The sequence below is a fragment of the Emticicia fontis genome (assembly GCF_054779675.1).
Window position 1 is genome coordinate 1 of the sequence record NZ_BAAGXU010000024.1, and the last position, 57671, is coordinate 57671.

Genomic DNA, 57671 nt, shown 5'->3' on the forward strand with positions numbered 1-57671 from the left:
TAGAAAAATACAAATTTTATCTGCTTGCTAGATGTAGCGTTTCTATTGAACCACCACAGTTTATTCTAATTCAATCCTTATTTTTTCTTAACCAATTTGTATTCAATTACTGGTCTACCACGCTCGCCACCATCTGAGGCAAGACCCATACTTACAAATTTCAATTTATACACATTGCCAAGTGGATCTTTAACTACATAAAAACGGTCTTTTCTGATTCCTACAGTCGCGCCGCTCGTTACACGCCATTTGCTACCAATGGCATCTCTTGTTTTAGCAAAAGTAGTAGTAGCAATGTTTGCCTCTGCGTAAGCATCGTAGCTAACAGTAGTTTCAAGTACTTCAGCTGCTTCTGCACCGGCAGTGTAGTTAAGCAATACGAAATCCTGGAACCAGTATGGAGTAGGAGGGACAGTGCCAGCGTTTGAAGTGCTGTATCCCCATTGAATATCCCAGTTAGTTTTACGAGGCTCAACAATCACAGTTTTACCCGTTTCTAACGATAAAAAACTGAAGTTTACATCTGCATTTTTAGGAATATCAACTGTCTGGATAGTTGTTTCTCCGATTTTTGCAAATTGTACTTTATAACCTTCACCATTACGGTTTACTTTTACTTTATACCATTTGTCTTTGGTTTTGCTTCCTTCAAAGCTTACTAGGTATACTTTGTTTTGTGCTTCAGTAGCGGATACTTCTGCGAAAACAGTTTTAGTTAAATCACCATCCCATGAGTCAGCTAAAGCAGCTGTACCATCACCACCAGGCGCGAAATTCAAATCTGGTACTAAATCAGCATCAGCTAAAGTTACAGTAGCAATATCTGTTTTAGCAGTGGCAGTTGCCGACGATTGATAACCTGGATTCAAGATAACTCTGAATTGACCGCCTTGATAAAAACCTAAGTTCCAGCTTTTTCTGTTTGCTAATGTTGTTGCATTAGCACTCAAATCTGCATAAACAGCATTTGTATAGTTTGATTCTGCTGTTTTACCTTCCAGAGTCAAAGTACTTCCTGTTGAAGTAATAGCCGCAAAGCTTAATTTCAATTCAGTATTGTTTCCTGTTAATACAGGGCTACCTACCGAAGTCATTTTCAAGGCAAGTGTTTCGTCGCCATTCAAAAATACATTAGCTTTTTTCTTTACTTTGAAAGACACCCCTGATTGCCCTGAAGGAATCGTCACACTTACAACATTGTTAACAGCAGCAGGCTCTGTTACAAACTCTTTATCGTAAGTAACTAAAGTAGGTGTTAATTGAATGCTTATCGGAATAGCTAAATCAGTAGCACGGGTTAGGGCAATCTGAATAGTTGCTTCTTCACCATCAATACCTTGTTGTGCGGTAGTAAATCCAGCTAAATTGTCGGGCAATGCTACCTCTTCTTTACATGCACCCAGCGCCACTATGCCACATACAATCAGAAATTTGTTGAATAATTTATTCATTGGGTTTAAACTTTGGTTTGTATTAGAGAAAATTATTAATGCTTTGATAATTGTGCGGTTAATCCAAGAAAATAAGAACGTCCGTAAGACAAGGGAACAGCTCCACCACCCGAACTATGAGCCCCTCCGGTGTCAACGGCGGTATTGTTTACGCGTGTGACATTAAACAGGTTTTTAACACCTGCCAGAAGAGAGAAATTTTTATAGAAAACTTTGTTGAAAGTCAAATCAGAGGTGTGAAATGCCGAAGTTTCAGCCAAACGTGTTTTTATACCTGACTCGGTTGAAACTGCCTGATAACTCGGTTGTTTGCCTGTAAACTTGTAGAAGAGGCTGATACTTGCCGCAATCTTAGGAAACGTATAACGAATGTTGGTATTCACTTCGCTAGACCATACAAACTCCGGCAGACTTTCAGATTCTGAGAAACGATTATAACGACCAATATAAGAATAACCCAAAGTAGCTTGTAGATTCTCCCAGTATAAGGTATTATTCCAGGTTATTCCAGTGGTCTTATACAAATCTACATTAAGATAAGTAGATACTTTGGTATCGTTAGGGTCAACTCCAATTGAAATCAGATTGTTGAATACGTTGTAGAAACCACCTAAAGTTGAGTTCAAACGAACTTTAGGCTTTTCGATAATCTGATAAGATAAGAATGCATTGAAACTGTTTGAGTTTTCCGCTTTCAGATTGGTATTTCCTCTGATAGAGTGATTACTATCGAAGAAGGTGAAATATAATTCACGTAAGGCCGGTGAACGGAATCCACGGGCATAGGCCATTCTTAAATCCAGGCCTTTTACTAAGGTGAATTTGGTATTGATAGACGGAATTACAGGTGGGGCATCGTAAACAGAGTTTTTGATGAATCGTAATCCCGGACGAATGTTAATGTTAGAATTGAGCTTAAATTCAGAAGAAGCAAAATAAGCGTATTCACTGATAGTCGGCGTTCCTTGTATTCTGGCTCCAGCACTCGAATTGATATTAGCTTCTAAACCATGCTGTAATGATATTTTCGGAGAAAACTTATGCTGACCAGTCAAACGTACAAAAGTTGTCTGGAAAATAGCTTTATCTTGTGAACCTTCAATGAGAGAGAGAGTTCTTCTGTCTCTAACTAAATCAATATCGGTAGTCTGGGTTTTTCTGCTATAATCGGTATAAGAAGCAGCAAGAGCCAGACTATTTTTTGCATTAAATTGATATTCTCCTTGTATCTGATGAAACAGGCGATTAGTAATATAATATTGGTCAGTAGCAGAAAGATTACCGGTTTGTGTGCTTGTATAAGTATTCCCCAGACTTTTCAATGTTTCATTCGTACCATTAAAACGATACCAGCCATTGAATTTTGAGGTGCGGTAAGAAATCCCTGCTGTTGTCAGGTACTGTTCTTTTGGCATCCATTCTTTTGCTCTTCCGGTTGCGAGCCCTTGCCAGCCTCCAAAGAAGTTTCTGGTGAAGTTGCCGGATACCTGTAAGCCTTTCTTCTGCCATGCAAGCCCTAAAAATCCATTATGAGTACCATCACCATTAAAAGCCTGGTATTCATCGCCGGAGGTTTCTTCCTGTGCACGGGCTGTTAATGTCCAGTTGGCACCCTCTTCTCCTTTTTTTGTAATGATATTAATAACCCCAGCCAAAGCATCAGAACCATAGGCAACTGACATTGGCCCCTCTACAATTTCAATTCTTTCTATAATATTAACGTCAATCTGGCCAATACTTTCACGGGTTGATCCTCTATCTACTAATGGTACACCATCTAATAAAACTTTCACGTTTTGTCCAGACATACCCATTAATTGTACATCGGTTGTGCCTAAAGTCAAATCATTAGAGAAGCGCATCCCTAGCTCTGTACTTAATACAGTCTGGATATTGGTAGCTCCGCGTAGTTTAATTTGTTCGTTTGTAATGGTACGTACCTGATATACAGAGTTTCGAACCGATTGAGGTCCGAATTGTCCGGTAACAACCACATCCTGTAATTCATTAGATTTTTCGCTTAAAGTAATAGTACCAAGCGAAACTATTCCTTCATTTTTTACCTCAATCTCTTTCTGAAAAACCTGATAGCCAATAAATTGAATTACCAGCGTTTGCTTACCAATAGGTGCATTAATTAAAAAACTTCCATCAGCTTGTGTCAACTGACCTAGACGGGTATTTTTGAGCATAACAGAAGCACCTGCAACGGCTCCGTTAGTATCAATTATTTTCCCTTCAATTTTACCTAGGCGTTCTTGTGAGTGAGCAGTAAGACCAATGGTATATATAAATAAGAATAGATAGAGAAATCTCATTCCGTAGTAATTTTTATTTAGACTTAATTTAAATAATGTACAAATGTAGTAGTTTATTTAGATTAAGTCCAAATAAAAATAAATTAATATTTCTTATCAGTTCTAAAGCTACTAAGTTGGAGATTGAAATATAAGAAATGTAATTATTTGTTAACCAGGGATTTATGTAGAGAGTAGAGGATCTATAAAAAAACAGCATCACTCCTGAAAGAAGTGATGCTGTTGTGACAAAGGTTTTGTGGGGACTATAAATTCTTGATTGTTTGACTGCAATTCATAATACTATTAACGATTCTGTGCTAAAGTTGCACCACGGTTGATTTCTGTACGGATAACGAAGTTTTGAGTTACTTTTTCTGTTGGAGTTTCTACAACAAAAGTATACTCACCGTCAGCTAAATTAGTAAGGTTAAATGCTTTTGAGTATTGAGCATCACCTGTTGCATATTCGTTGAAGTAAACTACGCGGTCGTTGTCTACTAAGTATATCTGCGCTTTTTGTTTTGTCGGATTTTCGAACGACAATTTGAAACGTAGGCCACCTAAGTTTTTAACGCTAAGGTTTGCTACTTTCTCTGATGCACTTACTTTTCCGTTTGAAGTGCTTTTGCTTGTTTGAGCGAAGCTTGTGCTTGCTGATGCTGCGATGATTGCGATTGCTACGACTAGTGCTTTCATAATATTCTTTGAATTTTGTTTTCTATTGGAGTAAATACTTAAAAGATTAAACTAGAAAAAGTTATAACATCTATTGCCTCCTCTGAAAACCTTTGTTGATGCAAATTTACGTAACTATTTGAATACAAAGCAATTAGAAAAATGAAAAATATTGAAAGTTGTTTTAATAATATACCTCATTATTAGAATAGTGCAATGTTTTAAGGAAAATTGCAAGAGAAAGTTTAAATAATCCTATCAAAAAAGTAGACTAATTATGTGACCGGAATTTTCTTTGGATAAAAATGATTAAACTGTAGCTAAGAATAATACAAAAAGCCAAAAAACAGTAGAAAATGGCATTTTTAGGGGTTCTAAGGAAATAAATATTTTATCGGGGATAATTCATAAAAATTTATTTCTTTCGCATAAAAATTCCCTGCTCAAAATCATGCTTAGTATTAAGAATTTCCTGAAAAGTTATAATAACCACAAAATTCTGGAGGTAGAAGACCTGCAAATCCCGGAAGGTATTCATTGGTTTAAAGGGATTAATGGCTCTGGGAAGTCAACTCTTTTCAGATCTATTGCCGGAATCTTACCATATCAGGGAGAAATACTCTTCAATAATCTGGACTGCCGGAAAGATGTAGTAGCTTATCGTTTGCAAGTTAATCTAAGTGAAGCAGAACCGTTGTATCCAGATTATTTAAGCAGCTATGATTTATTAAAGTTTATGGCTGATGCCAAACAGGCTCCGGCTAATCAACTAATAACTTTAGCCGATAGTTTGGGAGTAAGCCAATACTGGAAATCGCCAATTGGTACTTATTCAAGTGGAATGCAAAAGAAAATCTCTTTGCTTTCAGCATTCTTGGGTAAACCAAAACTGATTATGTTAGATGAACCTCTGATAACCATTGACGACCGTAGCGTGCAGATAGTCTATGAATTAGTAAAAGATTATTATGAAAACCAGGGAGTAAGCTTCTTATTATCCTCACATCAGGATTTCCGTTTCGAGAAATTAGCTATTAAAAATATGTATCTGGTACAAAATCAGGCAGTAACACAGCAATGAAAAGTTTATTCAGAATTTTCAATCTCACTATCATTAAAGAATACTACCGCCAGAATGCGGTTTTCATTTTTGCTGTGATGATGTTTGCCTTTGGTTTCTTGAGAGCTTTAGAGCATATTACCTTTATTAAAAATGCACTAAAATTGCCTTCTTTACTTGGGTTTGTTTTTCTTGCCTGGGCTTTACATGGTTTAAAAGTTACTTTATTTACTCTTAGATTGCTTGAGTCAAAGCAAAATGAGTTTTTATATCATGCCAGATTATTTTCTCCGTTCAAAAGATTCTGGGCATTTTGTATATTGCAATTAAGTCTGATTCAATTGACTTTCTTGTATTCGCTAGCCATGATAAAATTCGGAATTGACGATAAAAGATGGTTAGAAGTAGGATACATCATTGCTTGTAATATAGTATTGATAGTAGTGGGCGCTTTGATTTATGAATATCGAATACAAAGACCTAACGCAGAGCAGGTAAGAAGCCAGCCTATGCAGAAAATTTTTGCGCGATTTCTTACTCCACCATATCTCTTTTTTGTCAGGTATCTTTTCTCCAAACAACCCGTTTTGTTATTGCTTACCAAATTATTCTGTTGTCTGGTGCTGATGGGTGTTTGTAATTTATATCCTACAGATGATTATGACGAACGATTATTAGCTTTAGGCGGCTTGTTTGTTGCAGCAGGGCATACTGTCTTTTGTCAGCAATATTTCTATTTTGAGAATAGGTTTTTGCTGATTGCTAAAAATCTCCCAATAAGCCATCTGCAACGACTTTTAAATTATTTATTGTCCTATTCAATACTTTTAGTACCTGAAATAATTGTATTAGCCAGAAACCTACCAGATAATGTAAGTTATATCTTTATGATTCTGCTAATGCTTTTTATTTTATCGATGATATTCCTGAATCATCATGTGCAGTATATCAATAATGTTTCGGATGATGCTTTTATGCAAAGGTTGTTTTTTACAGGGATTCTGTTTTTATTATTGATAATGTTTAAGATTCCCGTAATTTTGATGGCTCTTGTCAATTTTTCAATCGCTGCATACGTTTTTAGAAAGCATTATTATTTGTCCGAATTCAATCCATAATTTTATGATTCGCATACTTACCATACTACTATTTATCACAACAACTACTTTTGCACAAGGCCCTTTTAGAATTTCGGCAGAAGTGCAAGACCCCACAGAAAAAAGAGCCATTCTGGTATTGCACCGCGACTGGGTAGGTCAGGAAGAAGAATATGAGCTAACCCTGAATAGTGATAATCGCTTTAGCTTTGTAACAACCATTAAAGACCTGGCTTACATCGATTTTTACTACGGAGACCAAAGCCTACATTTCTGGATTGTTGAGCCAAAGGATGAAATAACACTTAAATTCAATCCTAAAAACTTCTGGAAAACCTTACAGATAAGTGGGCAGGGGGCAGAAAAGGGACAGTATTATGCTGAGCATCAGAGTAAATTCGAAATAGCCAACGATTGGGAACTACAAGTCGAAAAATGGAGAAAACTCCCTCTAAAAGCCTATTTCGAAAAACTAGACGAAGAGCAGGTCAAACAAATTGATTTCTTAGAAAACTATCAGAACCTTTCTCAGAATTTTAAAGATACACGCAAAGCAGATATTATAGGAGTCATTCAGAATTATAAAGTTGAAGCATTATCAGCTGAAAAATATGCTTCCTGGCCGCAAGACAGCATCAGAAATAATTTGAAAATGGGCGAAGTACCACCTGTGGCTCAGGCTGCTTCTTTAGAATATGGTAATACCTATTTAAACCTGGTTGACTTATTCATTGCCAAAGAAGCGGTACGCAAGAAAAAAGAGTTGACAGAAGCTGACGAGTATAATTTTATCAAATCGCTCTACACCAAAAAACAAATCTCGCAGGAATTAGCAGAACGCATGATGGGTTTTAAATTACAAAACGCCATTGAGGCTAATGGTGCCAGCTCAAAAATTATTCCTTCTGCCTACGATTATCTTGCTTTTGTTCAGAACAAAGCCTACAAAAACTATATCAATCAGCTTATTAATCTGCAAAGAACTTTAGCCAAAGGCTCACCAGCCAAAGAGTTCACATTAAAAGATATAGAAGGAAAAGAAATATCTCTGAAAGACTATAAAGGCAAAGTAGTCTATCTCGATTTCTGGGCAAGTTGGTGTGGGCCATGTATTTACGATATGAAATTTGCCGAAAAGGTGAAGGAACACTTCAAGAACAAAGATGTCGTATTCATACAGATTTCACTCGATAATGAAACTGAATGGAAAGAAGCCGTAAAAATGTATGACTTGAAAGGAATTAACGTTCGTACAGACGATAATGGCGCCGTAGTAAAGAACTATGCAATTTCGGGTATACCGTCTTATTTCTTAATTGATAAAAGTGGAAATTTCGCTGTCTCAAAAGTAGTAGACCCTAGCGATGAAGATGGTAAAACACTCATATCACAAATTGAAGAAGTATTAGCCAGAAACGAATAAGGTTTACTGACTACCTATTAATCTGATAAAATCTTTATAATAACTCTCACCAATAGGGATGGTGGCGCGGCCAATAAAAATGCGCTGGCGCTCAATGGAATTGATTTTTTCTAAAGATATGATATAGGATTTATGCACTCTGACAAAGCGATTAGATGGCAATAATTCTTCCATTTTCTTCATGGTTTGCAAAGTCAGAATCCGTTCTTCTGTGGTATATATAGAAACATAATCTTTCAACCCCTCTATATAAAGAATAGAAGAAAGACTTAGTTTGATGATTTTATACTCTGTTTTGACGAAGATAAAATCCAGTTGTTGTTCGTTGCCCGGAGGTTTATTCTCAATTGGTTTAGCAGGCTCCGGTGCACTAACAACAGAATTATTCTGAAATCGACTACTGGCTTTTTGAACTGCTTTCAGAAATCTTTCAAATGAAATAGGTTTCAGTAAATAATCAATTACATCTAATTCATAGCCCTCCATTGCATATTCAGAATAGGCTGTTGTCAGAATGGCTTTACATTTGCCATTGACTACTCTTAAAAACTGTATCCCTGTCAGGCTAGGCATCTGAATATCAACAAAGACGAGGTCAACTTTCCCTTGTTGTATCAGGCTTAGTGCTTCCAAGGCATCGGTACAAGTGCCAACTAAAGTTAAAGAGGGGAGTTGATTTATATATTTTGCCAGAATATCTAATGCCAGAGGCTCATCATCTACTACCAGACAGCGTATTTTTTCCATATTATAAGATCAGATTGAGTTCAGACGAATAGCTATCTCCATCGTTTTGTATATCTAAATGATGATTTTTAGGATAAATCAGATTCAGCCTTTTCTTGATATTTTCTAAACCAATTCCCCCAAATCTATCCTTATTCTGATTCGCTTGTTGATTCTTTACAGTGAAACTTAAATTATTCTGATTTACCAATAACTGAATCGAAAGCGGATGTTTCTCATCTTGTACACTTCCGTGTTTAAAAGCGTTCTCCACAAAAGGTATCAACATCAATGGCGCTATTCGTTGCGAAGATACGTCACCTATTACCTGAAAATCAACATAAGTTTGTCCTGAATATCGCATCTTTTGTAATTCAATAAAATTATTCAGGTAGCTTAACTCAGTTTCAAGGCTCACTTTCTCCAGATTCGATTCATACAACATATAACGCATCAATTCAGAAAGTTTCAAAACCGCTTCCGGCGTTTTAGGCGATTGATTAAGGGCAAGCGAATAAATATTATTGAGTGTATTAAATAAGAAATGAGGGTTGAGTTGATTTTTCAAAAAAGCATTTTCAGCATTCAGTTTTTCGGTTAATAATGCATTTTTTTCTCTTTCGTTGATAAAAAAATCTTGAATCATCTTCAAAAAGACAGCATTAAACGTGTAAGAAATTACATTATAAATATTGTCGGTAATGTAATATAGCAAGCGTCTGGATTCTTCCGAATAATTGTGATACCCAAATAGCTTCCAGAATATTACTTCTTCCAATAAATACCGGAAGGATATATAAATAGCACACACTGCTACAAAACCCAAAGTTAGTTTCAGGTATTGTTTTGTTGAAAAATAACGATTAAGAGTATATAATATAAGATAAGTGGTTGCTATTGTGAGAAAAATCGAAGTACAGGCAAATGGGTTTTTAAATCTTTCCCAAGAGAATGCATAATTTTTTTCTCCTATGGCGCTTAATAAATCTCCTTTAAAATAAAAAAACAACCAGAAAATAATATGAAATAAAATATGTTGACGCTTATTCATGAGTAGGTCTTTTGAAATTGATGATGAAAGTAATTCTTATGCTTGAAATCTCAAACCCATACCGACGAACGCCATTAAAATACCGTCAAACACTCTTCTGAAACGACAAAGTTAGGAAAGCCCATTAGTCGACCTAGCAAAGGGTTGGACGGTAAAAAAACAGCCTGTGACGATTTAAGGCAATAGTTTATTCTTCCTGATTCTACTTTTGAGCATCATAATCAAAACCAAAAATATTATATGAAAAAGCTATTATTTATTTTATTCATTAATCTATCAGGTCTGTCACTTTTCGCTCAGAAACCTACACAAGATTTAGAAGTATTGATGATTGGGGCATCGCATCAATATAATCCTGAACCAAAACAAGAAATGAGTAATATACACGCAAAAATCAGAGCTTTCAAGCCTGATGCGGTGTTTGGAGAATGGTTATCTCCCGAAGATGAAAAAGCGATTAAAACCTATTGGAATAAAGAAGGCGTTTTGAAACGTCTAGAACGTTTAAAGCAAAAGAACAATATTGCCGAAAAAGATTTACCAGCTACGGTAGCGCGTTATGAAAAAGCTTTAGATAAAAATCCGGCTGATATGAAAAGCAGGATTGATTTGGCTGTTGCCTATTATCTAAGCAATGATGCCGGTAACGGTTACTTTCAGATGTGGAATGTTGCCAAACATTTGCAGAAAAATCCAAAAGATACCGGAGTATTTAATTATGCTCGCAAGAAGTATTTCTCAGCCTCAGTTGATTCGCTGCACGAAGCTATTAATCCTTATATAGATGATGAGTATGATTATGTAGCTCACCCGATGATGGTAGAGTTTGGCATGAAAAAAATCTATCCGATGGACTCACAACGCTGGGATAATGAATGGAGTGATGCCTGGAGCAAAGCCGATTCAGTTTTCTATGCCCGATTGAATTTGTTGAAAAAAGACTCTTTGTCGGCAGAAGGTAAAAGAGCAAGAGAGATTTCTAAATACGTAAAAGATAGAATGGATTACCTGATTAAAGACGGAACCCAAACTTATAGCATGACTCATATAACCGAGGCCATGAATGGGCCAGAAATGACAGAATGGCTTTTCAGGATTAATTTTTACTCTAGTGAATATCAGGAATTATCAATCTTCCCTGCCGACTTATATGGCTGGATGCTCCATTGGTGGTGGCACCGGAACAACGATATGTGCAATAATACTATTGAACGTGCAAAAGCAAATGGCTTTAAGAAAGTAATGATTGTAGTTGGAGCCAACCATGCAGCTATTATGAGCAAAATATTCAGAGAAAAGGGGGTTAAGGTTGTAAGTATTCTGGATGCTCCACTTAATTGAAAGTGAGTGAATGTGTGGTCGCCGTGCGATGATTAATTAAAAAGGCAAATTAATTTTGATAAGGATTTGCCTTTTTAATTTGAAATTATGTGACCTAATTTTTTTCGACTACAAATGGCCGATTTTTATCTGTTATTTTTCACTGTTAATAAAATCCCAGGCAGGTTCAATTACTCTATTCTTGCACTTAACAGTTTGATTTTATCAAAAATCTTCCCAAACACTTTGGAAGCACAATCCGAAGTCGTAAATTTAAGAGATCCCTAATTGAGGATACCATTCGAAGAAATATCTGGGTTTTCGGGAATCGGTCAGAATGGGAAAAGAATTAGATAATATTTTAAGAAAGCAGCGAGTATGTTTAAAAGAGCGATTGACTATAATTATCAGCATATTGATTTGGGGGTAGCCAAGGTAACTGAAACTAAAATGAGGCCAGAAAAGGTAGTCGCTACGGTGACTACCTTTTTGAATGAAGACAGTGATATTTTAGAGAAAGGCAGAGTTACGGCCAAGCATGTTGGTTAGAAACAATGCATTAATCAGTGTATTTAACAGAAAAGAAGATTAGCCGTCATTAAAATATTCAATACTTAGGTATTTTTATAAGAATTTTAGTTTTAAACCATCAATTACTGCCTTTTTTTAACGTTCTTTGCAGGAATATATAGATGTAAAACTTTTTGTATGCTACACTCAATGACTGGTTTTGGCTCGGCTACCCTCGAGAATACCAAAATCTCTGTTACCGTCGAAATAAAGTCCCTTAACTCAAAATTTTTTGATATTTACTGCCGTATCCCGAAAGGTTATTCAGAACGTGAGGTTGAAATAAGAAATATACTTACTCAGGAATTAGAAAGAGGTAAGGTAGAATTCATGATGACTATCACACCTAAAGACGAAAGTGCTGCTTCAACGGCTGTTAATCGTGCTTTGGTAAAGGCCTATTTTAAAGATTTGAAAGAAACTTCGCTTGAATTAGGTTTCGAGCCTAGTCCTACCGAATTGCTAAGAATGGCAACCATGATGCCCAATGCGTTTAATACAGATGGTTTAAGCGAGGCAGATGCACAAGAAGAGTGGGATTTGATAAAAAGCACCGTGACACTTGCAATTACAAAGTGTAAAGAATTCCGTTTACAAGAGGGTAAAAATACTGAAGCGAAGTTCAGAGAATATATTGAAAGCATAGGAAGCTTATTATCACAAGTTGAGGAGCAAGCCCCTAAGCGTATTCCTATGGTTCGCGAGCGAATTGAAAAAGCTATCTCCGACTGGATTCAAAATGAAAACTTTGATAAAAATCGCTTCGAGCAGGAATTAATCTACTATGTAGAGAAATTCGATATTTCAGAAGAAAAAGTTCGTTTGAAAAACCACCTGGAATATTTCATTAAAGAGCTAAAAACAGCTTCGAATGGTAAGCGTTTGAACTTTATCGCGCAGGAAATTGGCCGTGAGGTGAATACCATAGGCTCTAAAGCGAATGATTCTATTATTCAGCGACTGGTTGTGCAGATGAAAGATGAATTGGAAAAGATAAAAGAGCAAACAATGAATATTGTTTAAATTCTCTTTATTTTTGTCCCGGATTATCTGCGCCAAATAGGTAGAAACCACTGTTATTTATTGATTATTTTATATTTTATTACCAATAACTCTAAATTTTAATTTTCGAATTATGAGCCAAATTGTTAGAGTACACGCCAGACAAATTCTTGATTCAAGAGGAAACCCTACTGTAGAAGTAGATATCCTAACCGACAACGGTTATTTGGGACGTGCCGCTGTACCTTCAGGCGCCTCTACAGGTGTCCATGAAGCAGTTGAATTAAGAGATGATGATCCTAAAACGTACGTAGGTAAAGGCGTATTGAAAGCCGTTGCTAACGTAAATAATACAATAGCACCTGAAATCTTAGGCGCAAATGTTTTCGAGCAAGGATTGATTGACAAAATCATGATCGACCTTGATGGCACATCAAACAAAGGTAACTTAGGAGCAAATGCTATTTTGGGTGTTTCGTTGGCAGTAGCCAAAGCAGCTGCTTTCGAAGCAGGTTTGTCTTTATTCCGCTATCTAGGTGGTGTAAATGCCAATACTTTACCTGTACCAATGATGAACATCCTGAATGGTGGTTCTCATGCAGATAACTCAATCGATTTCCAGGAGTTCATGGTAATGCCTGCTAAAGCAGACTCGTTCTCACAAGCATTGCAAATGGGTACCGAGATTTTCCATAATCTGAAAAAAGTATTGAAATCGAAAGGCTATTCAACAAACGTTGGTGATGAAGGTGGTTTTGCGCCAAACATCAAATCAAATGAAGAGGCTATCGAAATCGTTTTACAATCAATCGAGAAAGCAGGTTTCAAACCAGGTGAGGACGTATTCATCGCTATGGATGCTGCTGCTTCTGAATTCTACAACGCAGAAACAGGATTGTATACTTTCAAAAAATCGGATGGTAAACAATTGACGTCTCACGAAATGGCTGCATATTGGGAAACTTGGGTAAATAAATATCCGATTATCTCTATCGAAGATGGTATGGCTGAAGATGATTGGGGTGGATGGGCAGAACAAACCAGATTAATTGGTAGCAAATGCCAGTTAGTAGGTGATGACCTTTTCGTAACTAACGTAACACGTTTACAAGAAGGTATCGATAAAGGTATTGCAAATGCTATACTTGTGAAAGTAAACCAGATTGGTTCATTAACTGAAACAATCAATGCGGTTAACCTGGCACATAGAAATAAATATAAGAGCATCATGTCTCACCGTTCAGGTGAAACAGAAGACTCTACTATTGCTGACTTGGCAGTAGCATTGAACACAGGTCAAATCAAAACTGGTTCGGCTTCTCGTTCAGACCGTATGGCTAAATACAACCAATTACTTCGTATCGAAGAAGAATTAGGTGAAATGGCCTACTTCCCAGGTTTAAAATTCTAATACCTGATATATTACAATCAAAAAGCACCAGACAATAAAATTGTTTCGGTGCTTTTTGTTTTTTTGCTTTGAATTTATACTTTTGATAAAGAATCGTGCTTTTACTAATTCCTAATTCAAATCTTTGGACTAACCCTTACGTTTATTCAAAGAGGCCAAGCTTTATAAGTCTATGAAAATCTATGTTCCCGCTTTTCTGCACAAGTATCGCTTCTATGTGCTTACCACCGTTGTTTTATTGGTCTGGATAGCATTTTTTGATGGCAGTAATCTTATTTCTCAGTTTCGACTCTGGCAAAAATATCAGGAAATCGAAGCTGAAAAAGAATACTATGTAGATGCCCTGAAAAAAGTTAAACAGGAAGAAAAAGAAGTGATGGGCAATGCTGATGCGATGGAGAAATTTGCCCGTGAGAAATATCTCATGAAAAAAACAGGCGAAACCGTTTTTGTGATAGTTGATGAAAACAATCAATCTGTCGAAAAAGAAGAGTAATTAAAAAGCCTTCAAGTGCAACTTGAAGGCTTTTACTTTTTATCTGATTTCTACTCTTGCCGTTCGCTGACCAGAAGCATTTCTGATTGCTACTTGCTGGGCCAATGCTTCCGCGGTAGCTTTAAAGGCTTCACTGGTAATAGGCTCGTCTTCCATCATAATCGGACGACCTTCATCTCCACCCTCTCTAATGCTTTGCACAATTGGAATTTGTCCTAATAACGGCACATTATATTTATCTGCCATTTCTTTTCCTCCATCTTTCCCAAATAAGAAATACTTATTATCAGGTAATTCGGCAGGAGTGAAGTAGGCCATATTTTCTACAATACCTAAAATAGGCACATTGATTTGCTGCTGACGGAACATTGAAATACCCTTATTTACATCGGCCAAAGCTACTTTCTGTGGAGTAGTAACTACCACAGCACCTGTCAATGGAACAGTCTGTACCAAAGTCAAATGAATATCACTCGTTCCCGGAGGTAAATCGATCAGAATATAATCTAACTCGCCCCAATCAACATCTCCAAAAAACTGACGTAATGCCTGGCTTGCCATTGGCCCTCGCCAAATAACTGCACTATCGGGTGGAGTCAGGAATCCGATTGAAATCATCTTTATGCCATATTGCATAATAGGTGAAATCATATTTTTGCCATTTTTCTGAGAAATCAATGGCTGCATATTTTCTGCACCAAACATCAGCGGAATTGAAGGCCCTGAAATATCAGCGTCTATAATACCTACTTTAGCTCCCGATTTTTTCAATGCCATCGCCAGATTGACTGTAACAGTCGATTTACCAACGCCACCCTTACCTGATGAAATGGCAATGATGTTTTTAACGCCCTCTAACATAGGCGCATTGCTTCTGATAGAAGTAACATCAGCCGTCATATTGATAGTTACCTGAATATCTTTGCTAAGCAGATTATGAATGGCATCTACACAGCTTTTTCTGATAAGCTCTTTTAGCGGGCAGGCTGGCGTAGTAAGAACTACTGTAAAAGTTACCTGATTGACTCCGACTACAATGTCGCGAATCATATTAAGTGTTACCAGGTCTTTTTTTAAATCCGGCTCTTCAACCGTACTTAGTGCTTGAAGTATTTTTTCTTTGGTGATAGTAAATTCTCCCATGGAGTGCAAATTAGTTCGTAAATACTTTTGTCGTACTTCTCCAATCCAATAAGGAAAGCAATTTTAGTTTATTGTCTTTCCCTTCAATACTGAGATTTCAGAACCCTCAGCTAATAGAACAGAAGTAGGTTTAGTGTCTTTTAAAAAAGCGAAATCAGCGCCATAAAGTTCATTAAAATTACATTGTATCTCATAATCCTTAACCGGATAAACATTCCAGCGAGGATGTGTTACCTCATATTCATTAGTTTTCTTGTCAGAATACCTGGCATAGCCCCAATAGTGTTCGGTAATAAACTCCTCTTCACTACCCGATAAAATGGATTGAGATTGATTGCTGGCCATAGCTTGCAGATGATTCCAGCCACTTTTTGATTTCCATGAATACTTCACAAATAAGGCTGAATCGCTTTCATTAATTTCATGCCTGCAGGCATGGGTTGCATAATTTTCATTATAAACCGTATTCGCCACAAGTGTAATCATGTGTTTTGGTACAATTTCTTTAATAAAAACTACCCCTCGTTTCCATAGGCCATTATCGTTGTACCTTACATAAAATCGAAGATTTACCTCTTCAAAATTTATATGAAAAGGAAATTTTATCCCTAATACTTTTGTATCTACAAAAAGAAAACCAACCAGACTCACATAGCATCTGTCATTCCACAAATCCAATTCAGTTTTAAAAGGCAGATATTTTTTCAGGATTTCCGGCGAAACCACATAATTAGCCATGAGAAGTTTACGCCATTGGGCGTCCAAAAAAGTAGTTTTCCGGCCAGATTTCTCTTGCATAGCAGAGTCTTAGAGTAGGTTAATACAAAAACTGACATAATCTGCCTACAAAGGTAAGCAAGCGTATGTCAGTTTCGTAAAATTTTATGAAAATTAAGCAGCTACTAACTGCGAAAGTACTTTTTCTTTTTCACTCGATACATCAAATTTATCACTAAAACCATCCAGTTTAGCCAATAAATCAGTCAGGAATTTCTGATGTGCCGGTGTATCTGTCTGAATTGGGCGATGTGCTAACGACATTTTTACCTTATACCATTCTTTCAGAAAGCCGTTCAAGTCTTCAGTAAAGTAAGTTTCAGAGAATTTTTCAAAGATATACTTTTCTGCCTGCTCATTCGGATGAATCATATCTGCTTTGTAGAAGCGATAATCCCGCAAATCATCCATCATGATTTCATAGCTTGGGAAATAATGCACATCAGTAAAATCCTGCTCGATATGATAACAAGCTGTACGAAGAATGCTTTTACTAACCGAATTTAACTGTAAAGTTTCACGGGTATGCCTTACAGGGCTTACAGTTAATAAAATTTTGATTTTATTGTTATGCATTTTCAACGACTCATACATCGAGCGAAAACGCAAGGTAATATCTTTCACACTAAGCATCTCTTTTTTGAAATTAGATGCTGGAGCTTTATGACAATTGGCTACTGCCAAACCATTTTCTTTCAACTGATGCACAATAGCTGTTCCCAGTGTAATTACCAGGAAATTTGCTTTTCTTAAAAACAACTGAGCTTTTTTGTTGGTCTGATTCAGTATCTCTTCTAATTCTTCTCTCGAATCAGCATAGAATTTTGAATGATAATCATAGTGCTGCCAGATACCAGAATTCTCTACCATCAGATGTTTATAAATCGGTTGACTTTGCAGACTATTGCTCACCAACTTGAAAATCGAAGAGGGGTTAAAAACAGTCCCGTAAGGGTTGCATAAGCATTGTATCTTATTATCTGCTAACTGACTTCCAATGACCTCGGAGAAACAAGAACCAACAGTCATTATTCTGGAGTCAGTGCCGATACGGAAGCGAGAAGGGCTCACTTCAATTTCAGTACGGAATTCCATTTTATATACTTTATTAGGGGTTAGTTTTAAGGACAGTTAAGTGTTTGATAATCAACTGATTGCGAAAGTAATTTTTTAGACTGATACTAGCAAACTTTTTATTAAAAAAAGATTAAAATTAATATTTAGGAGAAGATTCCTTAAACTATTGTATATATACTAAGAAATAATTGCATTATTTATGTGATAATCTTATCCTAACGCCACTCAATCAGTTTTTCAATACCTCTGTACCCAACCACCATTTTATTAATAATCACTTTTTCTAATAGCGAATTTTCACACGTGTTTATTGTATAGTGCGGCTCAATTTTGATTAACTTATTAAAAAATAAAGCCATAAGAAATATTCTATGGCTTTGATTAGTTTAAGACTGATATATGTATTAAAGTTTTAATTTATAAGTAAACTGAATCGTAAAGTCATCTAATTTTGTATCTTGAAATTCATGCGAGATGAAACCTCCTAAGGTAATTGTATTCTTTTTGTTGATTTTATAATCAACCTCTGCTTTATATCTTACTTCGTCAAAAGCCTCACCCATCCGATAAAATAAATCAGCAGAAACAGCAGGTGTAAACCGGGTTTTATTAGGGTAAGCAAGCTCTAACCGATTGCGTAAATAGCTTTTATCATTTTCAAGCGTTCCATTGTCATCCTTAAACTGATTCTGATAACGCAAACGATAGGTCAATTTTAAAAACGCAATCTTGTGGTCATAAGTAAGGTTGGCGTAAAAGCGATGATAAGGCTTAAATACATAAACTTCATCACCCTTATCGTACTTCCGGCGACTGATAAAACGATAAAAGGCGTTTACTTCCCAATGCTTATTAAATTTATAAACTGCGCCTAATTCACCAATATAAGAGCCGGTTGTAGTCAGATTGTTGGTGACACGCCATTGTGCATCGGCTTCTAAAGATATTTTCTTGGTAATGTTTTTACTGACACTGATACCTGTCCAGAGATTAGTGCTCCTTTCCTGAGCTAGTCCGGCAAAGGGGAGAACAAGTATTAATAATAAAATAAGTTTTTTCATGTTGTGATCTTGTCTGTTTAGGAGTAATGAGTAGGTACTTTATAGCAATAATAGCACCTTATTTATATCGAAATGAAATTCCGGAAGCAAATAATTCTTTCATATAAGTGTTTTAAGGATTCTTTATCAGCAAAGACGGGAAGTATCTGCAATTAGTAACAAAGTGTAGAAAATTTATAGAATTGTGTCGATACTCCCAATAAAAACCTGAAATCTTTATTAAACGGAATGCGTGTACTTATCTACACAATTAACTCAATTATATACAGATTGGAGTCTTTATGCTTTTGTTTGTATCAATCTGCATTAGTTTTCGGTTTCATATTCGTACCCTAATAAGTTTTGAATGAAATTCTTGCAACGCTACTCAATCTGGCTGCATATTATTGGCTGGATAGTTTTTATCATCATGCCTTTCCTGACTACACCTAACGGAAATTTCAATTTTCTGCGGCAGGCTAATTTCTCTTCATTCGTCATTTCTCAGTTAATTAATGATATAGTACTGATTGCTATTTTTTATTTTAACCTCAATTTCCTGACACCAAATCTATTTATCAAAAAGAATATTACGGCATTTGTAATGTATCTCATCGTGATATTCATTTTGATGATTATATTGAATAAACTTACGTTTGATACTTTTGTAAAACCTAATTTTCAGAGATTTCCACGACCTGATATCCCTAATTTAAGGCATAGAGATTCACCGGCATTTTTATTTATTCCTTTGCCTTTTCTTTTCAGAACTATCCTTTCATTTTCATTAGTGATACTTGCCAGCTCTTTATTGGCACTCATAAAAGAACACGCCATCCACAAAGAAGAAAAGCAGCAGATGGCATTAGAGAAAACTGCTGCTGAATTAGCCGTGCTGAAACTACAAATCAGCCCACACTTTTTATTTAATACACTTAACAATATTCGTTGGCTGGCCCGTCAGAAATCAGATAAAACAGAAGATTCCGTAGTGAAATTATCTCAATTGTTGAGATATATGATTTATCAGGCTAAGCATGATAAGGTATCATTAGAACAGGAGATCAACTATTTGCAGAACTACATCGAACTGCAAAAAATGCGATTGACCGAAAATAGCGAAGTAATATTCACTTACGAAGGTGATATTAAAAGATGGAATATCGAGCCATTATTATTTATACCTTTTGTTGAAAATGCCTTCAAATACGGCTTACATAGCCAGAACGAAAGCCTGATAGAAATAAGATTAAAAATTGAGGACCAAAAACTCAACCTCTTCGTAAAGAACCCCGTCTTTGCTAATAACTCCTCTGCCAGCGTTGAAGATTCGGGAATCGGTATACAGAACGTAGAAAAGCGTTTAATGCTACATTATCCCGACAGACACGAATTGAATATTGTGAACATTGGAGGTTATTTTAGTGTAAATTTAACCATAATACTGGCTGATGTCGAAATCAATTAATAAAGAAAAAATCAGGTGTATAGCCATTGACGATGAACCTTTTGCCTTGCAAATAATAGCAGATGATATTCAGAAAATTCCGTTTCTAGAATTGTCGGCAACATTCTCAAATGCCATAGAAGCCGAACAGTTTTTAAAGGATAATGACGTAGATTTGATTTTTCTGGATATTCAGATGCCTACTCTGACTGGTACACAGTTTTTAAGATGGCTTCCGGCTCCTCCGATGGTAATATTTACAACAGCCTATGAGCAATATGCCTTAGAAGGCTATGATTTAAGTATCGTTGATTATCTGTTAAAACCAGTGCCATTTGAACGCTTTCTAAGGGCTGCTAATAGAGCCTATGAATTACATTTACTTAAAGCAAAAGAGTATACACCTAATACTATAGAAGGACGCTCATTCTTCTTTATTCACTCCGAATATAAACAGATAAAGCTATTCTATGAAGATATAGTATACATTGAAGGCTTAAAAGATTATGTGAAAATATTTATCATAGACAACTCGAAGCCTATCTTAACCCGAATGAATCTGAAAACGATTGAGAATAAATTGATAGAGAACCAGTTTTGCCGGGTTCATCAATCATATATTGTTTCTTTAGATAAAATTACTTCTTTCCAAAAAACTAAGCTTTTGCTTGACAAACAGGAAATTCCGGTAGGCAGAAGGTTTCTGGATGCCTTTAAATTGAAATATCAACATAATTAAGCAAATATCAGACAGGGGTTGTTTGATTTGGAATGATTATTAATAGTTAAAATCTACACAAATCTTCCGAATCTATACACTTCTCAAAAGACAGGCATCTGAAATCAGGACAGTTGCGTCCTTAACGATGAATTAATTTAAATGCCTAAATGAGAAAAAAACTATCCTGGTGTTCACTGATTTTTTTGTGGATTTGTCTTGTGGGAGGGGTAAAAGCCCAAAACTCTAAAAAGCCTGCCGTTAATAACCCATTAATTAAAGACGAATTTTTTAACAATATACCTCTGGCTAATGTATTGGCAGAGATGGAAAAAAAGTACTCCATCAAAATGGTATATGATAAAGCTGAGCTAAAGCCTTATAACATTACCTATTGGTTTACTAATGAAACTTTTCAGGATGGTCTTAAAGCCATTTTTAAGAAAATTCCTTTGAAGTTTTATATGGACGAAAACGACCTCATACATATCATAGGTAAAAATAAAAAGATAGAAACCCTGGCCGATGTGAAGTTTGAAGGGCAACCAACCAAAAGTGACTTCACACTAACGGGTAGAGTAGTGGATGCAACCAATGGAGAATACCTGCCTTTCGCTACGGTTTCTATTAAAAACACTAAAACAGGTAGCCAAACCAATGTTGACGGACATTTTACGCTGCTGAAAGTACCATCAGATACTGTTACACTGGAGGTAAGCTACGTAGGATTCATCACTCGTCTTTTCCATCTCAATCCCAGATTAAATATGGAAGACTTGAAAATTGAGATAGACCCGGCAACTGGAGTATTGGAAGAAGTAACCGTAACAGAAAAGAAAACAGAAGTATTAAAGGCGAATGAGGTAGTGGGTATGATTAAAATGACTCCACGAAATATTTCAAGATTACCCAATGTAGGTGAAAGAGACCCTTTTAGAGCCTTTCAACTAATGCCAGGTGTAAGTGCATCGAACGAGTCATCTTCAGGTTTATATGTACGTGGAGGCACGCCTGACCAGACTTTAGTTTTATACGATGGTTTCACCGTATATCACGTCGACCACCTTTTTGGTTTCTTTTCAGCCTTTAATTATAATGCAATCAAGGCCATTCAGCTATATAAAGGTGGTTTTGATGCCAAATTTGGCGGAAGGATTTCGGCAGTTGCAGAAATAACCGGAAAAGAAGGAAATAAAAAAGAATTTAATGCCGGAGCTGATGTAAGCTTGCTGAGCGCCAATGCTTATATAGAAACACCTCTTGGGGATAAATGGACTTTTCTGGTAGCAGCACGCCGCTCATGGAAAGGTCCCCTTTATAAGAAACTATTTGAGAGATTTACGACTGAAAATACCAATCAAAATACCCAAACTGGCAATTTACCAGGTGGAACAGGCCGTAACCCATTCGGCTCATTCGGACAGGAACAGGTAGCTAGCTCTTACTTCTATGATTTGAACTCAAAATTAACTTTCCGACCAACTAAAATAGATATTCTCTCGCTTAGTCTGTATAATGGTACAGATAATATGGATAATTCAAGCAGTTCAAGCTTATCAGGTTTTGGTCGTCCGGGTGGTGGCGGTGGTTTTGGAGGCAGAGGGTTTAATACTGCAACCAATGATATTTCTAACTGGGGTAACTTAGGAGGAAGTTTAAAATGGTCGAGACAATGGGGTGAGAAATTCTATAGCAATGCACTCATCAGTTATTCAAACTATTATAGCAACCGTGATAATAGCCGCCAGATGGTTATTACCAGAGATAGTGTAGATACCAATGTACGAATCGGTCAGATTGAAGATAATAGTTTAACAGATGTTAGTGCCAAAGTAGATTTTGAGTGGAAAGCTATTCCTAACAACCAGTTTGATTTTGGCTTGCAGGCGACCCGAAATACTATTAAATACACTTATAGCCAGAACGATACTATCAAGGTCTTGGATAGAAATGATACTGGAGGTCTTTATACAGCGTATATACAAGACCAGATTCGGATATTTGATAACAAATTACATATCAATCCGGGTATCAGGATGACGTATTTTGACGTAACCCAAAAAATTTATTTTGAACCCAGACTCTCAGCCAATTTCAATATAACACCTAAATTAAAATTAAAGGGAGCAGCAGGTATCTATTATCAGTTTGTGAAACAGATTAACCGCGAAGACATTTCTCAGGGAAACCGGAATTTCTGGGTTTTATCCAATTCTTCCACACTGCCTGTTACACGTTCAAAACACTTGATTTTAGGAGGTAGCTATGAGACAGCTGATTACCTGTTTGATGTAGAATTTTATCAGAAAAAGAGTACGGACATTACTGAATATACACTACGATTTGTCCCGCAACTTAACCGAATGTTAGCAGCCAGTGAGACATTCTTTAATGGTGATGAGACAATCAATGGAGTCGACATTTTGATTCAAAAGAAATTCGGCGATTTCAATGGCTGGATAGGTTATACCTTGGCAGAAGCCAAACGTAGTATTGCCGCATTTTCAGATAAACCTTATTATTCAGATCAGGACGTAAGACATCAATTTAAAATTATAGGGTCTTACAAATACAAGAAATGGGATTTTGCCGCAACCTGGATTTATTCAAGCGGTCGCCCGTATACTTCTATCTTAGGAGCTTATCAGGTTACGCTTCTGGACGGTACGGTAAGAAACTTTACCAATCCATCTGACAAAAACGCCAATCGTTTTCCGGCATATCATCGCTTGGATATTTCGGCTACCTATAATTTCAGTCCAAAGTTTAATATAGGTTTCTCGGTTTTCAATTTATACAATCATACGAATGTATGGTATAAACGATTCCAGGTAATTACTGATGAAGATTTAACGATATTACAAACTACCAATGTCAATTATCTTGGTTTTACACCGAACGTGACCTTATCATGGAAACTTAAATAAGATTATGGAAACAATGAAAAAGATATATAGCAACATATTTACTCTAATAATTCTGGCCTGTGTGATCAGTTGTACAAAAGTCAACGATGTGGTAAATCCGGGAGAAAAACCAATTATTGAAGCCTATTTGGCACCTGGTCATCCTGTAAGTATGAAAGTGTATACAGAAATACCTTATGCTGAGAGCTCAGAAGGTGTATCAGAACCTATTGATGGGTTGAATATTAAGATTACTGGTAGCGACGGAAAGGTATTTAATCTGAAATCAACGGGTAGTGGAGTATATACTTCTGCTGATAATGAATTGATAGAAGGAGCACCGACAAAATATAAAATGGAGTTTGAATACAAAGGCCGGATTGTTAGTGGTGAAACCGAAATCCCTGAAAAACCTTCTGGTTTTACAATCAGTACTCATCAGATCTATAGAACGCAGGTAGATTTATCAAGCGGAGGTTTTCCCGGAGGGCCTGGTGGCGGTTTTGGAGGAAATGATAATACACCAGTGGAGTTATCATGGAATAACCCTGAAAATGTTTATCATTTTATTGCCGTTGAAAATACAGAAACCACACCGCAACAAATTATTATCCCTCCAACAGGGTCTGAATTTCCGACTTTCAGATTCAGATTTACGAATGAGCCGCTTTTAGGCACTCATAATAATATTCAACCACAAAGCCTTGAATATTTCGGGAATTATGACGTGATATTATATCGTATCAATCCCGACTATTCAGCTTTGTATCAATCAAGTGGCACCACCACTCAGAACCTGAGTACACCCCCATCAAGCATAACGAATGGCCTTGGGATTTTTACAGGTATCAACGCCGATACGGTGAAACTCAACGTCGGCAAAAATTAAAGCTTTTTCTTAGGTATACAGTTTAATTAGATATTGGGTTGGTAGATAGCGTTACCAGCCCTTTTATCTTTATGAAATTATTAAGAAGTCAGCAGGAAATTAATAGTAGTTTGTTGTAAGAATTGCTAATCTATCATTTACTTTGTGGTCGATACGAAACAAGGTTTATCGGTATCAAGATTCAATTTCCAACCAACAAAACCTACACTAATTGAATGAAATTAAAACTCACTTTTTTACTTTTTGGCCTCCTGCTTGCGTCAGCAGGGTTTTCTCAAAAAAACACGCCCATCACAGTAGCAACCTATAACTTAAGGTATAACACTGCCAACGATGGAGTAAATGCCTGGCCTAATCGCAAGGAATTCGTCAAAGCACTCATTAGTTTTCACGAATTTGATATTTTCGGAACACAGGAAGGTTTGCGTGGACAATTAGACGACATTGCCGAACTAAAAGATTTCGCTTTTCTGGGAAGCGGCCGCGACGACGGCAAACAGGCAGGCGAGCACTCTGCTATTTTCTACAAGAAAGACAGATTTAAAGTGCTAAGATCAGGAGATTTCTGGTTGAGCGAAACTCCTGAAAAACCAGGTAAAGGCTGGGATGCGACCTGTTGCAACAGAATTTGCTCATGGGCTAAATTCAAAGACCAGATTACCAAAAAAGATTTTTATTTCTTTAGTGTGCATTTCGACCATCAAGGGGTAGAGGCACGCCGCCAGTCAGGAAAACTGATGGTGAAAAAAATTCAGGAGATTGCCAAAGATGCTCCGGTTATCTGTGTAGGGGATTTAAACTCTACACCTGAAACAGAACAGGTGAAGGAAATAGAAACGCTTCTGAACGATTCGCAGAAAGTAAGCGCATTACCTCCGTATGGTCCTGAAGGTACATTCAATGCCTTTAAGTTTGATGCATCTATGAAAAACAGAATTGATTATATTTTTACAGATAGACGAATCAAAGTATTGAAATACGGCGTGTTGACAGATGCCAAAGATCAACGTTATCCATCTGATCATCAACCTGTAATGATAAAGGCGGTAATTAACTAAATTTACTAACACTTATTGTGGTGAGGTCATTTTTCAAAAATTGAAAAATGACCTCGTTTTTATTAGTATTTACACAAAAATGGCGCTATTTTTGCTAAAAATACTTTGAAGTAAAGGCATGACTAGAAAATAATATTCACTCTTTTGATGTGACAAAATAATTGGTTGATATTTATCGTTTGCTAATGGCTATTTGAAAAAAATACTATCTTTTATGAATAGAACAGATATTTTGCTATTGTTGACTATCTACGCACGTTTGCATTTTTCACAGTCTATTTTGAAATCCGGAAGCAAATTCTAGTGAAATAATTTGCTTGGAGTCGAACAGAAATCCTGTGTAAAACTTCTTAAACACAAAAATATTTTAGACTAAAAAACTTTTAAAATTACGCTAAACACTTATGAAAAAAACTGCGCTCTTGCTATGGCTTTTATGCTGTGCCAATTCTCTTTATGCTCAAAAAATTGCTCTACCAAAAATTAAGTTCGGAGAGTTTAATCTGGCTGATGTGGAAATGAAATCTTATGATAAAGATTCTTCTGCTGATGCTATTATACTTTATGACTACGGACAGACTACCTTCGAATTGAGGGGAGGTATGATTTATAACCATTTCGTCTATCATGGTAGAAAGAAAATTCTAAAAAAATCTGCCTTAGATCTGGGCACGATTTCTATGCACCTTCTTAAGTATGGTTATGAAAGAGATCAATTAATTTCAGATATTAAAGGTTTTACCTATAATCTCGAAAGTGGCGAGGTAAAAAAAGAGAAACTGACTAAGGAATCTATTTTTATGGAAAAAATAGTGGGAGACGCACAGAATGTAAAAATAACATTACCAAATGTAAAAGAAGGTTCGGTGATTGAGTATACTTATACTATTGATACACCTTTTTCTATCTCCAATAACCCATCAACCTGGACATTTCAGTCAGCATATCCAGTCCTTTGGAGCATTTATGAAATTACTATTCCTTCATATTTTACTTACCGGCTCCTGATGTCTGGCTATCTACAATTAAGCGGCAATGAAACTGAACCTGTCAATGTGTCTCTGGGGTCATTTAATACTAATGGTCTTTTGCAACGATTTACTGTAAAAGATGCTCCGGCTTTCAGAAACGAATCCTATATTACCTATGCAGGAGATTACCTTTCTAAAATTGATTTTGAATTAGCTAAGGTGGCATGGACTAATATCTTAAACAAAGATTTTTCTCTTGATTATGGATCATTGATTAAAACCTTGCTTGAAGAACAGTCATTCGGAGGTCAATTCAAGCGAACAGGCTTTTTAGAAGATACTGCAAAAGAGATTAAAAGTAAGTATAGCGATTCAACTTCTCGTTTGAGAGCAGCTTGCGAATTTGTACAGAAAAATATAAAGTGGAATGAGAATTATAGTATTTACTCAAATAACTTAAAAAAAGTTCTTGATGCCCATAAAGGTGATGCAGGGGATATCAACCTTTTATTAATAGCCTTATTGAGAGAGATAGGTTTTGATGCAAACCCGGTTATTTTAAGTACCAGAGGGCATGGGAAAATACATGAACAATACGCCTTAATGAAAAGATTCAATTATGTGGTTGCACATATTGAGCAAAATGGGAAGGATTTACTTTTAGATGCTACTGATGAATACCTTAAATTAGGTATGCTTCCTATTGACTGTCTGAATGGAAAAGGCTTATTAGTTCATCCGACCAAGAGCAGACTTCTGGAAATTATTCCAACAGAAAAAGATATAGAATTTAAAAATGCTAAACTTGTGATTGACGAAGAGGGAGAAATGAAAGGCAGTATATCAAAATCATATGGTGGATATGGGGCATTGACTGAAAGAAAGGAGTTTAAAGATAAGGGCTCTGAGAAATATTTGGAGGAGGCTAAAAAAGAAAATGCTTCATGGGTCATCGAAAAAGCCGAGTACAAAAATACCAGCGAATATGATGTGCCAATGGAAGCTCAGTATCAGGTAAGCTTAACCGATTATGTTACGAAGGCGGGTAATATGTTATACCTGAAACCTATGCTTTCAGAAGGCAAAAAAGAAAACGCATTGAAATCGAAAGAACGTTTATATCCGATTGATTTCGCTTTCCAAAGGGAGGAAACATTTATGGCTACTTATGAGCTACCTAAAGGCTATTCAATAGTTGAAATTCCTAAAAACATCTCAATGAATCTACCTGAAAATACTGGTAAATTCGTTTATGTTATTTCAGTAAATGAAAATAAACTGACAGTTACCAGCCGAATTCAATTCCGGAAATCTGTATATTATGCAGAAGAGTATCCGTTTTTACAGGAGTTCTTCGATAAAGTGGTTGCAAAACATAGTGAGCAAGTTGTACTAAAGAAAAACTAATCAATGATACGCTATTTAATTTTAATACTAATAAGTTTTCAATCCATTGCACAGGACTTTTCAGTTGCTAATATTCCAGCAGAGTTGAAAGAAAAAGCCCATGCGGTAGTAAGAAATCAGGAGACACAGTTTTATGTCAAAGACATAGGTGAAGCGGTTATAAAAATCCAGGCTACTGTTACTATTCTGGATGAAAAAGGGAATGATCATGCCAGTCTGGTAATAGGATATGATAAATTCACTAAGGTAAGCAATATCGAAGCACGTATCTATGATGCCAACGGCAAACAGATAAAAAAGCTGAAAAGAGACGATATTGAGAGTTTTAGTACATCTTCAGGACAGAACTCAATTGAAGATAATTATGTAAAAGTAGCTTCTCTGATACAAACAACTTACCCATATACGATTGATTATTCATATCAGTATACCTATAAAAATATGATGTTTTATCCGGTATGGGAGGCCGTATTGGATAATTCCGAATTCACCGCTGTTGAGAAATCATCTTTAAAGGTATCTATGCCAAACGGACTTCAGTTGAGGTACAAAGAGCAGAATATGCCAGTAAAAGTATCTATGACAAAAGAGGATGATCGATTCAATTATAGCTGGAATGTAAGCAATCTGAAGGCCATTGAGAAAGAGCCTAATAGCCCACCTTATTCAGTAATTATGCCTACGGTTTATACTGCTCCTACCGATTTTAAAATAGATGATTATACAGGAAGCATAAATTCCTGGAATGACATCGGGAAGTTTTATGGTACGCTGAATGCAGATAGAGATAAATTACCAGCTGAATTAACTGCGAAATTGAAGGATTTGGTAAAAAACGAAGTTGATGTAACCAATAAGGTAAAAAAGATATATGAATATCTGCAGGCAAATACACGTTATGTAAGCATTCAATTGGGTATTGGTGGCTGGCAATCTATGAAAGCCACAGAGGTTGCTACCAAAGGTTATGGTGATTGTAAGGCGCTCACAAATTTTACAAAAGCGATGTTAAAGGAATTGGGTATTCCTTCAAATCTGGCATTAGTAAGAGCAGGAGAAAATAAGGCCGAAATTCAGGCAGATTTTCCTTCATTTCAATTCAACCACGTAATCTTATGTGTACCTGTGCAGAAAGATACGCTTTGGTTAGAGTGTACAAGTCAGGATAACCCATTCGGTTATTTGGGGAGTTTTACCGGAGGCAGAAATGTGGTTTTAATAACTGAAAACGGAGGGAAATTAATCAGGACGCCTACTTATAAATATAGCGACAATCAACTTTTACGAAATGCCATGATAGAGGTCAAGGATAGTGGTGACGCAATTGCAGATATCAAAACCCAATATACAGGCTTGCAACAAGAGATTTATGCTTCGGTAGCAAATTCATTAAACAATGAAGATCAGAAAAAATGGCTATATAAAAACCTAAGCCTGCCAAGTGTAGAAATTATTAGTTTCTCTCTGAACGAAAAAAAAGACAGACTTCCAACCGTAGAAGAGAAACTGAATTTGCATTTAAGAAGTATTGCAACTAAGAGTGGCACCAGATTATTTATCACACCCAACGTTTTAAATCAACATAACACGCTGCCAATAGCAAATGCCAACCGTAAGACAGAATTGGAGTTGAACGGTAATTATATTGATATTGACAATATTTCATTTAAAATCCCTAAAGGTTATACCGCAGAGTATTTACCTGAACCAGTAAAAATTGAAACCAAGTTCGGAAAATACTCATCTAAGGTTGAAATGAAAGACGATATAATTGTTTATAATCGTGAGTTAAGTATGTTTAGGGGGCGCCATGCAGCAGCTACGTATAATGAATGGGTTGACTTTAGAAAAAAAGTAGTAAAAGCAGATAAAAATCAGGTTGTTTTGGTCGCTAAGCAGTAACAAATTCCTATTTTTACTTGTTATTACTAAGCCGTTCAATTATACAACTCTTCATGTCTTTGCAAGTCTCAGGGCATGAAAAAACCTTAAAACCTCTTCCTTTGGTGTAGAGACAGCACTAACGATAGGAAGCGACAGACCAATGAAAAAAACAATCTTATCCCTAAACGCAGCACTGGGCGTGTTTCTGCTTACAAGTGCCTTTTTAGAAAAGCCTCTCAATGATGATTCTAAAGCTTCTAAAATTAAACCTGACGATAATAACGGAGGTATAAAACTGGCTTCAGGCTTTGGAGCAACTGTAGTTTCTGAAGCTACGGGCAAAGCACGCCATATTAAGGTATTACCTAATGGTACTATTTATATTAAAAACGCTAATGCCAAAGAGGATAAAGGAATTACGGTTCTCAAGGATACTAATGATGATGGAAAAGCGGATGAAACCGGATACTTCGGAAATTACGGAGGCACAGGCATAGATATTCATAATGGCTATTTATATGCTTCTTCCAATTCAGAAGTATTTCGTTATAAACTGGATGCCAATGGAAATGTAATTGATAAGAAAGCACCTGAAACAGTTATTATGGGCTTGCCGGATTTAAAACAACACGAATCAAAGCCTTTTACATTTGATGAAAGTGGCCATATATATGTAACTATTGGTGCTCCTTCAAATGTATGTCAGGAAAAAGATCGTCAGAAGGGCTCTCCGGGAATGATGCCTTGTCCATTATTAGAGAAAAATGGTGGTATTTGGCAATTCAATGCCGATAAATTGAATCAGAAACAAGAAGACGGAGTGCGTTTTGCCACAGGTATCCGTAATGCTGTTGCTCTTGATTGGGACTCAAATACGAAAACCTTATATGCCTTACAACATGGCCGCGATATGTTGTTCCAGCATTATCCTGAAATGTTTTCAGCCGAAAAAGGAGCAGAATTGCCATCAGAAGAGTTCTTGCAAGTAAAAAAGAACGATGATTTCGGTTGGCCATATAGTTATTATGATTTGGATAAAAAGCAAATGATGTTATGCCCTGAATATGGTGGTGATGGTAAGAAAACCTATGCCAAAGCTAAAAAACCAATTATGGGATTCCCCGGCCACTGGGCACCAAATGATGTCTTGTTTTATCATGGAAATCAGTTTCCGGCTAAATACAAGAATGGGGCATTTATCTGTTTTCACGGTTCTTGGAATCGTGCGCCTTTGAATCAGGCTGGATATTTTGTAGCTTTTGTACCATTCAAAAATGGACTTCCATCAGGCCCTTACGAAGTATTTGCGGAAGATTTTGCAGGTGGGCCAGAGATCAAAAGCCCGGGTGATGCTAAAGCTCGTCCAATGGGGCTAGCGGAAGGTCCAGATGGGTCTTTATATATTACCGATTCAGTAAAGGGAAAGGTTTGGAGAGTAATGTATAATAGATAATATTCTTAAATAAGGCAAAACCTTGCAGGTATCATGCTTGTAAGGTTTTGTTATTTACAAGTTCATGGAAAAGATTTTAGTAGTTATTTTAGTATTAGGTACATGTCAAACCTTCGCTCAAACACCTAAAGCTTTAGATGGTAAAGCCATTTATACACAATATTGTTTACCATGTCATCAGGAAGATGGCACAGGCGTACCAAATCTGAATCCACCCTTAAGAAAATCTGACTGGGTAAACGGAGATAGAAACAAATTGATTAAGGTAATTCTAGAGGGCTTGGAAGAAGAAATTGAAGTAAATGGAGAAAGTTATAATCGGGTAATGGCGTCACATAGTTTTCTGACTGATAAACAAGTTGCCGATGTACTGACTTATATCAGGTCTAATTTTGGCAATACTTCTGATGCTATTAAGGAAGAAGAAGTGAAAGCATTGAGAAAGAAAAAGCCTTAGTTTCAAACTAAGGCTTTTTCTGTATTTTAAACTAACGGCTTAACTTTCTTCAGCTACGACATAAATAGCATCTAGATTTCTTCCCATGCCATCGTAGTCCAAGCCATAACCTACAACAAACTTGGTTTCAATCTCGAAACCTACATAATCTACCTTTAAAGGTACTTTCAGGGCTTCTGGCTTATATAACAAGGTCATAATTTTGATAGAGGCGGGTTTTTGAGAAGCCAACTGCCCAAGTACTTCCTGCATGGTCATACCCGTATCCACAATGTCTTCTACAATAATAACGTGTCTGTTCTTAATATCTTCCTTTAAGCCTAAAATCTGTTTTACCTGTCCAGTCGACTCTGTGCTCTGATAAGAAGATACCCGTATAAACGTTATTTCACACTCAATTTCAATAGATTTAAACAGGTCTCCGATAAACATAAAGGAGCCATTTAATACACCAATCAATAAGGGATTTTTTCCGTTATAATCTTTGTTTAATTGTTGACCCATTTCTTTGATACGAGCTTGTAATGCTTGTGATTCAATGAAAGGAACAAAGTTTTTATCTTTGATTTGTTTCATGTATATTTTTTGGCAAAATATAATGCCTTTGTATCGCTCGCAATTTAGTAATTTTGCAGGACAAAAATAATTTTAAGAAAATTTTAAGTTTTGCAATTTTATTTTTGTTCTCTACGTTATTCAGAAAAAATTGATAGAAATGAAATTAAAATATAGTTGGTTGATTTTACTGATGGTGGCGCAGGTATCGGAAGCACAGTTCTCATGGTTTGGGGGGAGTACCAAGAAAAAACATCATGAAGTTTTGCTGGCCAATCGAGCTATCCAGATAGAAACCACGCAGGCCATAAATAATATGTATAATTCTAATTTTGATGCGGCCGAACGTGATTTTAAATGGTTGACTGTAAAATATCCTGAGCACCCGATTGGCTATTTCCTGATTGGGCTGAATGAATGGTGGAAAATATTGCCCGATAGCAAAAATGAGAAGTACGATGATGCGTGTTTTTACAATATGGATAAAGCCATCGATTTAGCTGATGATATGCTTGATGATGATAGTGAAGATAAAGAAGCCGCATTCTTTATGGCAGCTGCTTATGCCGTTAAAGGACGTTTACATTCAGAAAGAGAAAACTGGATTAAAGCGGCCTGGGCAAGCAAGCAAGCTATGAAATATCTTGAAAAATGCAGAGGGTTTGGTGATTTTAACCCAGAATTAGCCATAGGAGATGGCTTATATAATTATTATTCTAAATGGATTCCGGAGAATTATCCTTCTCTCAAACCCATGTTGATATTTTTCAGAAAAGGGGTAAAAAATGACGGCATCAAACAATTAGAATACGTATCACAAAACGCCTTTTATACCCGCATGGAGGCTAAGTACTTTTTGATGCAGATTTATTCGATGGAAAACCAGCATCAGAAAGCCTACTATATGGCTACTCAAATGCATAGTATGTACCCAAATAACTCTTTCTTTCATCGATATGCTGCTCGTACCGCCTTTGTATTAGGGAAAGTGGATGAAGCGGAAGCACTGGCTAAAGAATTACTGGATAATCTTAACAGTGGTAAACAAGGATATGAAGCCACAGCCGGAAGATATGCTGCCTATATATTAGGTTATCTTAGTATGAATTACAGAAACGATATTCCAAAGGCTAAAGAATATTATCAGAAAACCATTGATTTTGCCGTGCAAAGCAAAGCCAAAGACTCGGGTTATTTTTTAGGTGCTAATCTGGCATTAGGAAAAATGGCGGTTTTAGAAAAAGATTATCCAAAAGCTATCCAATATTTTAATATTGTGGTGGATAATGCCGAGAAAAAATCAGAAACCTACAAAGAGGCCAAAAAGCAGATAGATGAAACTAAAAAATTAATGAAACCTACTAAAAAGAAATAATTTATTAAAAAGGAGAGATGTTTAAGGACTAGGGTGTATTTTTGAAATAAAAATACATTGTTTTGAAAAAATCCATCAAGTACTTACTAGCATTTCTCCTTTTTTTTAAATTTGTTTCACCACTTCATGCGCAAATTATCACCAGAGGACCTTATCTTCAACAACTTAGTAATAATGGTGTAATTATCCGTTGGCGTACGAATACTGCGACTGAAAGCCTTGTTAAATTTTATCAGACCGATTCTACACAAACAATAAGCGCTTCTGATGGTACAGCAACTACCGAGCATATTATTCAGTTAACAAATCTACAAGCTGATACCCGTTATAATTATTCTGTTGGCACTTCTTCAAAAACCTTAGTATCAGGTAAAGATTTTTATTTTGTTACTGGCCCTCCAAAAGGAAGTACTCGACCAATAAATATTTGGGCTATGGGAGATTTCGGTGATGAGTCGACCAAACTCTATATGGAAACCCAACAAGGGATCAAAGATAGTTATTTAAAAAATCGCCCCGCCTTCAATGATTTATGGTTATGGTTAGGAGATAATGCGTATTGTTGCGGAACAGATGTCGAATACCAAAAACAGGTATTTGACTTTTATGGATCCAGTATCTTTGGTAATACTGCCTTTTTTCCGTCCCCAGGCAATCATGAATACTTTGCCAGCTCTACGGGTAGAGTTGATAGAAAAATTCCATATTACGATATTATCAGTGTACCGAGTAAAGGTGAAATGGGAGGGATAGCGTCTAATCAAAAGGCTTATTACTCTTATGATTATGGAAACATACATATCATTTCTCTTGATTCAGATGGCTTTGATAACGGAAAGCGGGTCTATGAAACGCAAAGCCCTCAATACCAATGGCTGAAACAGGATTTAGCAGCCAATAAATCTATGTGGACGATAGTGATGTTTCATCACCCTCCATACACCAAACGCTCACACGACTCGGATGCTGAACCTGAATTACAGTATATGAGAGAAAACCTTGTACCCCTATTTGACCAATACAAAGTCGATTTGGTACTAGCAGGACATAGCCATATTTACGAGCGCTCATACCTGATGAAAGGCCATACCGGACACTCGATGTCATTTAATTACGATGCCTACGTAGTGCAAAAAGTCAATGGTAAATATGATTCAGAACCTAACTCACGGCCATTTATTAATAAAGACGAAGGTACCATTTATTGCACAGTCGGCTCAGCAGGCAGATTAGATTGGAACGGTTCACATGAGGTTCATCCGTCATCTATTTATTCTAATATCTCAATTGGCGGCTCTTTATTATTAACCGTGAATGGCAATAGAATAGATGGAAGATGGATATGTGCAGATAATGTTGAAAGAGACCATTTTACTGTTTTTAAGAATGTAAATAAGACCCAAAGTCTACAACTAGAATATGGTTCTAAAGTACGTTTAAGTTCTTCATGGAGAGGGAGTCATAGATGGTCTATTAGTAATTCAAAAGACCAGGAAATAGAATACCAGGCCCTTAAATCTGAAACAGTGGTCGTAAAGGATTCGTTAGGTTTTTTAGAAGATAATTTCGTGATTACGATTACCCCACAACCAATTATTAATACAAACTTTACCAATAAGGCAGTTTGCGCTAATCAAATTCTGAGTGTAGCATTTGAAGTGCAAAATACAGATAGTAAAAAATGGAATTACTCTTTAGAATTATCAGATTTCAATGGTTCTTTCGATAAACCATCGGTATTAGCCAAATCTTTGCAGAGCCCGATTCAATTTACATTATCAGATAGTTTAAAGGAAGGAAATAATTATCGTCTTAGAGTTCGACCAAATACAGATTATTTTGATGAACGACCTAGCCAGAACTTTTCTATAAATAAACCTGCATCAGGAGGTTTTATTGGTGAAAAAACAATCCCTTTTGATACACTTGTTAATTTGACTCTTCGCTTTGCTGGTACTCCACCTTATACCTACAAAATAAACCAACTGCCAGAGATATCTACTCAAAATAGCGAAGTAAGCATAAAAGTGCGCCCGATTGAGGTCACTACTTACACTTTAGAAAGCTTGAAAAATGTTTGTGGGAATGGTCAAATTACAGCCAATGATGCTAAAGTTTCTATATTGGCTCCCCTCTCAATAGAAGACGAAAACACGAAGGTATTTTCAATATTTCCCAACCCGACTTATGGCGATTTGATTATTGAAAATCAAACCGAAAAGCCAATCAAGACCCAGATTCACCTACTGGATTTGAATGGTAAAAAAGTTTTGAATAAAACCTTGGTGATTGAGAAAAGAGAAATTATTTCATTACAGGATATTCCGGCAGGAAATTATATATTGAATTTAAAAACATCTTCATTAAAGGTAAGCAGAAAAATTACTAAAATGTAATAGAGCCTTATCAATCAAAAAGCCTTTTTCTCTTAAGGAAAAAGGCTTTTTGATGTAATTTTGACTATTTTCAAGGTACTGGTAAGACCTGACTATCTTTGAAACTTGAAAGAATCACCATCGTTTGTGTGTTGGCTACTTCTTCTATTTCGTTGATCGTTTCCATAATCAATTTCTGATAAGAGTTTATATCTTTGGCAATTACTTTCAATAAGAAATCGCAAGAACCTGTTACGTGATGACACTCTATTATTTCAGGAACTCGTAAAATTTTCTCAACAAAAGCATCGGTAATCGATTTTCTGTGACCTGATAAAGAAACCTGTACGAAGGTCATAACACCTAAGCCTACTTTCTCTCTATCTATTTGGGCATGATAGCTTTTAATGATACCAGATAATTCTAATTTTTTTACTCGTTCAAGTGTTGGAGCAGGAGATAAACCAATTTCTTTTGAAAGCTGTGCGTTTGTAATCTTGCCATTACTCTGGAGTATTTCCAGAAGTTTATGGTCGATTGGATCGAGTTTATTAATACTCATTTTTTATAGTTATTTTGAAGTGCAAAATATTATTTGGTGCAAAGCTATTGGTTTTTACTTTAAAAACATAATAAAATACCGAATATTTGCCAAAAGAGAAAATTTCTTTTTAGTAAAATCCAAAAAATCAATTATTACTAGTGGTTAGAATAAAAAATTATTTCTTGGAATGTAATTTCGTACTTCATTGTTTATAAAACTATTGTACTAATAAATCAGATACCCTATGAACAAGCGACTAACAACAAAAGTAAGAGCCATCGTGACAGGTGCAACAGGTATGGTAGGAGAGGGAGTATTGCACGAATGTCTATTACACGATGAAGTGGAAGAAGTTTTGATTATTAACAGAAAACCATCAGGTATTCAACACCCAAAATTGAAAGAAATTATCCATAAAGATTTTCAGGATTTCTCATCAATTGAATCCCAATTGAAAGATTATAATGCCTGTTTCTTCTGCTTAGGAGTTTCATCGGTAGGAATGCAAGAAGAGGAATATTATAAACTTACCTATACATTAACGCTCCATGTAGCAAATACATTGGTTAAAAATAATCCTGATATGACATTCTGTTATGTGTCTGGGGCAAGTACTGATAGCACAGAAAAAGGAAGGTTGATGTGGGCGAGAGTAAAAGGTAAAACAGAAAACGATTTGATGAAATTGCCTTTTAAGCAAGTGTATAACTTCCGTCCTGGTGCGATTGAAGCGACTAAAGGTCTTAAAAATGTCCTGTCTTACTATAAGTATTTCAGTTGGCTTTTTCCTGTTATCAAATTATTCGCACCAAATGCTGTTGTGAAATTGAAAGAAATAGGTTTAGCTATGATAAATACAGTTACTAAAGGCTATAAGAAACAGATATTGGAAGTATCTGATATAAAAACGCTGGCGGCTCTCTAAAAGAAAAGCCCCTCCAGAAGGAGGAGCTTTCTTGAGTTAACCAACAGTTACATTTCTGTAATATCTTAGATAATTTTCAGAGCCAGTGTGATCTGCCATCCACTGGCTTTCTGACTGAATTTTGAGTTGCCTTGCAGATTCAATTGCGAAATATCAGACAAACTGCCTTCTTTTCTTAAATCTATATCAAAACCTAATATTTTTACGCCAACCCCCACCTGATAACCGAATGTTGCTTTTTTCATGGCATCATCAAAACTACCCGAAGTGTAAGTTTTTATTGATTCACCTAATTTTTTGTCTTCGTCTAGTTTAAAAGTAGCTACCGGGCCGCCCATAATGCGTAAAAATTTAAGGAACCTAACGCCTACTAATACGGGCACATCAATATTGCTGTATTTGAATTTTACTTTGCCATATTGTTGTGTTTCAATCGTTCCACCTCGTTCCGCAAACAATACTTCCGGCTGTAAATACACTTTATTTCCGATTCTTCCAAAAACACCTAAAACATAGCCTGTTTGTGTATCTAAGCTTTCTTTGATATTATTGTTTAATGAACCGGCATCAGTATAAACCTTGTTGAAATTAAGACCTCCCTTAATACCAAAACCAGATTGCGCAAAGGAGGTTGAGAAAGAGCATAACAACATAAACAGACTAAGAATTGTGATTTTTTTCATGATGTTTTTTGTTAAATGATTAGTAACGACTTCGAAAGGTACACGTCAATTCATAGCTGTTATTGTTGGCTTTTGGATTTATTGGATTAACGTATATCAACCTCTGAATCGTATTTGGTTAACTATTCATTAACAGTTTTTTTCTATTGATTGTTATTATTTTATTCGTTATCTTTATATGTATCTAAACATATATCAAACTAATGTATCCGCATAAACTTTAAATTTTTTAAAATTGTATTGAATGGCAAAAGTTAAAACAGCTTATTTCTGTCAGAATTGTGGATATAATTCACCTAAATGGTTAGGACGCTGCCCCTCATGCAGCGAATGGAGTACAATGGTAGAAGAGGTCGTTACGAAAGACGAACCCGAAAAAGGCAACTGGAAATTTAGTTCCTCAGGTACCCCTAAGACAGCTAACAAACCCAAAGCTCTCTCCGAGATTGCAAAACATGAAAGATACAGAATCATTACAGACGATGGCGAACTCAACAGAGTGTTAGGTGGGGGTATTGTACCAGGTTCATTAGTCTTAATAGGAGGCGAACCTGGTATTGGTAAGTCAACCCTGATGTTGCAAATTGCACTCAGTTTAAAAGACTATACCGTCTTGTATGTGTCAGGTGAAGAAAGTGAACAGCAGATTAAAATGCGTGCAGAACGCATGAGTTTTGCGAACGAACGCTGCCTCATTTTGAATGAAACGGCAACTGACAATATTTTCAGGCAAATAGAATTGACAGAACCTGATATTGTAATTGTCGACTCTATACAGACGCTGGTTTCGCCATTAATTGAATCTGGTGCCGGAAGTGTATCTCAGGTAAAAGAATGTACGGCCGAATTGATGAAATTCTCTAAAGAGTCGGATATTCCGGTTATTATGATTGGACATATTACGAAAGATGGTTCATTAGCAGGCCCTAAAGTTTTAGAGCACATGGTCGATACCGTACTTCAATTTGAAGGCGATCGCCACATGACATACCGGATACTTCGAACTACCAAGAACCGCTTCGGAAGCACTTCTGAATTGGGTATTTACGAAATGCAAAGCGATGGACTCCGACAAGTAAGCAACCCCTCAGAAATTCTGATCTCTCAAAGAGAAGAAGATTTGAGCGGAATTACCATTGCCGGAATGTTAGAAGGCAACAGGCCTTTGCTGATAGAGATACAATCCTTGGTAAGTACAGCCACTTACGGCACTCCGCAACGTACAAGTAATGGCTTTGATAGTCGACGTACACAAATGCTATTGGCAGTACTCGAAAAACGTGGCGGATTTAGACTCGGTACGCAAGATGTATTCCTGAATATTGCTGGAGGCTTAAAAGTAGAAGATCCGGCAATAGACTTGGCCGTATGTACTTCTATTGTTTCTTCATTTGAAGATATAAGCATCCCGCACTTATATTGTTTTGCAGCCGAAGTTGGATTAGGTGGAGAAGTAAGAGCAGTAAATCGTATTGAAAATCGCATATCGGAAGCTGAAAAATTAGGTTTTAAGAAGATATTTATTTCTAAGTTTAACCTGAAAGGCTTGAATACGAAGAACTATAAAATTGAAATTTTTGCAGCCAGTAAGTTGGAAGAAGTGTTCAGCGAATTATTTGGATAAATTTTTTGTATCGCATTAAACGTTTTGGCTTAAAAAAGCATCTTACTAGTAATAAAGCTTGGTTATGAAAAAACTTTTCACACTTCTTGTATTATTAGCAATTCTAGGTGCTTGCTCTTCGAAAAGCTGGCACTCAAATTCCTATAAAGATGTAAATATTTATGCCAGAAAAGTAGAGCGAAAACCCCAAAAAGATAAATTTTCTCAACGACTACAATTAGCATATCGGGAACAAAAGGATAAGCTATTGCTCGAAATAGAGAGCTTACAGCAAACCAAAACACCATTTTATTGGGAGAAAGTGTATGATAAATACAAATTACTGAATGAAATGGCCTGGAAGATTCAGGCTTGTACCTTTTGTCTGAATCAGGTTACGCCTGTCTTTTATGAAGCAGAACAATTAGCAGCATTAGAAAATGCAACCGACGATAGGTTAGAGGAAGGTCTATTGGCATTAGGTTTAAACACTAAGCCTAATGCCCAAAAAGCTTATTATAGCTTTGTAAAAGCCAAGAAGTTTTCACCGAAAAGAACTGATATCGATTCACTTATTGAAGAATCTTTGGAAATAGGTTCAATAAGAATAGTATTAGAGGGAAATTATAGATACGATAAAAGCTACGTACAGGACATTGAACGAAGTTTATTCAGAAGTTTACCAAGGTCTGTTGAAGCAAAACCCTTTTATCAGTTTTTCAGCCCTGAAGCAGCCTCACAAAGTCATATCAGCCCCGACTATGTAATTAGTTTTGGGTATGAATACCTGAATGTGGGCTTTGAGAACAGAAGTTGCTCGGAAGAAAGCTTTTCAAAAGATGTTAAGGTTGGAGAGAAAAAAATAGATAGCGTGAAAGTGGAGCCCATTTATGAAAAAGTTTCTGGTAAAATTACAAAATGTACTAAGAGCTTAAAGGCAGAAGGTAGAGTTTGGTTTGAAGTAATTGACTATCAGCAGGATAAAGTTGTTTTGAGGGATAGTTTTTATGATGATGATGATTGGGTAAACCAATGGGTAACTGTCTCAGGTGATTCCAGAGCCTTACCAGCAGGGGCAATGAGTTCTGGGACAGAGCAATTTGCTCCATCAAGATGGACACAGTTCGATAATATTACAAATGAACTAAGTAATTCAGTATTATGGAAGATCCGGCAGTTTATCAGAGTACAGAATGACCTGGCCTTGTATTGATTTAATAGTTTCATAGTTTTGTGCATTTTTTTGAATGCGGGCATGAATTCTCATTCTAAACCCTTCTGGAGAAATCACTTGCATTCCTTCACCGAAACCTAGAATTTCTTTTTCTAATTCAAAATTTAATTGTACATTAATTTGTAAAATTACCCCGTTTGCATTTCTCTCTAAAATTTTTTGAGAATGATGTAGCGGCTTGGTTTCTACATAAGGCGCCTCTGCTTTTGCCACAAATATAGTAACTTCTTCAACTTTTGCTCCTGTAGAGACAGTTACGCCAATCACATCTTTATAATAAGTTTCAGAACCATACACATCATTTTCAATATAATCTGTTGATTCATCAAGGCATAATTTCTCAATACGGTCTAAGGCAAGATTATGAATGATTCTCTGATCACTTCGAACTCCAACGGCAAACCAACGATTCTTGAATTCTTTTAACCACCATACATGAAACGTAAACGTATTTGCCTCACGCGCCTTGAATGACTGGTAAGCCATTTGCACTGCTTTTTTCTGGATAATAGAATGATAAAGCAAATCAAGATAAGATAAACCCCTTAGATTCTCATTTTTCTCAAAGCTAATAACCGTATGCTGCTTATGAGCCGTTGCATACACATGGTCTTCCAGTTTCTGTACTACTTCATTTAACTGATTGAAATGAGAAAAACCTTTGAATTGTTTAAGCAATTCAACTGCTTCATTCATTCGCCCTAAATCAGCATTAGAAATCGGTATATTAGTAATGCTATATTTAGGATCTTCGTAGGTATAATATTTCTTATCAACCACAACAATAGGAGCAAAGTAGCCTAGCTTATCACTGCGCATCATCTGAATATCTGCCTGAATCGTTCTTATACTAATGCCTTTATCAATACCTTCGTACTCATAAAGCATTTCAGAAACCTTTTCAACCAGATCTTCTAAAGTCCATTTGCGTTGTCGGTTTCTTAAACACGCGTCAATTGTTTTATAACGTACAAGGGCGTTTCGGTTAGCAGGCATAGAAAGTTTAAAAATATTTGACAAAAAAAAGAAATTATTCTTAACTGCGCAAATAAACTGCGTAGTGACTGTTTTGTTTTGTAGCATAAACCAAAAACAAAATGAACATTCAAGCACTTCACGAATTAATTGCCAACGATTATATCAATGTACAAAAGCATCCAAATGCCGATTTATATATCTATAATTATTCAGCTAAAGCCCAGTATGATAGAGTCTGGAATGAGTGGACTTTGGCTTGTCGTGGCTTAATCATGAATGCTGATTATGAAGTAGTGGCTCGTCCATTCAAGAAATTCTTTAATTGGGGAGAGGTAGAAAATCAGGCAATTCCACAGGAATCATTTGAAATCTATGAAAAAATGGATGGTTCTTTAGGAATCTTGTATTGGATTGATGAAATTCCGTATATTGCTACCAGAGGTTCTTTTAATAGTGATCAGGCTAAAGTGGCTACTGAAATGTTGCATACAAAATATGCTACTTCAATTCCACTATTAGATAAAACCAAAACATATCTATTTGAAATTATCTATCCTGAAAACCGGATTGTAGTTGACTATGGAAAAACCAGAGCCTTAATATTATTGGCAGTAATTGATACTAAAACCGGAGACGAATGTCCTCTGGAACAAATTGGTTTTGAGGTTGTGAAACTTTATGATGGTATCAATGATTTGTATCACCTAAAAAAACTGGAGGAAACCAATAGAGAAGGATATGTGATAAAATTTGCCGGAGGATTACGTCTGAAAGTGAAATTTGATGAATACCAACGTGTGCATCAGATTATTACTCGTGTATCAAATATCAGTATCTGGGAACATTTAAAGGAAGGAAATAATTTAGTAGGTATTTTAGATAGAGTACCAGACGAATTTTATGACTGGGTAAAACTGACCGAACAACAGTTATTTGATGATTTTAAAGCTATCGAAGCAAAAGCCATGGAGGAGTTTAAAGTGTATGATATAAGAAAAGATACAGCACTTTATTACCAGACTTGCAGCTACCCGGCAGTTTTATTTAAAATGATGGAAAATAGACCATACAATCAGATTATCTGGAAAATGATTAGACCAAAATTTAAAAAACCTTTCGCGACACATATAGAAACATGAAAATTTTATTCAAGGCAATTGTAGGAAGTCAAGCTTATGGCACGAACACAACGAATTCAGATATAGACTATAAGGGTGTATATGCGCAATCCATAGACGATTTGATTGGATTTTCGTATAAAGAGCAGATTGAAGTTTCAAAAGATGAATGTTATTTTGAGGTTCGAAGATTCTTGCAATTACTCCAATCGGCAAACCCTACTATGCTAGAGTTACTATATATGCCATCTGCGTGTATTATCGAAAAACACCCTGCTTTTGATTTACTTATAGAAAATAGGGACAAATTTTTAACAAAAAAATGTCTCCAGTCTTTTGGTGGATATGCCATTGCCCAAATCAGTAAAGCAAAGGGTCTTGAAAAGAAAATGAACTGGGAGCACAACAAAATCACTAGAAAAACACCTTTTGATTTTTGTTATATCTATGAAGAAGGCAAAACTATGCCTCTCACGTATTTCTTGGAGAGAAATAACTGGTCGGCAGAACATTGTGGACTAGTGGCTTTAAATCATTTTAAAAATTGCTATGCCTTATATTTTGATGCCACAGGTGAATTAGATTATAAGGGAATCGTTTCTGAAAAAGGAAATGATGTTAAATTAAGCTCTGTACCAAAAGGAGAGAAGCCTGTTAGTATTATGTGTTTCAATCAGGAAGGATATTCATCACATTGTAAAGACTATGTAGAGTATGAAACCTGGCTGAAAAATAGAAATGTACAACGTTATGTAGACATTGCGAATCATCAGCAACAAATTGATGGCAAAAACTTATTGCATTGCCGTCGTTTACTGGATATGGCTATTGAAATAGCAACACAGAAAACGATTAATGTAAGAAGACCTAATGCAGAGGAATTACTAAAGATCAGAAGAGGAGAAATCGACTTAACTGCATTTATGCAAAGAGCCGAACAAGAGATTCTGGAATTAAACGAATTATTTGAAAACAGTGATTTGCCAAAAGAAGTAGATAATGAATTTGTTAATGATTTATTATTGAAGGTGAGACATGCAGTAATGTAAGGATTATTAAATATATAACGCCAAATTAGAATAATGGTAAGATTTATAATGGATCCTTTAGGTAATTCACATAAGGATATATTTATGAAAATAGACGCTTGGTTAGGACCAAGTCCGTATATAGCAGACTTCTATTTTATTCCTGATTTTTTGGAGTTTGAGTCAGTCATTCAAGATGAGATTGAATGGAAAAAAGCGTGTTTTAAAGTGTATTTAGAACATTTAATAGCCTTGGTTAATTTAAATCTTGATAATACTTATTTGATATTTGATTTATCTGACCAATATATAAGCGCTATTAGATTAGAGAAATTTGTAAGAAACAAGGTTAATTCATATAAAACATCAATAGTGTATAGTGACAAATATTACGGTTGGGGTATAAATTATAAAATGCAACAATCTGAATTTCTTGATTGTGATTGGAAGCAAAGTGAAAATCAGAGTTGGGAAATTACTAAAGATAGCGTTTTAAAAGGAATAAAATGGAGTATTGAGAATTTGTAATGTAAACATAATGACTAAATTAAAAAAAGGTCTGGTATTCGGAAAATATATGCCTGTTCACGAAGGGCATTTAGCGCTCATTGAATTTGCAAAATCTCAATGCGAACATATCATTGTTTCTATGAGTTTTATGCCAAACGATCCTATCGACCATACTTTACGATTCGGCTGGTTGCAAAAGATTTTCGAAGGTCAACCCAATATAACAGTAGTTGAGAAGATTGATGATTTCCATGATGAAAGCTTGCCAATTTTCGAAGCGACTAAACTCTGGGCAGATTTTATAAGAAGGGAATTCCCAGATATTGAAGCCTTCTTTTGTTCAGAGGATTACGGAGAACCATTATCTTTTCATTTAGACTTACCTTGTGTTTTGTTTGACAAGGCTCGTTTACAGATTCCAGTTTCTGCTACCAAAATCAGACAAAATCCTTTTAAATACTGGGATTTTATTCCATATATAGTTAGACCTTATTACGTAAAGAAAATATGTCTTTTCGGCCCGGAGAGTGTTGGCAAAACAATTTTGAGCCAGAAATTAGCTAATCATTATAAAACAGTATTTGTACCAGAGGCTGCTAGAGAGATTTTAACATCAAATGATATTGATGAAGATATCATTGTGAAGATAGGCAAAAGACAAACGGAGTTGGTAAAGAGTAAAACAGAGTTAGCTAATAAACTTTTATTTTGCGATACAGACCTCATTACCACGCAAATTTACTCTAAACTTTATCTGGACTACATTCCAGAAATACTACCAGCATTAGAAAAAGAGGTTCATTATGACTTATATTTCTTGTTGAATATTGATGTGGAATGGGTAGATGACCCATTAAGAGATTTAGGATATAGGCGAGAAGAAATGTATCAGACTTTTAAGGCAGAACTCGATAAACGTCAAATTAATTACATAAGTATTAGTGGAAATTGGGACGATAGAATGAGCAAAATGATTGAAGAAATTAATAGATTATTGGCGTCAATATCCACCACTTAAAGAAAAGAATAAACGAAAATGAAAACTGTGTTAATATTACGTGGATTACCCGCAAGCGGAAAATCTACTTTTGCCCGAAAATTATTAGATGAGAAAAGAGGAATGTGGAAACGCTTGAATAAAGACGAACTTCGTGCCATGCTGGATAATTCACATCATACCAACTATAATGAGAAATTTATCGAAAAGGTGCGTGATTTGATGTTGGTAGAAGCATTGAAAGCAGGGCATCATGTGATAATTGATGATACTAATTTATCTAACCGCCCTATTGAGCGTATTAGTCAGGTGGTTGAAAAATATCGAAAAGATACTGGTGAAGAGGTAAGAATAGAAATCAAAGAGATGAAGGCTTCTTTGGAAGAATCATTAGCAAGAGATGAAGTGAGAGAGAAAAAAGTAGGAAAGGAGGTGATTATGAAAATGTATAAACAACATATATTAAAAGACGAACGAGGCCCGCATTATCAAGGGCAAGATGAAAGTTTAACCCCAGCCATTCTTTGTGACCTGGATGGCACACTTGCAATTTTACACGCTAGAAGCCCTTTTGATGCAGAACGTTGTGAAACTGATTTGCTGAATAAACCCGTAGCCGAAATTGTAAAGACCTATCATCAACTGGGAACAAAAGTAATTTTCATGTCTGGACGTGAAGAAAAAGCCAGAAAACAAACCATCAATTGGCTGGAATATAATAATATTACCTATGATGCTTTGTATATGCGGACTACCGGAGATTCACGTAAAGACTCAATAGTGAAAAAAGAACTCTATGAAGCGCACGTAAAAGATAAATATTACGTCAAGTTTGTATTAGATGATCGTAATCAGGTAGTTGATTTGTGGCGTTTAGATTTAGGTTTACCATGTTTACAAGTAAATTATGGCGATTTTTAGTAGTGAGGCTTACCTTACTACTAAAACTTTAGCAATGAAATAATTTCCAAAACCAATGCGAATGATATAATTGCCTGCTGACAAATCGTTCAATTTAATATTTCTGGTATATCTATCAGCACTTAACTTTTCTTCAGGTATTTCTTTTACTTTCCGACCTAAAACGTCATAGACAGAAATTTGAGTAGCTGTATTTTGTTTCAAAGTAAAATCGACTAATACTTCACCTGTTGTTGGATTTGGTGAGATTTTCCAATCGATCAATTCACTGATAGGCTCAGTACCGGTAGGGGTAATTTTTACTTCTGTTGCCTCTTTTAAAATCTTGTTCTCCGGATCAAAAACTACCTGGTTTACATCTCCTTTAATATTAGGAATCTCAATATCTTGTGTAGCTTTATCAATAAAAACTGTAGTAGAAGTTTCTCCTTGAGAGGTAATAATCTTTATATCAACAGGCATTGAAAAATATTCAGGTGTCGTGTTTTTTGTCTGGGTAACTTTCACAGTTACTATTGTTGAACCATCAGTAGCTTTAGCGCTTGTCCATCCATAATTGTATTTAGGATAACTCTCGCCATATATCCACTCTTTGAAGAAATAATCCAGATTCAATCCAGTGGTTTGTTCTGCTACTTTCTGAAAATCTTCAGTTGTAGCTGAATTATAAGCTACAGGGGAGACCAGATAGTTTTGTAGAATTTTAAAGAATTTTTCATCGCCAACTATGCCTCTTATCATATGTAAAACAACGCCACCTTTGGCATAGGTACGGTTAAAGTTAAAAATCTCGTTTTCGTTGCTGATGTTTTTTACAAAAATGCTTCCAACAGCTCTCTTGGCATAAAACATATCACTATTGATGGTAGTCTGATAAGCATTTTTCCCTCCTATAGCTTCAGCATAAACAGCTTCACTAAAGGTGGCAAAGCCTTCATTCAACCAGATATGCTCCCAACTTTTGCAGGTAATCTTATCTCCAAACCATTGATGTGATAATTCATGTGCTACAAGGCTTTCTTCAAAACTCCCCATTGAACTACAAGTTTGATGTTCCATACCTCCACCAAAACCACATTGAGCATGACCATATTTCTCTTTAATAAATGGATATTGCCCATATTTATCTGAGAAAAGCTTAAGCATAAATGGCGTCTGATCTAATTGGTTTTTAACATTTGAAGAAAAGTTTTCCGGATAGATATAGTGTGTGATTACCATGGAATCAGTAGCAGAATACTTATAATAGTTCTTATATTCAGTATAGTTGCTACAAGAAATAGAAATTAGGTAGTGTGCGATAGGGTAACGATTTTTCCATTGATAAGTACGAGTACCATTACTATTATCTACAACCTTTGATAGAACCCCATTTGATACAGAAACGAACCCTTTAGGCATCGTAACCCATACATCTGATGAGTCAGCCTTATCAGCTGGCGTATCTTTACAAGGAAACCAGGCAGGTGCTCCATATGGCTCGCTTAAGGACCACACAACAGGTGCGGGAGTGACATTACCATGTGTACTAAAGGTAAAGCTACCAAATGCTGCAGAAACCGGAGTGCCTTGGTAATAAATGACAAGTGTAACAGCCTGATTTTCAGTATAGGATTTGTCAAGTGTAATATTAACTTTAGCAGACTCTTGAACAAAAGTCAGTTTTTTTGCTCCCAACTTTATAGAATCTACTCTAAGCGTATTTTGTAAATCTAAAAAACAATTTGAAATAGTTGATTTCGCTTTAAAACTGATTGTGGCCTCACCTTTCAAATAGCTTTGAGCATATGAAATATTCAGATTCAGTTTATAATAAACAATATCTATTTTATCATCCCCCGGATAGGATACTCTTACATTACGAGCATTTCTGGCAAATGAACTTTGCTTGCCCTGCGCACAACTCACTCCACCACTTACCTGAGCCAATCCAATTTGAGGTAAGAAAATGAGCACTAAATATAAAAATGAATTTCTCATATATTTTTAAGGTCAGAATTCCCAACGATTGCTTAAAATCGGCACCAATCCCAATTGATATTGTTTAACTATTTTTTTCTGCAAAATATCATAATAACTATAAGCAGTATTTTTATAACTAGCAATATTCTGTATATCTAAAGCCAAGGTACGCGAATATTTTTGTTTCGATTTTTTTAGGTAAATACGAAAATCAGGGCGGAAATAATCAGGTTGTTTTATTGTAAATGCTTCGGTAACTTTATATACAGGTTTACGTGCTATCTGAGAAGCCTTTTCATCAATAGGTGTTTCATAAAAGCCGCCAAGCCAGATAAGTCTGATACTTGTTCCAATCATACGGTCTTTACTATATTTCCATTCTTTGCCAATAGTCAGATTAAAAATATGCTTTCCATTATAGCGAGTATTTCTTTTCACACCGTCACCCCCAACATAAGTAGAATTGTAGTATGTACTATTTATTAATGCATAAAATCCATTAGTCAGGTATTGCTGATAGGTAATTTCAATACCATAATTTTGACCAGTACCTTTATTTTGTAAAGGTTCATCAATAAAGCCTTCAACTAAATTAAGCGTCGAGAAACCTGGTTCAACTTTCTGGGTAAATAATGGAGAAGAGGTAATAACAGGTACATTAAATATTTTCTGATAATACAATTCAGTTTTCAGATAAGAGCCATGTTTAAAATAGTATTGATGGCTTAATACATAATGATGTGCCTTGGTAAAACCAAGCGAAACATTAGGTGTATTCTGTAATAAAGTGCTGTAAGCAAAATAAACCTGTGGTAATTGTAGTTGGCTATGCAGACCATAAGCAAAGCCAAGCGATTGATTGCTGCTCAACTGATAGCCTAAAGATACACGTGGCTCAACTGATTGTGATTTACTCACAGTATAATTCAAATAATGTAAACCAATATTTGCGGTAAGCTTAGATGCAGGAGTGAATTGCCAGTTTACATAAGGTTGAAACACAAAACCTCTCCCTTCTCCTTTAGCTGATTGCTCTGGGTCAACTGAATAAATTCCATCAGATTGATGGGTAATAAAAGCCCCCACTTTCAGCAGATTTTTAGCATTTATTTTATAGCTAAGCGAGCTGGTAAAAGAAATTCTTCCTTTAAAAACACTATCTGTCTGAGTTAGGTAACGCTGAAATGTATTTTTACTTAACACGTACCCCTTACGTACACTTTCTAAACCAGAACCTACCAGAGTAGTTCTCCATAAAAGCTTATCATTAATATTTACACTATGTGTTGTACCCAGAGCACCCATTCTATTGGTATAATTAATATCAAAACCATCTTTCTGAACTTCCCATAGCGTAGTATCACGTTTGCCAGCAAAATAATTACTGCTTAATCCGGCCATACCAAAGACTGTAAAAGTACCTGATTTCTTGGTTGGCAGAGAAACATTAAATGATAAATCCTGAAAAGTTATGTCCTCTCCACCGAATGTTACACCAAGCAAACCTAATAGACCTGTAAATGAATAACGATAATTCACCAAATAACTTCCATTCTTTTTAGTATTACTCAAAGGCCCTTCTGCTGCCAAATCAAGTCCGATTAATCCTGCTTGTGCTGTAAACTCATGTTTTTGATTATTCCCTTTTCTTAAACGCATATCCATCACACCTGAAAGTGCATTCCCATACTCAGCCGGAAAAGCACCAGTTAGAAAATTCATATTCCCTAATAGCTGAGCTGATAAGATATTAACCCCTCCTGCATTCTGAGTAATTCTGTCACTGAATGTACCTGCATTACTTAAGTGATTTGGATTCACAATTTCGACACCCTCTAAACGCCATTGCATACTATTTGGTGAGTTTCCTCGGATGACCATGCCATTCGCTTGATCATTCGCGTTCGCAACTCCAGCATAGGCAGAGGCTAAACGAGCAGGGTCTAGATATGTACCCGGATAACGGAATATCTGCTCAGTTGTTATAGAATGAATGCTAGTTAATGAACCGGTAAGATTATTAGACGGCGCCTTTACGATAGCTTCTCCTAATTGTTTAGTAGCTTCTTGCAGGCGGATTTCCAGAACTACCTCTTTGCCAGACTCAACTAATATTTCAGAAATAGTCTGGGTTTCAAAGCCAACAAAACTGACTTCAAGCTGATAGCGACCAACCGGAACTTTTTCAATTCTGAAATAACCATTATCGTCAGTTTGTGAGCCTTGAGTTGTATTTTTTACAACAACATTTGCTCCAACTAGCGGTTTTTCGTTATTAGTATCGATGATTCTTCCACGAATCGTCTGTGTAGTTTGAGCTGCAAGATTTATGTAAAAGAATAGGGTGAGTAGTGATAAGGTAAATTTTTTAAACATCTGCTTTTCAACTTGAAAATTTCTTAAAAGACTTGAACTTTATTCCTAATTATTAAACATTTTTGTATAGCAAAAGTTTATTAACTGTAATTAAAACTACCGCTATGATTTTAAGTAAGTTTGAAGTGAAATTTTATCAGCAATTGGAAGAGTTTTTCCAGGCTTATGACTTCAAACTGCACCTAGATAATAAACAGTTTCGCAAAGCTACACAAAACGGATTTCAGAATGTAATATTTTCTATTTCCGAAACACAAAAAGAATTCTGGATTGAGGTAAACTTTGGTATTCGTTATGAATTTATTGAACAGTTGGCCCAACAGTTTCTTAATAATACGAGGGGAAATCGTGCTTCTGCCAATACGCTAGTCATTAGTTTCGGTAAATTTCAGAATCTCAAATATTTTCGGTTTAAGGTCACTGATGAAGAGGAATTATACAGGATTCTGGAAGAAATTAAGAGTTTTTTTAAGAATAGAGGATTCAGGTTTTTGGAAGAGGCCGCCTGCCTTGAAAAAATAGACGATTTACTCAATGATATGCCTACCAAACCTTGCAGATATCTTTATAATCAGATTCATAGGTGTTTTAAAGGAATAATTGCCGCAAAACTAATGGATAACCATAGTTTTACGACAATTACGAATATTTACAGACATTTTTTGCTAAAGAATGGCTCAGATGAAGAACTACTAAACTATGAGCGTTTAGTGAGTTTTCTTCATTTCTATAGCCCTAATTAATCTTTCTCGACATTACTACTGCCTGATAGATTAGAACTGACATGTGGATTTCCCCGGTACCTGACTTTACTCGCGCCACTTGCTCTGATATTCAAAGTTTCATTAACATTCACCCTTCCTGAACTAGCTCCTGAGACATCCAAAGTAGCCTTGTCAACAACTGTATCAAAAGCATTTAATTTAGAAGCGCCAGATAAATCAACTGACATCTCTTTACCCATTCCTTCTAAATCTAATTCTGAAGCACCAGATAGATCAACTTTGTAAAACCGGGCGTTAGCTGATAATGTAGCCTTTGAAGCACCTGATAAATCGATTTCTAATTCATCTAGATTATTGAAACCCTGAAGGTAAGAAGTAGTAGCACCTGAAAAATCAATTTCTTTCACATTCGGCATTTCAATCCCAATTTCCATCCGATAGCGCCTGATTCGCCATTTTGAGTAGTAAATTTTCAACTCCCCACTTGTTACTTTTACAATTAAGTCGTCAATGTCCCGTCTATCTCCTTTGGCGATTATTTTAAAATCTGCTCCTTTTTTCACAGTAATTTGAAAAGCATTGCCCATTTCGAGTTTATCAAAATTCCTTAAATTGAAAGTTTTATCTTCCGGGTTACGGGGCTCAACGCCTTGTTGTATCAATTCACAAGAACTGACGCTAAAAACTAACAGGATAATAACCAATAAACTACTCAATCTTAGTTTTTTCATAATCATATATTATTTGTATTTGTGTGTATGACAAGTGAAAAAAAGTATACCCCTATTTGAGATGAGATTTTTTTACATTTACGTAAGTAGATTCTAATTCATTCAGTGAAAATAACTTTTATTGAAAGTATGTAGGGGTATTAAAAGGTTGAGTTGTCATATAAAAAAATCCGTTTATCAAATACATCTAACCATATTGACTAGAAAAAAGCTATGTTTGCATAAACTTTCAAATTTTACTCGGTGCAATTATCGGAGCAAGAAATAGTTGGTGCAATTAGACAAGGGAATGAGCGTATTTTCGAATTAGTCTTTCGGAAATATTATCAAAGCTTATGCAATTATGCTAACTCAATGCTTAAAGAGATAGATGAGGCAGAAGAAATTGTGCAGAATTTATTTTCAGGCATTTGGGAGAAGAGGGCAGAGTTAGAAATAAGCATATCATTGAAATCATATCTGTACAGAGCTGTACACAATCATTGTTTAAACCGAATCAAGCACCTTAAAATCAGAGAGGAATATCAACAATATGCTAATAGCTATTATGAAAGTTCTTATGAGTCAGTAAGCCAATCGGTGATGAAAAATGAATTGGAGCGAAAAATAGAAGAAGCTATTGAAAAACTCCCGGAACAGTGTCGATTGATTTTCAGATTGAGCCGCTTTGAAGAATTAAAATATCATGAGATTGCTGAGCAATTAGGAATATCTCCTAAGACAGTGGAAAACCAGGTAGGGAAAGCCTTGAAAATGTTACGAATTGAATTAGCTGAATACCTGCCATTATTTATTCTTTTAATTGAGGGATTAATGCAACTGAATATTGAGTATTGGTATATTTGAATAGCCGGACAGATAAATTAGTTAGACTTGAATACGAATCATTCTGATAATAACGAAGACCTTTTAGGCAAATATCTGGCGCACGAAACTGATGCACATGAGAATGCTGTGGTTGAAAAGTGGCTTCAGGAGAATGAAGAAAATCAGAAGGAACTAAGCGACTATGCCTTTATCTGGGATAAAACAGGCAGTATTAAGGAAGATACAACACAAACAGTAGACGTTGACGCAGCTTGGTTGAAAGTAAAATCGAAGATGGATTCGCCTCAGGAAACTCCATTCATAACTCTAAAACCTGCCCCAAAACAACGGAAATTTTTTACAATTGGAATTGCGGCCAGCATTACCATTCTATTGAGTGTTGGGATATTGGCCTATTTTTTCAGAAATTCATCACCCGAATACATTTCTTTAAAAACTACAAAAAATACTTTAGAGCAAACACTTCCCGATGGCTCAATTGTATTCCTGAATTCTAATACTTCCTTAACCTATCCGGAAAATTTTAAAGGAGATACCCGTGAAATTAGCTTGTCGGGTGAAGCATTTTTCAACATCAAAAGAAATGAAGCAAAGCCCTTTATTATTCATGCTAAAGGGTCAGATATAAAGGTTTTAGGGACTTCGTTTAATGTAAAAGCGTACGATAAAAATGTAGAGGTAAGTGTAGAAACAGGAAAAGTACAATTGAAGAATAAAAAGAAGGAAATTCAATTAATTGCCGGAGAACGAGCCACCTTTGAAGCAGAAGAAGATACCATTAAAAAGCAAAACGTAATAGATAAAAACGCTTTTGCTTATAAAACCAAAGTTTTTGTATTTGAAGATTCAAGTCTTGAACACATTACCAAAGTATTAGCAGAGGGCTACCATGTTAGTATATCATTAAAAAATAACCGTATTAAATCCTGCCGACTGACTACCAGATTCGATAACGAAACGCTTCCAAACGCCTTAAATATTATTGCTGAAACATTGAATTTGACCCTAAGCACCAAAGGCGAGAAATATATTCTTGATGGAGAAGGTTGCGCTGAATAATTCAAATGATTTTACCACTTCAATAAAAAATAAAATTCAATTAGGGGAAAAAGATTTGTGAAGTGTCATAGCTACAAAAAAGCTCATTTATGAAAAAGCTATTTACATTTATTTTCTTACTACATCTTTCCCAATCATTTGCCCAAAGTATTCCTCCACTAGAAAGGTTTATTAGTATAAAAATTAATAACGAAAAATTAGATAATGCACTAAAGAGCATCTCAAGCGCAGGTAATTTCAGTTTTTCGTATAACCCTGGTGAAATTGATATTAATAAGCGTGTCTCGGTTTCAGTTCTGAACCAACCTGTTAGAGAGGTATTAAACATGGTTTTGGCAAATACGGCTACTTTTAAAAACAGAGGCAATTATATTATTCTGAAAAAAAATAAAGAAGAACCGAAAAAAGATTTTTTCGTGATGGGCTACGTTTCAGACGGGGAAACGGGCTTGAAAATTGAAAAAGCCAGTGTGTATGAACCCATAACGCTTGCTTCTGCCGTCACTAATCAATATGGCTATTATCGCTTGAAAATTCCTGTTTCACTTTCAAATGTGAACCTTTATGTAAGAAAACAAAATTATCATAACGAAGAGCTGGCCGTTAAAAATAGGAGTAATACTACTTTAAACATAGCTTTATTACCTTTTAAACCCATACAAGCCCCAACTGAAAAACTGGTTTCTATTCCTATAAAGACCGATACTTTGCCACTTAAAAAAGTGGACAGTATTGCACCAATCCAAGTAGAACCCATAATCATTACCAAAAAAGATTCAGTAGTAAGCGTGCCAAAAAAACTTGATTATGAAGACTATTGGAATGAAACAAAAGACAGATTGCTGGCGGTCCAAAGACATATCACTGATTGGCTGATTACAAACAGGCAGAATATCCATCTGGATAATATCGAAGATACTATTTATCGACCAGCGCAAATATCCCTACTTCCATTTATAGGAACAAACCATTATCTGAGCGGAAATGTAATTAATGATTATTCAATCAACATCATTGCAGGATACTCATTAGGCGTAAGAAAATTAGAAATTGGTGGATTTATGAATCTAGTAAGAGGGAAAGTATGGGGAATTCAGGCAGCTGGTTTTGCTAATCTGGTAGGAGAGAGTATGAAAGGAGTCCAGTGGGGTGGTTTTGCTAACCTTGTAGGCCAGAGTGCCTATGGTATTCAAGGCGCTGGTTTTGGTAATCTGGTTTTCAGAAACTTTAGTGGTGTACAAGGCTCCGGATTTGCCAATGTGGTATTACACAGCACAAGATACGCTGTTCAAGGTGCCGGTTTTGGCAATTTGGTATTAGGTAATGGAAGTGGTGTACAAGGCGCTGGATTTGCCAATTTAGTTGGTGGCGATTTTGATGGTGTTCAGGCTTCTGGATTTATAAATTATACTGGCGAGACTTTCAAAGGTGTTCAGGTTGGCGTAATTAATGTGGCAAATAGGGTTAATCATGGATTGCAAGTGGGCGTATTCAACTTTGCCGAATACTCTAACTCAGTACCAATCGGGCTAGCCAGTTTTGTCAAACATGGTGGATATAAGCGCTTAGAAGTGAGTAATGATGAGGTGAATTTGGCCAACATTACTTTCAAAACCGGAGTTAAACGATTCTACAATATTTTTACGGCAGGTTATAGCTTTGGAGAAATCAATAAACCCTTATTCAGTTTTGGGTATGGGCTTGGTACCGCCTGGAGATTAAACCGAACTTTCTGGCTTAATTTCGATATAGTGAGTTCTCACCTTCAAAATGATATAAATGTATGGCAAATAAACCAATTAATTAGAGGCAGTTTAGGTCTGGAAGTGCATCTTTCTCCAAAAATAGCCTTGTTTGTTGCGCCAACTGTAAGTTTTCATGCCACACAAGAATCAGAAATTAATTTAGGCCGATTCAGCAAATTTAAGTTCTTTGAGCAGGAGGGAAGATACTTCGGTGATAAAGCCAATCTTTCCGCATGGGGTGGTTACCAGGTAGGACTCAGGATTTGTAATTTGTAAAAAATTAAATAAAAGCAAGAGCTCTGAAAATTTCAGAGTTCTTGCTTTTATTTAGAATTTATAGCCTATATTAAATCCTAAGCCACGAAGATTCAAGAATGTCAGATTACGGGCATTATCCACTCTTACCCCTTGTTTATCAACTTCAACCGATAAATATTGTTCATTAATTTTAAAGGTATCAAGAATTCTTGTTTTTATATCTTTGAGAAATTGCTCGTCATACCCTTCAAAGTTTTGTTTGGATTCTCCATGTACAGTTACTTTACCATAATGCCCTCCAATAATAAACCAGTCAAAAGTAAAACGATTCCCTAAACGGAATTGATAACCGAACATAAGTCCACCAGAATAGGTTTTTACTTGCATATCCACTGGTAGTTCAATTCTGGCAAAGTTTTCTTTATATAAAACGTCTACAAATACAGGAGCTTTGCCAAAATAACTATTATATCTGCCAAAAACGGATAAATACGCACCCATTGGTGCAGATTTCTTTCTGCCAAGATAAAAACGTAACTCCGGAGTTATTCCTAAATTACCTACAGTTGATTCCGATTTTTTAACATTTGCAAGACTTATGTAATCAATTCTATTATCAGCAGCGTCCACAAATCTCTCTACAGTTTTGGCAAAAGGAACACGTTTTACGGGTCTATAACTCGCTCCTAAGGCAAAGCTTACCCGATTCCCTAAAGCCTTTTCGTATTGGAGAGAATAGGCCCCTAAAGCTAAAGAAGAGAGGTTGACCTTTATTACACTTGGTTTATACTCTTGCGAAAAGCAAAGAAATGAAACGCACACATAAAAGACTGTGATGGAAGTGATTTTCACCGGGATTTTAATTAAATATGGTTAATACGTGTTAATTGTTATGCTAGGCTAGTATGGAATCAGATTCTGAGGTGTATTAGTTGAGGTTTTCTTCTTTGGTGGCCTGATAAAACGAATTGATGGTAGCCATTTCCTTAATCAGAAAGGTCTGCAATTGCTCGTTAAAGTCTTTTTTATCATCAGCCGGTAAAGAGTCATAAAGGTCCTTTAATTCCTGATTAATAGCCGCTTTCTCAGCTTCCGTTGAAGCATTCATCGCTCTGACGTGATAAGACTTGAGGTTAAAATCTTTCATTGATTAATTTGTAAATCTTTATTATTAAACACAAAACTCGGCATTTAATTGTAGAAAATAATTATTTTCCGGTAGAATTAACTAAAAAATAAACTATTCTACATGCCGTTCCCTTACTTTTCGGATTTTTATTATTACTGACTTTTAAATTGAGCGTATGTTTCTTATCTGATAATCCTGTTGCA

At 35.9% G+C, this 57671-nt stretch carries 50 protein-coding genes (1 of these 50 running past the window's edge); 31 read left to right on the top strand and 19 right to left on the bottom strand.

The window, feature by feature from the left end; translation table 11 throughout:
- Nucleotides 1-77: 77 nt before the first annotated feature.
- The 3 genes from ACYVFA_RS13500 to ACYVFA_RS13510 form a co-directional block, all read right to left on the bottom strand.
- Nucleotides 78-1451: an HmuY family protein gene (locus tag ACYVFA_RS13500; RefSeq protein ID WP_460472359.1), complete on the bottom strand. Its 1374-nt coding sequence runs from the start codon at nucleotides 1449-1451 to the stop codon at nucleotides 78-80.
- A gap of 35 nt (nucleotides 1452-1486) precedes the next feature.
- Complete coding sequence (locus ACYVFA_RS13505; RefSeq protein ID WP_460472360.1) at nucleotides 1487-3769, bottom strand: TonB-dependent receptor; 2283 nt, start codon at nucleotides 3767-3769, stop codon at nucleotides 1487-1489.
- Between the two features lie 285 nt (nucleotides 3770-4054).
- Nucleotides 4055-4447, bottom strand: coding sequence for a hypothetical protein (locus ACYVFA_RS13510; protein ID WP_460472361.1), 393 nt, complete (start codon nucleotides 4445-4447; stop codon nucleotides 4055-4057).
- A gap of 430 nt (nucleotides 4448-4877) precedes the next feature.
- Here ACYVFA_RS13510 and ACYVFA_RS13515 point away from each other — a divergent pair, with 430 nt between their 5' ends.
- Genes ACYVFA_RS13515 through ACYVFA_RS13525 form a run of 3 tightly spaced genes read left to right on the top strand, consistent with a single transcriptional unit; the run spans nucleotide 4878 to nucleotide 8006 of the window.
- On the top strand, nucleotides 4878-5507 hold the full coding sequence (locus ACYVFA_RS13515) for an ABC transporter ATP-binding protein (protein WP_460472362.1): 630 nt from the start codon (nucleotides 4878-4880) through the stop codon (nucleotides 5505-5507).
- Complete coding sequence (locus ACYVFA_RS13520) at nucleotides 5504-6604, top strand: hypothetical protein (RefSeq protein WP_460472363.1); 1101 nt, start codon at nucleotides 5504-5506, stop codon at nucleotides 6602-6604. The genes ACYVFA_RS13515 and ACYVFA_RS13520 overlap by 4 nt, the downstream gene beginning before the upstream one ends.
- Before the next feature lie 4 nt (nucleotides 6605-6608).
- The gene (locus ACYVFA_RS13525; RefSeq protein WP_460472364.1) at nucleotides 6609-8006 is read left to right on the top strand and encodes a TlpA family protein disulfide reductase; all 1398 of its coding nucleotides are present in this window, start codon (nucleotides 6609-6611) and stop codon (nucleotides 8004-8006) included.
- Between the two features lie 3 nt (nucleotides 8007-8009).
- On the opposite strand, the gene ACYVFA_RS13530 is transcribed toward ACYVFA_RS13525, so the two are convergent.
- Both ACYVFA_RS13530 and ACYVFA_RS13535 read right to left on the bottom strand, forming a co-directional pair.
- Nucleotides 8010-8753 (bottom strand): LytR/AlgR family response regulator transcription factor, encoded by a 744-nt coding sequence (locus ACYVFA_RS13530; protein WP_460472365.1) that lies wholly within the window; start codon nucleotides 8751-8753, stop codon nucleotides 8010-8012.
- A gap of 1 nt (nucleotide 8754) precedes the next feature.
- Nucleotides 8755-9783, bottom strand: a complete 1029-nt coding sequence (locus ACYVFA_RS13535) for a sensor histidine kinase (RefSeq protein ID WP_460472366.1) — start codon at nucleotides 9781-9783, stop codon at nucleotides 8755-8757.
- Between the two features lie 240 nt (nucleotides 9784-10023).
- Between ACYVFA_RS13535 and ACYVFA_RS13540 the strand changes: the two genes are divergently transcribed.
- From ACYVFA_RS13540 to ACYVFA_RS13560, 5 genes are all read left to right on the top strand, one after another.
- Nucleotides 10024-11124, top strand: a complete 1101-nt coding sequence (locus tag ACYVFA_RS13540) for a DUF5694 domain-containing protein (protein WP_460472367.1) — start codon at nucleotides 10024-10026, stop codon at nucleotides 11122-11124.
- 357 nt (nucleotides 11125-11481) lie between these two features.
- Nucleotides 11482-11652 carry a hypothetical protein gene (locus ACYVFA_RS13545; protein WP_460472368.1) on the top strand — a complete coding sequence of 57 codons (171 nt, stop codon included), beginning with the start codon at nucleotides 11482-11484 and terminating at the stop codon, nucleotides 11650-11652.
- 159 nt (nucleotides 11653-11811) lie between these two features.
- A complete protein-coding gene (locus ACYVFA_RS13550) occupies nucleotides 11812-12696 on the top strand; it encodes a YicC/YloC family endoribonuclease (protein WP_460472369.1) in 885 nt (294 codons plus the stop codon).
- A gap of 112 nt (nucleotides 12697-12808) precedes the next feature.
- Nucleotides 12809-14086 carry a phosphopyruvate hydratase gene (gene eno / locus ACYVFA_RS13555; protein ID WP_460472370.1) on the top strand — a complete coding sequence of 426 codons (1278 nt, stop codon included), beginning with the start codon at nucleotides 12809-12811 and terminating at the stop codon, nucleotides 14084-14086.
- A 172-nt stretch (nucleotides 14087-14258) separates the two neighbouring features.
- On the top strand, nucleotides 14259-14582 hold the full coding sequence (locus ACYVFA_RS13560; protein WP_460472371.1) for an FtsB family cell division protein: 324 nt from the start codon (nucleotides 14259-14261) through the stop codon (nucleotides 14580-14582).
- A gap of 39 nt (nucleotides 14583-14621) precedes the next feature.
- On the opposite strand, the gene ACYVFA_RS13565 is transcribed toward ACYVFA_RS13560, so the two are convergent.
- From ACYVFA_RS13565 to ACYVFA_RS13580, 4 genes are all read right to left on the bottom strand, one after another.
- Nucleotides 14622-15725 carry an Mrp/NBP35 family ATP-binding protein gene (locus ACYVFA_RS13565; RefSeq protein WP_460472372.1) on the bottom strand — a complete coding sequence of 368 codons (1104 nt, stop codon included), beginning with the start codon at nucleotides 15723-15725 and terminating at the stop codon, nucleotides 14622-14624.
- 63 nt (nucleotides 15726-15788) lie between these two features.
- Nucleotides 15789-16523, bottom strand: a complete 735-nt coding sequence (locus tag ACYVFA_RS13570; protein WP_460472373.1) for a YqjF family protein — start codon at nucleotides 16521-16523, stop codon at nucleotides 15789-15791.
- 93 nt (nucleotides 16524-16616) lie between these two features.
- Nucleotides 16617-17597, bottom strand: a complete 981-nt coding sequence (locus ACYVFA_RS13575; protein ID WP_460472374.1) for a GSCFA domain-containing protein — start codon at nucleotides 17595-17597, stop codon at nucleotides 16617-16619.
- Between the two features lie 386 nt (nucleotides 17598-17983).
- Nucleotides 17984-18640: a DUF2490 domain-containing protein gene (locus ACYVFA_RS13580; protein ID WP_460472375.1), complete on the bottom strand. Its 657-nt coding sequence runs from the start codon at nucleotides 18638-18640 to the stop codon at nucleotides 17984-17986.
- Between the two features lie 346 nt (nucleotides 18641-18986).
- On the opposite strand from ACYVFA_RS13580, the gene ACYVFA_RS13585 reads away from it, so the two are divergent.
- From ACYVFA_RS13585 to ACYVFA_RS13625, 9 genes are all read left to right on the top strand, one after another.
- Nucleotides 18987-20087, top strand: coding sequence for a sensor histidine kinase (locus ACYVFA_RS13585; protein ID WP_460472376.1), 1101 nt, complete (start codon nucleotides 18987-18989; stop codon nucleotides 20085-20087).
- Nucleotides 20071-20805: a LytR/AlgR family response regulator transcription factor gene (locus ACYVFA_RS13590; RefSeq protein ID WP_460472377.1), complete on the top strand. Its 735-nt coding sequence runs from the start codon at nucleotides 20071-20073 to the stop codon at nucleotides 20803-20805. The genes ACYVFA_RS13585 and ACYVFA_RS13590 overlap by 17 nt, the downstream gene beginning before the upstream one ends.
- 149 nt (nucleotides 20806-20954) lie before the next feature.
- Entirely contained in the window at nucleotides 20955-23711 is a 2757-nt protein-coding gene (locus ACYVFA_RS13595) for a TonB-dependent receptor domain-containing protein (protein ID WP_460472378.1), read from the top strand.
- A gap of 13 nt (nucleotides 23712-23724) precedes the next feature.
- Nucleotides 23725-24579 carry a DUF4249 family protein gene (locus ACYVFA_RS13600; RefSeq protein ID WP_460472379.1) on the top strand — a complete coding sequence of 285 codons (855 nt, stop codon included), beginning with the start codon at nucleotides 23725-23727 and terminating at the stop codon, nucleotides 24577-24579.
- Nucleotides 24580-24794: 215 nt separating this feature from the next.
- Nucleotides 24795-25637, top strand: coding sequence for an endonuclease/exonuclease/phosphatase family protein (locus ACYVFA_RS13605; protein ID WP_460472380.1), 843 nt, complete (start codon nucleotides 24795-24797; stop codon nucleotides 25635-25637).
- Nucleotides 25638-26041: 404 nt separating this feature from the next.
- A complete protein-coding gene (locus tag ACYVFA_RS13610) occupies nucleotides 26042-28015 on the top strand; it encodes a transglutaminase domain-containing protein (RefSeq protein WP_460472381.1) in 1974 nt (657 codons plus the stop codon).
- A gap of 3 nt (nucleotides 28016-28018) precedes the next feature.
- Nucleotides 28019-29917 (top strand): DUF3857 domain-containing transglutaminase family protein, encoded by a 1899-nt coding sequence (locus tag ACYVFA_RS13615; RefSeq protein WP_460472382.1) that lies wholly within the window; start codon nucleotides 28019-28021, stop codon nucleotides 29915-29917.
- 142 nt (nucleotides 29918-30059) lie between these two features.
- On the top strand, nucleotides 30060-31352 hold the full coding sequence (locus ACYVFA_RS13620; protein ID WP_460472383.1) for a PQQ-dependent sugar dehydrogenase: 1293 nt from the start codon (nucleotides 30060-30062) through the stop codon (nucleotides 31350-31352).
- Nucleotides 31353-31416: 64 nt separating this feature from the next.
- Entirely contained in the window at nucleotides 31417-31809 is a 393-nt protein-coding gene (locus ACYVFA_RS13625; RefSeq protein ID WP_460472384.1) for a c-type cytochrome, read from the top strand.
- A gap of 39 nt (nucleotides 31810-31848) precedes the next feature.
- Here the strand turns inward: ACYVFA_RS13625 and hpt are convergent, their stop codons facing one another.
- Nucleotides 31849-32385, bottom strand: a complete 537-nt coding sequence (hpt, locus tag ACYVFA_RS13630) for a phosphoribosyltransferase (protein ID WP_460472385.1) — start codon at nucleotides 32383-32385, stop codon at nucleotides 31849-31851.
- A gap of 139 nt (nucleotides 32386-32524) precedes the next feature.
- On the opposite strand from hpt, the gene ACYVFA_RS13635 reads away from it, so the two are divergent.
- Together ACYVFA_RS13635 and ACYVFA_RS13640 are read left to right on the top strand one after the other, a co-directional pair.
- Nucleotides 32525-33739 carry a tetratricopeptide repeat protein gene (locus ACYVFA_RS13635; RefSeq protein ID WP_460472386.1) on the top strand — a complete coding sequence of 405 codons (1215 nt, stop codon included), beginning with the start codon at nucleotides 32525-32527 and terminating at the stop codon, nucleotides 33737-33739.
- Between the two features lie 62 nt (nucleotides 33740-33801).
- Nucleotides 33802-36135 (top strand): metallophosphoesterase, encoded by a 2334-nt coding sequence (locus tag ACYVFA_RS13640; protein ID WP_460472387.1) that lies wholly within the window; start codon nucleotides 33802-33804, stop codon nucleotides 36133-36135.
- Nucleotides 36136-36205: 70 nt separating this feature from the next.
- On the opposite strand, the gene ACYVFA_RS13645 is transcribed toward ACYVFA_RS13640, so the two are convergent.
- Complete coding sequence (locus ACYVFA_RS13645; protein WP_116984584.1) at nucleotides 36206-36676, bottom strand: Lrp/AsnC family transcriptional regulator; 471 nt, start codon at nucleotides 36674-36676, stop codon at nucleotides 36206-36208.
- A 226-nt stretch (nucleotides 36677-36902) separates the two neighbouring features.
- Between ACYVFA_RS13645 and ACYVFA_RS13650 the strand changes: the two genes are divergently transcribed.
- The gene (locus tag ACYVFA_RS13650; RefSeq protein ID WP_460472388.1) at nucleotides 36903-37583 is read left to right on the top strand and encodes a Rossmann-fold NAD(P)-binding domain-containing protein; all 681 of its coding nucleotides are present in this window, start codon (nucleotides 36903-36905) and stop codon (nucleotides 37581-37583) included.
- A gap of 65 nt (nucleotides 37584-37648) precedes the next feature.
- Here the strand turns inward: ACYVFA_RS13650 and ACYVFA_RS13655 are convergent, their stop codons facing one another.
- Nucleotides 37649-38266, bottom strand: coding sequence for a porin family protein (locus ACYVFA_RS13655; protein ID WP_460472389.1), 618 nt, complete (start codon nucleotides 38264-38266; stop codon nucleotides 37649-37651).
- Between the two features lie 244 nt (nucleotides 38267-38510).
- Between ACYVFA_RS13655 and radA the strand changes: the two genes are divergently transcribed.
- Nucleotides 38511-39890, top strand: coding sequence for a DNA repair protein RadA (gene radA / locus ACYVFA_RS13660; protein WP_460472390.1), 1380 nt, complete (start codon nucleotides 38511-38513; stop codon nucleotides 39888-39890).
- 64 nt (nucleotides 39891-39954) lie between these two features.
- Entirely contained in the window at nucleotides 39955-41082 is a 1128-nt protein-coding gene (locus ACYVFA_RS13665; RefSeq protein ID WP_460472391.1) for a hypothetical protein, read from the top strand.
- On the opposite strand, the gene ACYVFA_RS13670 is transcribed toward ACYVFA_RS13665, so the two are convergent.
- Nucleotides 41029-42099, bottom strand: a complete 1071-nt coding sequence (locus tag ACYVFA_RS13670; RefSeq protein ID WP_460472392.1) for a helix-turn-helix transcriptional regulator — start codon at nucleotides 42097-42099, stop codon at nucleotides 41029-41031. The two genes, ACYVFA_RS13665 and ACYVFA_RS13670, sit on opposite strands and share 54 nt — an antisense overlap.
- Before the next feature lie 101 nt (nucleotides 42100-42200).
- Between ACYVFA_RS13670 and ACYVFA_RS13675 the strand changes: the two genes are divergently transcribed.
- The 5 genes from ACYVFA_RS13675 (at nucleotide 42201) to ACYVFA_RS13695 (ending at nucleotide 46655) form a co-directional block, all read left to right on the top strand.
- On the top strand, nucleotides 42201-43220 hold the full coding sequence (locus ACYVFA_RS13675) for an RNA ligase (RefSeq protein ID WP_460472393.1): 1020 nt from the start codon (nucleotides 42201-42203) through the stop codon (nucleotides 43218-43220).
- Complete coding sequence (locus ACYVFA_RS13680) at nucleotides 43217-44248, top strand: DNA polymerase beta superfamily protein (RefSeq protein WP_460472394.1); 1032 nt, start codon at nucleotides 43217-43219, stop codon at nucleotides 44246-44248. The genes ACYVFA_RS13675 and ACYVFA_RS13680 overlap by 4 nt, the downstream gene beginning before the upstream one ends.
- Before the next feature lie 84 nt (nucleotides 44249-44332).
- On the top strand, nucleotides 44333-44755 hold the full coding sequence (locus tag ACYVFA_RS13685) for a hypothetical protein (protein WP_460472395.1): 423 nt from the start codon (nucleotides 44333-44335) through the stop codon (nucleotides 44753-44755).
- 10 nt (nucleotides 44756-44765) lie between these two features.
- A complete protein-coding gene (locus ACYVFA_RS13690; protein WP_460472396.1) occupies nucleotides 44766-45755 on the top strand; it encodes an AAA family ATPase in 990 nt (329 codons plus the stop codon).
- An 18-nt stretch (nucleotides 45756-45773) separates the two neighbouring features.
- Complete coding sequence (locus tag ACYVFA_RS13695; protein ID WP_460472397.1) at nucleotides 45774-46655, top strand: phosphatase domain-containing protein; 882 nt, start codon at nucleotides 45774-45776, stop codon at nucleotides 46653-46655.
- Nucleotides 46656-46664: 9 nt separating this feature from the next.
- Here the strand turns inward: ACYVFA_RS13695 and ACYVFA_RS13700 are convergent, their stop codons facing one another.
- On the bottom strand, nucleotides 46665-48635 hold the full coding sequence (locus tag ACYVFA_RS13700; RefSeq protein WP_460472398.1) for a M1 family aminopeptidase: 1971 nt from the start codon (nucleotides 48633-48635) through the stop codon (nucleotides 46665-46667).
- 12 nt (nucleotides 48636-48647) lie between these two features.
- Complete coding sequence (locus tag ACYVFA_RS13705; RefSeq protein WP_460472399.1) at nucleotides 48648-50993, bottom strand: TonB-dependent receptor; 2346 nt, start codon at nucleotides 50991-50993, stop codon at nucleotides 48648-48650.
- Nucleotides 50994-51097: 104 nt separating this feature from the next.
- Between ACYVFA_RS13705 and ACYVFA_RS13710 the strand changes: the two genes are divergently transcribed.
- A complete protein-coding gene (locus ACYVFA_RS13710) occupies nucleotides 51098-51736 on the top strand; it encodes a hypothetical protein (protein WP_460472400.1) in 639 nt (212 codons plus the stop codon).
- Here the strand turns inward: ACYVFA_RS13710 and ACYVFA_RS13715 are convergent.
- Nucleotides 51733-52449: a head GIN domain-containing protein gene (locus ACYVFA_RS13715; protein ID WP_460472401.1), complete on the bottom strand. Its 717-nt coding sequence runs from the start codon at nucleotides 52447-52449 to the stop codon at nucleotides 51733-51735. The two genes, ACYVFA_RS13710 and ACYVFA_RS13715, sit on opposite strands and share 4 nt — an antisense overlap.
- A gap of 243 nt (nucleotides 52450-52692) precedes the next feature.
- Between ACYVFA_RS13715 and ACYVFA_RS13720 the strand changes: the two genes are divergently transcribed.
- The 3 genes from ACYVFA_RS13720 to ACYVFA_RS13730 all read left to right on the top strand — a co-directional run bounded on the left by ACYVFA_RS13720 (nucleotide 52693) and on the right by ACYVFA_RS13730 (nucleotide 56357).
- The gene (locus ACYVFA_RS13720) at nucleotides 52693-53295 is read left to right on the top strand and encodes an RNA polymerase sigma-70 factor (protein ID WP_460472402.1); all 603 of its coding nucleotides are present in this window, start codon (nucleotides 52693-52695) and stop codon (nucleotides 53293-53295) included.
- A gap of 27 nt (nucleotides 53296-53322) precedes the next feature.
- A complete protein-coding gene (locus tag ACYVFA_RS13725; RefSeq protein WP_460472403.1) occupies nucleotides 53323-54336 on the top strand; it encodes a FecR family protein in 1014 nt (337 codons plus the stop codon).
- Nucleotides 54337-54425: 89 nt separating this feature from the next.
- Nucleotides 54426-56357, top strand: a complete 1932-nt coding sequence (locus tag ACYVFA_RS13730) for an STN domain-containing protein (protein WP_460472404.1) — start codon at nucleotides 54426-54428, stop codon at nucleotides 56355-56357.
- A gap of 51 nt (nucleotides 56358-56408) precedes the next feature.
- Here ACYVFA_RS13730 and ACYVFA_RS13735 read toward each other — a convergent pair whose 3' ends face one another.
- The 3 genes from ACYVFA_RS13735 to ACYVFA_RS13745 form a co-directional block, all read right to left on the bottom strand.
- Entirely contained in the window at nucleotides 56409-57191 is a 783-nt protein-coding gene (locus ACYVFA_RS13735) for a DUF3575 domain-containing protein (RefSeq protein WP_460472405.1), read from the bottom strand.
- 76 nt (nucleotides 57192-57267) lie between these two features.
- Nucleotides 57268-57486: a hypothetical protein gene (locus ACYVFA_RS13740; RefSeq protein WP_460472406.1), complete on the bottom strand. Its 219-nt coding sequence runs from the start codon at nucleotides 57484-57486 to the stop codon at nucleotides 57268-57270.
- A gap of 61 nt (nucleotides 57487-57547) precedes the next feature.
- A protein-coding gene (locus ACYVFA_RS13745; RefSeq protein ID WP_460472407.1) for an SGNH/GDSL hydrolase family protein crosses the window boundary here: on the bottom strand, nucleotides 57548-57671 show its final stretch. The gene runs 1850 nt beyond the window's last position; only the last 124 of its 1974 coding nucleotides appear in the window; the start codon falls outside the window, past its right edge; the stop codon is at nucleotides 57548-57550.

Excerpts from the sequence above, each read along its gene's own strand:
- ACYVFA_RS13620 (WP_460472383.1), top strand. The coding sequence starts at position 30,060 with ATGAAAAAAACAATCTTATCCCTAAACGCAGCACTGGGCGTGTTTCTG.
- ACYVFA_RS13595 (WP_460472378.1), top strand. The coding sequence starts at position 20,955 with ATGAGAAAAAAACTATCCTGGTGTTCACTGATTTTTTTGTGGATTTGT.
- ACYVFA_RS13585 (WP_460472376.1), top strand. The coding sequence starts at position 18,987 with ATGAAATTCTTGCAACGCTACTCAATCTGGCTGCATATTATTGGCTGG.
- ACYVFA_RS13510 (WP_460472361.1), bottom strand. The coding sequence starts at position 4,447 with ATGAAAGCACTAGTCGTAGCAATCGCAATCATCGCAGCATCAGCAAGC.
- ACYVFA_RS13500 (WP_460472359.1), bottom strand. The coding sequence starts at position 1,451 with ATGAATAAATTATTCAACAAATTTCTGATTGTATGTGGCATAGTGGCG.
- ACYVFA_RS13590 (WP_460472377.1), top strand. The coding sequence starts at position 20,071 with ATGTCGAAATCAATTAATAAAGAAAAAATCAGGTGTATAGCCATTGAC.
- ACYVFA_RS13560 (WP_460472371.1), top strand. The coding sequence starts at position 14,259 with ATGAAAATCTATGTTCCCGCTTTTCTGCACAAGTATCGCTTCTATGTG.
- ACYVFA_RS13680 (WP_460472394.1), top strand. The coding sequence starts at position 43,217 with ATGAAAATTTTATTCAAGGCAATTGTAGGAAGTCAAGCTTATGGCACG.
- ACYVFA_RS13675 (WP_460472393.1), top strand. The coding sequence starts at position 42,201 with ATGAACATTCAAGCACTTCACGAATTAATTGCCAACGATTATATCAAT.
- ACYVFA_RS13570 (WP_460472373.1), bottom strand. The coding sequence starts at position 16,523 with ATGCAAGAGAAATCTGGCCGGAAAACTACTTTTTTGGACGCCCAATGG.
- ACYVFA_RS13550 (WP_460472369.1), top strand. The coding sequence starts at position 11,812 with ATGCTACACTCAATGACTGGTTTTGGCTCGGCTACCCTCGAGAATACC.
- ACYVFA_RS13700 (WP_460472398.1), bottom strand. The coding sequence starts at position 48,635 with ATGAGAAATTCATTTTTATATTTAGTGCTCATTTTCTTACCTCAAATT.
- ACYVFA_RS13625 (WP_460472384.1), top strand. The coding sequence starts at position 31,417 with ATGGAAAAGATTTTAGTAGTTATTTTAGTATTAGGTACATGTCAAACC.
- ACYVFA_RS13605 (WP_460472380.1), top strand. The coding sequence starts at position 24,795 with ATGAAATTAAAACTCACTTTTTTACTTTTTGGCCTCCTGCTTGCGTCA.
- ACYVFA_RS13695 (WP_460472397.1), top strand. The coding sequence starts at position 45,774 with ATGAAAACTGTGTTAATATTACGTGGATTACCCGCAAGCGGAAAATCT.
- ACYVFA_RS13730 (WP_460472404.1), top strand. The coding sequence starts at position 54,426 with ATGAAAAAGCTATTTACATTTATTTTCTTACTACATCTTTCCCAATCA.
- ACYVFA_RS13525 (WP_460472364.1), top strand. The coding sequence starts at position 6,609 with ATGATTCGCATACTTACCATACTACTATTTATCACAACAACTACTTTT.
- ACYVFA_RS13655 (WP_460472389.1), bottom strand. The coding sequence starts at position 38,266 with ATGAAAAAAATCACAATTCTTAGTCTGTTTATGTTGTTATGCTCTTTC.
- ACYVFA_RS13535 (WP_460472366.1), bottom strand. The coding sequence starts at position 9,783 with ATGAATAAGCGTCAACATATTTTATTTCATATTATTTTCTGGTTGTTT.
- eno (WP_460472370.1), top strand. The coding sequence starts at position 12,809 with ATGAGCCAAATTGTTAGAGTACACGCCAGACAAATTCTTGATTCAAGA.
- hpt (WP_460472385.1), bottom strand. The coding sequence starts at position 32,385 with ATGAAACAAATCAAAGATAAAAACTTTGTTCCTTTCATTGAATCACAA.
- ACYVFA_RS13740 (WP_460472406.1), bottom strand. The coding sequence starts at position 57,486 with ATGAAAGATTTTAACCTCAAGTCTTATCACGTCAGAGCGATGAATGCT.
- ACYVFA_RS13575 (WP_460472374.1), bottom strand. The coding sequence starts at position 17,597 with ATGGAATTCCGTACTGAAATTGAAGTGAGCCCTTCTCGCTTCCGTATC.
- ACYVFA_RS13705 (WP_460472399.1), bottom strand. The coding sequence starts at position 50,993 with ATGTTTAAAAAATTTACCTTATCACTACTCACCCTATTCTTTTACATA.
- ACYVFA_RS13580 (WP_460472375.1), bottom strand. The coding sequence starts at position 18,640 with ATGAAAAAACTTATTTTATTATTAATACTTGTTCTCCCCTTTGCCGGA.
- ACYVFA_RS13690 (WP_460472396.1), top strand. The coding sequence starts at position 44,766 with ATGACTAAATTAAAAAAAGGTCTGGTATTCGGAAAATATATGCCTGTT.
- ACYVFA_RS13540 (WP_460472367.1), top strand. The coding sequence starts at position 10,024 with ATGAAAAAGCTATTATTTATTTTATTCATTAATCTATCAGGTCTGTCA.
- ACYVFA_RS13670 (WP_460472392.1), bottom strand. The coding sequence starts at position 42,099 with ATGCCTGCTAACCGAAACGCCCTTGTACGTTATAAAACAATTGACGCG.
- ACYVFA_RS13520 (WP_460472363.1), top strand. The coding sequence starts at position 5,504 with ATGAAAAGTTTATTCAGAATTTTCAATCTCACTATCATTAAAGAATAC.
- ACYVFA_RS13645 (WP_116984584.1), bottom strand. The coding sequence starts at position 36,676 with ATGAGTATTAATAAACTCGATCCAATCGACCATAAACTTCTGGAAATA.
- ACYVFA_RS13650 (WP_460472388.1), top strand. The coding sequence starts at position 36,903 with ATGAACAAGCGACTAACAACAAAAGTAAGAGCCATCGTGACAGGTGCA.
- ACYVFA_RS13710 (WP_460472400.1), top strand. The coding sequence starts at position 51,098 with ATGATTTTAAGTAAGTTTGAAGTGAAATTTTATCAGCAATTGGAAGAG.
- ACYVFA_RS13545 (WP_460472368.1), top strand. The coding sequence starts at position 11,482 with ATGTTTAAAAGAGCGATTGACTATAATTATCAGCATATTGATTTGGGG.
- ACYVFA_RS13665 (WP_460472391.1), top strand. The coding sequence starts at position 39,955 with ATGAAAAAACTTTTCACACTTCTTGTATTATTAGCAATTCTAGGTGCT.
- ACYVFA_RS13600 (WP_460472379.1), top strand. The coding sequence starts at position 23,725 with ATGAAAAAGATATATAGCAACATATTTACTCTAATAATTCTGGCCTGT.
- ACYVFA_RS13530 (WP_460472365.1), bottom strand. The coding sequence starts at position 8,753 with ATGGAAAAAATACGCTGTCTGGTAGTAGATGATGAGCCTCTGGCATTA.
- ACYVFA_RS13635 (WP_460472386.1), top strand. The coding sequence starts at position 32,525 with ATGAAATTAAAATATAGTTGGTTGATTTTACTGATGGTGGCGCAGGTA.
- ACYVFA_RS13505 (WP_460472360.1), bottom strand. The coding sequence starts at position 3,769 with ATGAGATTTCTCTATCTATTCTTATTTATATATACCATTGGTCTTACT.
- ACYVFA_RS13615 (WP_460472382.1), top strand. The coding sequence starts at position 28,019 with ATGATACGCTATTTAATTTTAATACTAATAAGTTTTCAATCCATTGCA.
- ACYVFA_RS13565 (WP_460472372.1), bottom strand. The coding sequence starts at position 15,725 with ATGGGAGAATTTACTATCACCAAAGAAAAAATACTTCAAGCACTAAGT.
- ACYVFA_RS13515 (WP_460472362.1), top strand. The coding sequence starts at position 4,878 with ATGCTTAGTATTAAGAATTTCCTGAAAAGTTATAATAACCACAAAATT.
- ACYVFA_RS13610 (WP_460472381.1), top strand. The coding sequence starts at position 26,042 with ATGAAAAAAACTGCGCTCTTGCTATGGCTTTTATGCTGTGCCAATTCT.
- ACYVFA_RS13685 (WP_460472395.1), top strand. The coding sequence starts at position 44,333 with ATGAAAATAGACGCTTGGTTAGGACCAAGTCCGTATATAGCAGACTTC.
- ACYVFA_RS13715 (WP_460472401.1), bottom strand. The coding sequence starts at position 52,449 with ATGAAAAAACTAAGATTGAGTAGTTTATTGGTTATTATCCTGTTAGTT.
- radA (WP_460472390.1), top strand. The coding sequence starts at position 38,511 with ATGGCAAAAGTTAAAACAGCTTATTTCTGTCAGAATTGTGGATATAAT.